The organism is Enterobacter sp. ZOR0014, from assembly GCF_000798855.1.
GTDB lineage: Bacteria > Pseudomonadota > Gammaproteobacteria > Enterobacterales > Enterobacteriaceae > Enterobacter > Enterobacter kobei.
The window spans coordinates 1-57,671 of the sequence record NZ_JTLF01000317.1 but is presented as its reverse complement, the minus strand read 5'-3'; the positions used below and the strand labels follow the sequence as shown (position 1 = coordinate 57,671).

General features: G+C 54.6%; 48 protein-coding genes (1 of these 48 running past the window's edge). 22 read left to right on the top strand and 26 right to left on the bottom strand.

Going from position 1 to position 57,671, the window contains the following annotated elements; genetic code table 11:
* The 5 genes from pepA to ahr form a co-directional block, all read left to right on the top strand.
* Window positions 1-1,019 carry the 3' portion of a leucyl aminopeptidase gene (gene pepA / locus L977_RS18010; RefSeq protein WP_014885403.1) on the top strand. 493 nt of this gene lie to the left of the window's left edge, so 1,019 of the gene's 1,512 nt are visible here — the last part of the coding sequence; its start codon lies beyond the left edge, outside the window; the stop codon is at window positions 1,017-1,019.
* A 118-nt stretch (window positions 1,020-1,137) separates the two neighbouring features.
* Window positions 1,138-1,581 (top strand): DNA polymerase III subunit chi, encoded by a 444-nt coding sequence (gene holC, locus L977_RS18005; protein WP_014885404.1) that lies wholly within the window; start codon window positions 1,138-1,140, stop codon window positions 1,579-1,581.
* On the top strand, window positions 1,581-4,436 hold the full coding sequence (locus tag L977_RS18000) for a valine--tRNA ligase (protein WP_047626465.1): 2,856 nt from the start codon (window positions 1,581-1,583) through the stop codon (window positions 4,434-4,436). Before holC ends, L977_RS18000 begins: the two co-directional genes overlap by 1 nt.
* A 123-nt stretch (window positions 4,437-4,559) precedes the next feature.
* Window positions 4,560-5,063 carry a GNAT family N-acetyltransferase gene (locus tag L977_RS17995; RefSeq protein ID WP_014885406.1) on the top strand — a complete coding sequence of 168 codons (504 nt, stop codon included), beginning with the start codon at window positions 4,560-4,562 and terminating at the stop codon, window positions 5,061-5,063.
* Window positions 5,064-5,146: 83 nt separating this feature from the next.
* Window positions 5,147-6,166 (top strand): NADPH-dependent aldehyde reductase Ahr, encoded by a 1,020-nt coding sequence (ahr, locus tag L977_RS17990; protein ID WP_014885407.1) that lies wholly within the window; start codon window positions 5,147-5,149, stop codon window positions 6,164-6,166.
* Between the two features lie 43 nt (window positions 6,167-6,209).
* Here the strand turns inward: ahr and L977_RS17985 are convergent, their stop codons facing one another.
* On the bottom strand, window positions 6,210-7,850 hold the full coding sequence (locus L977_RS17985; protein ID WP_047626463.1) for a dihydroxyacetone kinase subunit DhaK: 1,641 nt from the start codon (window positions 7,848-7,850) through the stop codon (window positions 6,210-6,212).
* A 137-nt stretch (window positions 7,851-7,987) separates the two neighbouring features.
* Here L977_RS17985 and L977_RS17980 point away from each other — a divergent pair, with 137 nt between their 5' ends.
* Window positions 7,988-9,490: a helicase HerA-like C-terminal domain-containing protein gene (locus L977_RS17980; protein ID WP_045281404.1), complete on the top strand. Its 1,503-nt coding sequence runs from the start codon at window positions 7,988-7,990 to the stop codon at window positions 9,488-9,490.
* Here L977_RS17980 and L977_RS17975 read toward each other — a convergent pair.
* Together L977_RS17975 and L977_RS24580 are read right to left on the bottom strand one after the other, a co-directional pair.
* Window positions 9,470-10,411 (bottom strand): TIGR01212 family radical SAM protein, encoded by a 942-nt coding sequence (locus tag L977_RS17975; protein WP_156118184.1) that lies wholly within the window; start codon window positions 10,409-10,411, stop codon window positions 9,470-9,472. The two genes, L977_RS17980 and L977_RS17975, sit on opposite strands and share 21 nt — an antisense overlap.
* Window positions 10,412-10,651: 240 nt before the next feature.
* Window positions 10,652-11,026, bottom strand: coding sequence for a hypothetical protein (locus L977_RS24580; protein ID WP_156118183.1), 375 nt, complete (start codon window positions 11,024-11,026; stop codon window positions 10,652-10,654).
* 71 nt (window positions 11,027-11,097) lie between these two features.
* On the opposite strand from L977_RS24580, the gene gltB reads away from it, so the two are divergent.
* Together gltB and gltD are read left to right on the top strand one after the other, a co-directional pair.
* Entirely contained in the window at window positions 11,098-15,558 is a 4,461-nt protein-coding gene (gene gltB / locus L977_RS17965) for a glutamate synthase large subunit (protein ID WP_014885411.1), read from the top strand.
* 9 nt (window positions 15,559-15,567) lie between these two features.
* Entirely contained in the window at window positions 15,568-16,986 is a 1,419-nt protein-coding gene (gene gltD / locus L977_RS17960; protein ID WP_014885412.1) for a glutamate synthase subunit GltD, read from the top strand.
* Window positions 16,987-17,100: 114 nt separating this feature from the next.
* Here gltD and L977_RS17955 read toward each other — a convergent pair whose 3' ends face one another.
* The 9 genes from L977_RS17955 to zapE form a co-directional block, all read right to left on the bottom strand.
* Complete coding sequence (locus tag L977_RS17955) at window positions 17,101-17,661, bottom strand: hypothetical protein (protein ID WP_032635417.1); 561 nt, start codon at window positions 17,659-17,661, stop codon at window positions 17,101-17,103.
* Entirely contained in the window at window positions 17,658-20,078 is a 2,421-nt protein-coding gene (locus L977_RS17950) for a fimbrial biogenesis usher protein (RefSeq protein WP_047626458.1), read from the bottom strand. Before L977_RS17950 ends, L977_RS17955 begins: the two co-directional genes overlap by 4 nt.
* A gap of 4 nt (window positions 20,079-20,082) precedes the next feature.
* Window positions 20,083-20,787 (bottom strand): fimbria/pilus chaperone family protein, encoded by a 705-nt coding sequence (locus L977_RS17945; RefSeq protein WP_014885415.1) that lies wholly within the window; start codon window positions 20,785-20,787, stop codon window positions 20,083-20,085.
* A gap of 120 nt (window positions 20,788-20,907) precedes the next feature.
* Window positions 20,908-21,591, bottom strand: coding sequence for a DUF1120 domain-containing protein (locus L977_RS17940; protein ID WP_023337863.1), 684 nt, complete (start codon window positions 21,589-21,591; stop codon window positions 20,908-20,910).
* A gap of 453 nt (window positions 21,592-22,044) precedes the next feature.
* Window positions 22,045-22,539 carry a ClpXP protease specificity-enhancing factor gene (gene sspB, locus L977_RS17935; RefSeq protein ID WP_014885417.1) on the bottom strand — a complete coding sequence of 165 codons (495 nt, stop codon included), beginning with the start codon at window positions 22,537-22,539 and terminating at the stop codon, window positions 22,045-22,047.
* 5 nt (window positions 22,540-22,544) lie between these two features.
* The gene (gene sspA, locus L977_RS17930) at window positions 22,545-23,183 is read right to left on the bottom strand and encodes a stringent starvation protein SspA (protein WP_014885418.1); all 639 of its coding nucleotides are present in this window, start codon (window positions 23,181-23,183) and stop codon (window positions 22,545-22,547) included.
* Window positions 23,184-23,491: 308 nt separating this feature from the next.
* A complete protein-coding gene (gene rpsI / locus L977_RS17925) occupies window positions 23,492-23,884 on the bottom strand; it encodes a 30S ribosomal protein S9 (RefSeq protein ID WP_003860436.1) in 393 nt (130 codons plus the stop codon).
* 15 nt (window positions 23,885-23,899) lie between these two features.
* Window positions 23,900-24,328, bottom strand: coding sequence for a 50S ribosomal protein L13 (gene rplM, locus L977_RS17920; protein WP_003860434.1), 429 nt, complete (start codon window positions 24,326-24,328; stop codon window positions 23,900-23,902).
* A 330-nt stretch (window positions 24,329-24,658) separates the two neighbouring features.
* A complete protein-coding gene (gene zapE, locus L977_RS17915) occupies window positions 24,659-25,783 on the bottom strand; it encodes a cell division protein ZapE (RefSeq protein WP_045134757.1) in 1,125 nt (374 codons plus the stop codon).
* 189 nt (window positions 25,784-25,972) lie between these two features.
* Between zapE and zapG the strand changes: the two genes are divergently transcribed.
* The 3 genes from zapG (at window position 25,973) to degS (ending at window position 29,069) form a co-directional block, all read left to right on the top strand.
* Complete coding sequence (zapG, locus tag L977_RS17910; protein ID WP_010436126.1) at window positions 25,973-26,371, top strand: Z-ring associated protein ZapG; 399 nt, start codon at window positions 25,973-25,975, stop codon at window positions 26,369-26,371.
* Window positions 26,372-26,541: 170 nt separating this feature from the next.
* Window positions 26,542-27,909, top strand: coding sequence for a serine endoprotease DegQ (gene degQ, locus L977_RS17905; protein ID WP_023331415.1), 1,368 nt, complete (start codon window positions 26,542-26,544; stop codon window positions 27,907-27,909).
* Between the two features lie 92 nt (window positions 27,910-28,001).
* The gene (gene degS, locus L977_RS17900) at window positions 28,002-29,069 is read left to right on the top strand and encodes an outer membrane-stress sensor serine endopeptidase DegS (protein ID WP_014885421.1); all 1,068 of its coding nucleotides are present in this window, start codon (window positions 28,002-28,004) and stop codon (window positions 29,067-29,069) included.
* A 90-nt stretch (window positions 29,070-29,159) separates the two neighbouring features.
* On the opposite strand, the gene mdh is transcribed toward degS, so the two are convergent.
* The gene (gene mdh / locus L977_RS17895) at window positions 29,160-30,098 is read right to left on the bottom strand and encodes a malate dehydrogenase (RefSeq protein ID WP_014885422.1); all 939 of its coding nucleotides are present in this window, start codon (window positions 30,096-30,098) and stop codon (window positions 29,160-29,162) included.
* A gap of 397 nt (window positions 30,099-30,495) precedes the next feature.
* On the opposite strand from mdh, the gene argR reads away from it, so the two are divergent.
* From argR to yhcN (L977_RS17880), 3 genes are all read left to right on the top strand, one after another.
* Window positions 30,496-30,966: a transcriptional regulator ArgR gene (gene argR, locus L977_RS17890; RefSeq protein ID WP_008502836.1), complete on the top strand. Its 471-nt coding sequence runs from the start codon at window positions 30,496-30,498 to the stop codon at window positions 30,964-30,966.
* A gap of 375 nt (window positions 30,967-31,341) precedes the next feature.
* Entirely contained in the window at window positions 31,342-31,605 is a 264-nt protein-coding gene (yhcN, locus tag L977_RS17885) for a peroxide/acid stress response protein YhcN (RefSeq protein WP_014885423.1), read from the top strand.
* A gap of 111 nt (window positions 31,606-31,716) precedes the next feature.
* Window positions 31,717-31,983, top strand: a complete 267-nt coding sequence (yhcN, locus tag L977_RS17880) for a peroxide/acid stress response protein YhcN (RefSeq protein ID WP_014885424.1) — start codon at window positions 31,717-31,719, stop codon at window positions 31,981-31,983.
* A gap of 67 nt (window positions 31,984-32,050) precedes the next feature.
* Here the strand turns inward: yhcN (L977_RS17880) and L977_RS17875 are convergent, their stop codons facing one another.
* From L977_RS17875 to aaeX, 5 genes are all read right to left on the bottom strand, one after another.
* Window positions 32,051-32,323 carry a barstar family protein gene (locus L977_RS17875; protein ID WP_045281399.1) on the bottom strand — a complete coding sequence of 91 codons (273 nt, stop codon included), beginning with the start codon at window positions 32,321-32,323 and terminating at the stop codon, window positions 32,051-32,053.
* Window positions 32,324-32,367: 44 nt separating this feature from the next.
* Window positions 32,368-33,822: an NAD-dependent succinate-semialdehyde dehydrogenase gene (locus L977_RS17870; RefSeq protein ID WP_014885426.1), complete on the bottom strand. Its 1,455-nt coding sequence runs from the start codon at window positions 33,820-33,822 to the stop codon at window positions 32,368-32,370.
* 89 nt (window positions 33,823-33,911) lie between these two features.
* On the bottom strand, window positions 33,912-35,879 hold the full coding sequence (gene aaeB / locus L977_RS17865) for a p-hydroxybenzoic acid efflux pump subunit AaeB (protein WP_014885427.1): 1,968 nt from the start codon (window positions 35,877-35,879) through the stop codon (window positions 33,912-33,914).
* Between the two features lie 5 nt (window positions 35,880-35,884).
* Window positions 35,885-36,817 (bottom strand): p-hydroxybenzoic acid efflux pump subunit AaeA, encoded by a 933-nt coding sequence (gene aaeA, locus L977_RS17860; protein ID WP_014885428.1) that lies wholly within the window; start codon window positions 36,815-36,817, stop codon window positions 35,885-35,887.
* A 7-nt stretch (window positions 36,818-36,824) separates the two neighbouring features.
* Window positions 36,825-37,028, bottom strand: a complete 204-nt coding sequence (gene aaeX / locus L977_RS17855; RefSeq protein ID WP_003860416.1) for a p-hydroxybenzoic acid efflux pump operon protein AaeX — start codon at window positions 37,026-37,028, stop codon at window positions 36,825-36,827.
* A gap of 179 nt (window positions 37,029-37,207) precedes the next feature.
* Here aaeX and aaeR point away from each other — a divergent pair, with 179 nt between their 5' ends.
* Window positions 37,208-38,134, top strand: coding sequence for an HTH-type transcriptional activator AaeR (gene aaeR, locus L977_RS17850; RefSeq protein ID WP_032635411.1), 927 nt, complete (start codon window positions 37,208-37,210; stop codon window positions 38,132-38,134).
* Window positions 38,135-38,184: 50 nt separating this feature from the next.
* Here aaeR and tldD read toward each other — a convergent pair whose 3' ends face one another.
* The 8 genes from tldD to csrD all read right to left on the bottom strand — a co-directional run bounded on the left by tldD (window position 38,185) and on the right by csrD (window position 50,450).
* Complete coding sequence (gene tldD / locus L977_RS17845; protein ID WP_047626456.1) at window positions 38,185-39,630, bottom strand: metalloprotease TldD; 1,446 nt, start codon at window positions 39,628-39,630, stop codon at window positions 38,185-38,187.
* Window positions 39,631-39,714: 84 nt separating this feature from the next.
* Window positions 39,715-43,512, bottom strand: a complete 3,798-nt coding sequence (gene yhdP, locus L977_RS17840; RefSeq protein ID WP_047626454.1) for an AsmA2 domain-containing protein YhdP — start codon at window positions 43,510-43,512, stop codon at window positions 39,715-39,717.
* Window positions 43,513-43,554: 42 nt separating this feature from the next.
* Window positions 43,555-45,024 (bottom strand): ribonuclease G, encoded by a 1,470-nt coding sequence (gene rng, locus L977_RS17835; RefSeq protein ID WP_014885432.1) that lies wholly within the window; start codon window positions 45,022-45,024, stop codon window positions 43,555-43,557.
* Entirely contained in the window at window positions 45,014-45,607 is a 594-nt protein-coding gene (locus L977_RS17830) for a Maf family protein (RefSeq protein ID WP_014885433.1), read from the bottom strand. Before L977_RS17830 ends, rng begins: the two co-directional genes overlap by 11 nt.
* A 10-nt stretch (window positions 45,608-45,617) precedes the next feature.
* Window positions 45,618-46,106, bottom strand: coding sequence for a rod shape-determining protein MreD (gene mreD, locus L977_RS17825; RefSeq protein ID WP_008502849.1), 489 nt, complete (start codon window positions 46,104-46,106; stop codon window positions 45,618-45,620).
* Window positions 46,106-47,122 (bottom strand): rod shape-determining protein MreC, encoded by a 1,017-nt coding sequence (gene mreC / locus L977_RS17820; protein ID WP_008502850.1) that lies wholly within the window; start codon window positions 47,120-47,122, stop codon window positions 46,106-46,108. Before mreC ends, mreD begins: the two co-directional genes overlap by 1 nt.
* A 61-nt stretch (window positions 47,123-47,183) precedes the next feature.
* On the bottom strand, window positions 47,184-48,227 hold the full coding sequence (gene mreB, locus L977_RS17815; RefSeq protein ID WP_000913396.1) for a rod shape-determining protein MreB: 1,044 nt from the start codon (window positions 48,225-48,227) through the stop codon (window positions 47,184-47,186).
* A gap of 282 nt (window positions 48,228-48,509) precedes the next feature.
* Window positions 48,510-50,450: an RNase E specificity factor CsrD gene (csrD, locus tag L977_RS17810; RefSeq protein ID WP_047626451.1), complete on the bottom strand. Its 1,941-nt coding sequence runs from the start codon at window positions 50,448-50,450 to the stop codon at window positions 48,510-48,512.
* A gap of 182 nt (window positions 50,451-50,632) precedes the next feature.
* On the opposite strand from csrD, the gene acuI reads away from it, so the two are divergent.
* The 7 genes from acuI to L977_RS17775 all read left to right on the top strand — a co-directional run.
* A complete protein-coding gene (gene acuI, locus L977_RS17805) occupies window positions 50,633-51,607 on the top strand; it encodes an acrylyl-CoA reductase (NADPH) (RefSeq protein WP_045281397.1) in 975 nt (324 codons plus the stop codon).
* Between the two features lie 77 nt (window positions 51,608-51,684).
* Window positions 51,685-52,686 carry a protein-methionine-sulfoxide reductase catalytic subunit MsrP gene (gene msrP, locus L977_RS17800; RefSeq protein ID WP_023331424.1) on the top strand — a complete coding sequence of 334 codons (1,002 nt, stop codon included), beginning with the start codon at window positions 51,685-51,687 and terminating at the stop codon, window positions 52,684-52,686.
* Complete coding sequence (gene msrQ, locus L977_RS17795) at window positions 52,687-53,286, top strand: protein-methionine-sulfoxide reductase heme-binding subunit MsrQ (protein WP_014885437.1); 600 nt, start codon at window positions 52,687-52,689, stop codon at window positions 53,284-53,286.
* A gap of 234 nt (window positions 53,287-53,520) precedes the next feature.
* Window positions 53,521-53,973: a type II 3-dehydroquinate dehydratase gene (gene aroQ / locus L977_RS17790; protein ID WP_023331425.1), complete on the top strand. Its 453-nt coding sequence runs from the start codon at window positions 53,521-53,523 to the stop codon at window positions 53,971-53,973.
* Window positions 53,974-53,994: 21 nt separating this feature from the next.
* Window positions 53,995-54,456, top strand: a complete 462-nt coding sequence (accB, locus tag L977_RS17785; protein ID WP_010436174.1) for an acetyl-CoA carboxylase biotin carboxyl carrier protein — start codon at window positions 53,995-53,997, stop codon at window positions 54,454-54,456.
* 10 nt (window positions 54,457-54,466) lie between these two features.
* Window positions 54,467-55,816 carry an acetyl-CoA carboxylase biotin carboxylase subunit gene (gene accC / locus L977_RS17780; RefSeq protein WP_003860388.1) on the top strand — a complete coding sequence of 450 codons (1,350 nt, stop codon included), beginning with the start codon at window positions 54,467-54,469 and terminating at the stop codon, window positions 55,814-55,816.
* 222 nt (window positions 55,817-56,038) lie between these two features.
* Window positions 56,039-57,671 (top strand): M60 family metallopeptidase (locus L977_RS17775; RefSeq protein WP_047626448.1); only part of this gene is annotated, 1,633 nt, incomplete at its 3' end.

Sequence of the window (57,671 nt, the reverse complement as noted above, 5' to 3'; positions counted from 1 at the left end):
GCGAACTGACCAGCGGCGAACGCGCTATTCAGCATGGTCTGGCGATTGCCGCCGGTATTAAAGCTGCGAAGGACCTCGGTAACATGCCGCCGAACATCTGTAACGCTGCCTATCTGGCCTCTCAGGCGCGCCAGCTGGCAGACTCCTACAGCAAAAACGTCATCACTCGCGTCATCGGTGAACAGCAGATGAAAGAGCTGGGGATGCACTCCTATCTGGCGGTCGGCAACGGCTCGCAGAACGAATCCTTAATGTCGGTCATCGAATACAAGGGCAACCCGTCCGAAGATGCGCGCCCTGTCGTGCTCGTCGGTAAAGGCCTGACCTTCGACTCCGGCGGCATCTCCATCAAGCCTGCCGAAGGCATGGATGAGATGAAGTACGACATGTGCGGCGCGGCGGCGGTTTACGGCGTGATGCGCATGGTCGCGGAGCTCCAGCTGCCCATTAACGTGATCGGCGTTCTGGCAGGCTGCGAAAACATGCCTGGCGGACGCGCCTATCGTCCGGGTGACGTGCTGACCACGATGTCAGGCCAGACCGTTGAAGTGCTGAACACCGATGCCGAAGGCCGTCTGGTGCTGTGCGATGTGCTGACCTACGTTGAGCGCTTCGAGCCTGAAGCGGTGATTGACGTCGCCACATTGACGGGTGCCTGCGTGATTGCATTGGGCCACCACATCACCGGACTGATGTCGAACCACAATCCGCTGGCGCACGAGCTTATCGGGGCATCTGAACAGGCTGGCGATCGCGCATGGCGTCTGCCGCTGGGTGACGAGTACCAGGAACAGCTGGAGTCTAACTTTGCGGATATGGCGAACATCGGCGGTCGTCCTGGTGGGGCTATCACCGCGGGCTGCTTCCTGGCACGCTTCACCCGCAAGTATAACTGGGCACACCTGGATATCGCGGGTACCGCATGGCGCTCCGGTAAAGCCAAAGGTGCCACCGGCCGTCCGGTGGCGCTGCTGTCGCAGTTCCTGCTCAATCGTGCGGGTTTTAACGGCGACGAGTGATGTAAAACGCCGGGTAGCGGCTTCGCCTTACCCGGCCGACAACGTCGCTCAACCGTAGGCCGGGTAAGCGTAGCGCCACCCGGCTTTGCATTTAAATCCACGACAAGAAGCCCCATATATGAAGAATGCAACGTTCTACCTTCTGGACAACGACACCCATCAGGATGGCCTCAGCGCCGTCGAACAGCTGGTGTGTGACATTGCCGCAGAACGTTGGCGCGCAGGTAAACGCGTTCTGATTGCCTGTGAAGATGAACAGCAGGCGATTCGCCTTGATGAAGCCCTGTGGGCCCGCCCACCGGAGAGTTTTGTCCCGCATAACCTGTCGGGCGAAGGTCCGCGCGGTGGCGCCCCGGTCGAGATCGCCTGGCCACAAAAGCGCAACAGCAGCGCGCGCGATATTCTCATTAGCCTGCGGGCAGACTTTGCAGATTTTGCCACCGCTTTCACAGAAGTGGTAGACTTTGTCCCTTACGAAGAATCTTTGAAACAACTGGCGCGCGAACGCTATAAAGCGTACCGCCTGGCTGGTTTTAACCTGAATACGGCAACCTGGAAATAATGGAAAAGACATATAACCCACGCGATATCGAACAGCCGCTTTACGAGCACTGGGAACAGCAGGGCTATTTCAAGCCTAACGGCGACGAAAGCAAAGAGTCCTTCTGCATCATGATCCCGCCGCCGAACGTCACCGGCAGTTTGCATATGGGACATGCTTTCCAGCAGACCATCATGGACACCATGATCCGCTACCAGCGCATGCAGGGTAAAAACACCCTGTGGCAGGCGGGGACTGACCACGCGGGTATCGCGACCCAGATGGTGGTTGAGCGTAAAATTGCCGCTGAAGAAGGAAAAACCCGCCACGACTACGGTCGCGACGCCTTCATCGACAAAATCTGGCAGTGGAAAGCGGAATCCGGCGGCACCATTACCCGTCAGATGCGCCGCCTCGGCAACTCCGTGGACTGGGAGCGCGAGCGCTTCACCATGGATGAAGGCCTGTCCAATGCCGTGAAAGAAGTTTTCGTCCGTCTGTACAAAGAAGACCTGATTTACCGTGGCAAGCGCCTGGTGAACTGGGATCCGAAACTGCGTACCGCCATCTCTGACCTGGAAGTGGAAAACCGCGAGTCTAAAGGCTCCATGTGGCACATCCGCTATCCGCTGGCCGACGGCGCAAAAACCGCAGACGGTAAAGATTATCTGGTCGTTGCCACCACCCGTCCGGAAACCCTGCTGGGCGATACCGGCGTGGCCGTTAACCCGGAAGATCCGCGTTATAAAGATCTGATCGGCAAATTTGTAGTGCTGCCGCTGGTAAACCGCCGTATTCCGATCGTGGGCGACGAACACGCCGACATGGAAAAAGGCACTGGCTGCGTGAAAATCACTCCGGCGCACGACTTCAACGACTATGAAGTGGGTCGTCGTCACGCCCTGCCAATGATCAACATTCTGACCTTCGACGGTGATATCCGTGAAAGCGCAGAAGTGTACGACACCAAAGGCAACGAATCTGACGTTTACTCCAGCGAGATCCCGGCTGAATTCCAGAAACTGGAACGTTTTGCCGCGCGTAAAGCGATTGTGGCTGCCGTTGACGCACTCGGCCTGCTGGAAGAGATTAAACCTCACGACCTGACCGTGCCGTACGGCGATCGTGGTGGCGTAGTTATCGAGCCAATGCTGACCGACCAGTGGTACGTCCGTGCCGATGTGCTGGCGAAACCGGCGGTGGAAGCGGTTGAAAACGGCAGCATCCAGTTTGTGCCGAAGCAGTACGAAAACATGTACTTCTCCTGGATGCGTGATATTCAGGACTGGTGTATCTCCCGTCAGCTGTGGTGGGGTCACCGCATCCCGGCGTGGTATGACAACGAAGGCAACGTCTACGTTGGCCGCAGCGAAGACGAAGTGCGTCAGGAAAACAACCTGAGCGCTGACGTTGCGCTGCGTCAGGACGAAGACGTACTGGATACCTGGTTCTCTTCCGCGCTGTGGACCTTCTCCACCCTTGGCTGGCCTGAGAACACCGACGCGCTGCGTCAGTTCCACCCAACCAGCGTGATGGTGTCCGGTTTCGACATCATCTTCTTCTGGATTGCGCGCATGATCATGATGACCATGCACTTCATCAAAGACAAAGACGGCAAGCCTCAGGTTCCGTTCCATACCGTCTACATGACCGGTCTGATCCGTGATGATGAAGGCCAGAAGATGTCCAAATCCAAGGGTAACGTTATCGACCCACTGGATATGGTTGACGGTATTTCGCTGGAAGATCTGCTGGAAAAACGTACCGGCAACATGATGCAGCCGCAGCTGGCAGAGAAAATCCGCAAGCGCACCGAGAAGCAGTTCCCGAACGGGATTGAGTCTCACGGTACCGACGCCCTGCGCTTCACCCTGGCGGCGCTGGCCTCGACCGGCCGCGACATCAACTGGGACATGAAGCGTCTGGAAGGTTACCGTAACTTCTGTAACAAGCTGTGGAATGCCAGCCGCTTCGTGCTGATGAACACCGAAGATCAGGATTGCGGCTTCAACGGCGGCGAGATGACCCTGTCCCTGGCGGACCGCTGGATCCTGGCGGAATTCAACCAGACCGTGAAAGCGTTCCGTGAGGCGCTGGACAGCTACCGCTTCGATATCGCAGCGGGCATTCTGTATGAATTCACCTGGAACCAGTTCTGCGACTGGTACCTGGAGCTGGCGAAGCCGGTGATGAACGGCGGTTCTGAAGCGGAGCTGCGCGGCACGCGCAACACGCTGATTACCGTTCTGGAAGGTCTGCTGCGCCTGGCGCATCCGGTCATTCCATTCATTACCGAAACCATCTGGCAGCGCGTGAAAGTGATTGCAGGTATCAATGCCGATACCATCATGCTGCAGCCGTTCCCGGAATTCGATGCTGCGCGCGTTGATGAAGCCGCCGCTGCAGATACCGAATGGCTGAAGCAGGCGATTGTTGCCGTGCGTAACGTTCGTGCAGAAATGAACATCGCCCCGAGCAAGCCGCTGGAACTGCTGCTGCGCGGCTGCAGCGAGGCTGCCGTGCGTCGCGTGAACGAGAACAGCACCTTCCTGAAAACGATGGCGCGTCTGGAAAGCATCACCGTGCTGCCTGCAGATGACAAAGGTCCGGTTTCCGTGACCAAAATCATCGACGGCGCCGAGCTGCTGATCCCGATGGCAGGTCTGATCGACAAAGATGCTGAGCTGGCGCGTCTGGCGAAAGAAGTGGCGAAAGTCGACGTAGAAATTGGCAAAATCGAAAGCAAACTGGCGAACGAAGGCTTTGTCGCCCGTGCGCCGGAGGCGGTCATTGCCAAAGAGCGTGAACGTCTGGTTGCCTTCGCAGATGCGAAGACCAAGCTGATTGAGCAGCAGGCGGTTATTGCTGCCCTGTAATGCTTTTACCCCTTACGCTTCAGGGCGTAAGGGGTACCCTTCCTGAAAACTCCTCGCTTGCACTCCCTTTTCTGCGGTGCTATTAACAGCAGTTGTGTGTCAATTTTTGTCATGAGTAATACTATGAGCGTGATTACCCCCGTCGCGACGACGATGCGTCGGATCACTGAGCAGGACAACCCGGCTATTGCCACCGTTATCCGCACCGTTTCTGCGGAGTATGGGCTGACAGCGGATAAAGGCTATACCGTTGCTGACCCCAATCTTGACGAGCTTTTTCAGCTCTACAGCCAACCGGGCCACGCCTATTGGGTCATTGAGCAGGACGGCCAGGTCGTGGGCGGTGGCGGCGTTGCGCCGCTGAGCTGCAGCGAGCCGGACATCTGTGAGCTACAGAAAATGTATTTCCTGCCGTCCGCTCGCGGACAAGGGCTGGCAAAAAAACTGGCGCAGCTCGCCCTTGATCATGCTCGTACTCAGGGTTTTACGCGCTGTTACCTCGAAACAACCGCCTTCCTCAAAGAGGCCATCGGCCTGTATGAACATCTTGGCTTTGAGCATATCGATGCGCCGCTGGGCTGCACGGGCCACGTCGACTGCGAAGTGAGAATGCTGAAAAATCTGTAAATTTTGTTCCTGCCCCCTTCTGTTAAGCGGCCGTAAACTGAATGCTCTACACTCTCAGTTCACACCACAATGGGGGAAACACGATGTCGAAGATAAAAAGCTACGCCGCACCGCAGGCGGGTGCAGAACTTGAGCTGTACGAATACGATGCGGGCGAACTAAAAGCAGAAGACGTCGAAGTGCAGGTTGATTACTGCGGGATCTGTCACTCGGATCTCTCGATGATCGACAACGAATGGGGCTTCTCGAGCTATCCACTGATTGCCGGGCATGAAGTCATTGGTCGCGTCGCGGCGCTCGGTAGCGCCGCCCAGGACAAAGGGCTGAAGGTCGGCCAGCGCGTAGGTATTGGCTGGACGGCACGCAGCTGCGGTCATTGTGATGCTTGTATCAGCGGCAACCAGATCAACTGCCTTGAAGGCGCGGTGCCAACCATTCTGAACAAAGGCGGATTTGCCGATAAACTGCGTGCCGACTGGCAATGGGTTATCCCCCTGCCGGAGAGCATTGATATTGAATCCGCCGGTCCGCTGCTGTGTGGCGGTATCACCGTCTTTAAACCACTGCTGATGCACCACGTCACTGCGACCAGCCGCGTAGGCGTCATTGGTATTGGCGGCCTGGGACATATTGCCATCAAACTGCTGCACGCAATGGGCTGTGAAGTGACGGCGTTCAGCTCGAACCCGGCAAAAGAACAGGAAGTGCTGGCGATGGGTGCGGATAAAGTGGTGAACAGCCGCGATCCTGAAGCGCTGAAGGCGCTGGCGGGTCAGTTTGATCTGATCATCAACACCGTCAACGTCGATCTCAACTGGCAGCCATACTTTGAAGCGCTGGCCTACGGCGGTAACTTCCACACCGTGGGTGCGGTAATGAAACCTCTGCCGGTTCCGGCGTTTACCCTGATCGGCGGGGATCGCAGCGTATCCGGTTCCGCAACCGGTACGCCGTACGAGTTGCGCAAGCTGATGAAGTTCGCCGGACGCACCAAAGTGGCACCCACCACCGAGCTTTATCCGATGTCGAAAATTAACGAAGCTATCCAGCACGTACGCGACGGGAAAGCCCGGTATCGCGTGGTGTTGAAAGCGGATTTTTGATGTGAGTTTGCCGGGTGGCGGCTTCGCCTTACCCGGCCTACTTTTACCGCTGTGCCAATACGTTAAATACTTCTGCCACCGCAACCGCCCCCGGATCCATCACGCCATCCAGGTTCTCTTTGTTCACATACGACGAGCGCCCAGCTCCTGCCTTCTCCATTTTTGCCGTTGCTTCTGCCCCCAGCTGTGCTGCCTGCGCCGCTGCCTGAAGATCATTTTTCTGCAACGCCTCCAGCGCCGGTTGGAGCGCATCGATCAGGGTGCGATCGCCGAGATCCGCGCCGCCATACTGCTTCATTTGCGCCAGCCCGCTCAGCAGCGCATCCGGAAGCGATTTTCCGTCATGCAGCTTTTGCCCGGCTGCCGTAAAGAAGATCGACATCAGTACGCCACTCGATCCGCCCATCACCGTTGCCAGCCGCTCCCCTACCAGCAGCAGAAGCTTAGAGACATCATCAAGCGGAAGCGCATGCTCCTCCAGACGCTGCGCAATATCCCGCGCGCCTTGCGCAAAGGTGGAGCCGGTATCGCCGTCGCCCACTTTGGCATCCAGCGCGTTCAGACGATTTTCCAGTTGGATCAGCGTCCTGGCTACCGAGGAGACAGACTTTTCGACCTGTGGGTTTTCCGACGGAGTGTATTCCACGCGGTCATGGATGGCGCTATGTGCGACGGTACGCAGTGGCGCAAACGCCACGGGTTTCTGCCAGCCGAGCGTTTCCACCTCTTCATGAAGCGCTTTTTCGAACAGATCGTTGAGCCTCAGCAGCGTCAGCGAAAAACCCTTCATATCCAGGGCGCTTACCAGCGGGGCCGGGCCAATAAGATAAGCAATACTCTCTTTCAGCGCCGAGTGCGCCAGCTCTTTGGTCAGTAACGCCATTTCCAGCGCCGATACGCCACCAAGATTGTTAATCAGCACCGCAAAGCGCCCTTCACCCGCCTGCGCTTTCAGCGGGGTCACCAGCGTGTCGATAATCGCTTTGCTGTTTTGTGTGTCGACAACGGAAGCGCCCGGCTCACCGTGGATCCCCAGCCCCAGCTCGACATGACCCTGCTTAATGCGTCCCTCTTCATCGTCACTGCCCGGCAGGTTGCAGGTTTGCATCGCCACGCCCAGACTCCAGAGGTTATCGCAGGCCTGTTGCGCAATATCCCGCACTTCACTCAACGATTTCCCCTGCTCCGCCGCATAGCCCGCAATCTTATGCACCAGCGCCGTACCGGCAATACCGCGCGGCTGTTTGTTGTCGGGCAGCGCGATATCGTCCGCCACAATCACCATTTCGACCTTCAACCCGTAACGTTTGGCCTTCTCGGCCGCCAGACCGAAGTTCAGCCGATCGCCGGTGTAATTTTTGACAATCAGCAGGCAGCCGCGATCGCCCGTGACCGCGACAATGGCATTCAGCACCGCATCCACGCTCGGCGAGGCAAACAGATCGCCGCAGACGGCAGCCGTCAGCATGCCTTTGCCGACAAACCCGGCATGCGCGGGCTCGTGGCCAGAGCCGCCGCCGGAGATCACCGCCACGCGGCTTTTGTCCCAGTCACCGCGCGCGACAATCCTGATGGCAGGATCAATATCGAGTTTGACGAGATTCGCGTGTGGCGCAGAAAGCAGTATGCCTTCAATGGCATCGTTGACCAGCTGTTTGCGATCGTTAAAGAAGAATCTGGACATAGTTTCCCACTATTTTGTTAACCGTATGCAAAAGCATAGTCCGCGCTGGATAATGCGCCGCAAAGTCAGCAATTTACTCAGCCATTTTGCCGTCAGGTTGCCTATACTCCACCCAGGACTAAGAGAGGAAGCGCATTATGAGTACACCATTGTTAATTGCCCGGACGCTGGAAAAAGAGCTGTATCTGCTGCCCGCGATGGCGAACCGCCACGGCCTGATCACCGGCGCGACCGGGACGGGGAAAACCGTCACCCTGCAGAAGCTGGCGGAGTCGCTTTCAGAGATTGGCGTGCCGGTCTTTATGGCTGACGTGAAAGGCGATTTAACCGGTGTGGCTCAGGAGGGTATCGCCTCTGAAAAATTGCTTGAGCGGCTGAAGAATATTGGCATCACGGACTGGACGCCGCATGGCAACCCGGTGGTGGTATGGGATATCTTCGGTGAGAAAGGCCACCCGGTCCGCGCCACCGTCTCCGACCTCGGCCCGCTGCTGCTCGCCCGTCTGCTTAACCTTAACGATGTCCAGTCCGGGGTACTGAATATAATCTTCCGCATCGCCGATGACCAGGGACTGCTGCTGCTCGATTTCAAAGATCTGCGGGCCATTACCCAGTACATCGGGGATAACGCTAAATCTTTCCAGAACCAGTACGGCAATATCAGCAGCGCTTCTGTCGGCGCGATTCAACGCGGGTTACTGACTCTGGAACAACAGGGTGCCGAACACTTCTTTGGTGAACCGATGCTGGATATCAAAGACTGGATGCGCACCGACAGCAGTGGAAAAGGCATCATCAACATTCTGAGCTCAGAGAAGCTCTACCAGATGCCGAAACTCTACGCCGCCAGCCTGCTGTGGATGCTCTCCGAGCTTTATGAACAGCTGCCCGAAGCGGGTGACCTGGAAAAACCGAAGCTGGTGTTCTTCTTTGACGAAGCGCACCTGCTGTTCAACGACGCCCCACAGGTCTTGCTGGATAAGATTGAACAGGTCATCCGCCTCATCCGTTCCAAAGGCGTCGGCGTCTGGTTTGTCTCGCAAAATCCGTCGGATATCCCCGATAACGTGCTCGGGCAGCTCGGCAACCGCGTCCAGCATGCCCTGCGCGCCTTCACGCCAAAGGATCAGAAAGCGGTGAAAGCCGCCGCGCAAACCATGCGTGCGAATCCAGCCTTTGATACCGAAGCCGCCATTCAGGCGCTGGGCACCGGTGAAGCGCTGATATCGTTCCTTGATGCGAAGGGCAGCCCATCCATCGTGGAACGTGCGATGGTGATTGCGCCCTGCTCGCGTATGGGGCCCGTCACTGATGATGAACGTAACGGCCTGATTAACCATTCTCCGGTTTACGGTAAGTACGAAGACGAGGTGGATCGCGAGTCCGCGTTTGAGATGCTGCAAAAAGGCGTGCAGGCAACAACGGAGTCCCAGGATGCCCCTGCCGCAAAAGGGCAGTCCGTCGCCGTAGATGATGGCATTCTCGGTGGACTCAAAGACATTCTGTTTGGCAGCACCGGTCCGCGCGGCGGCAAACGCGACGGCGTGGTGCAAACCATGGCGAAAAGCGCGGCGCGGCAGGTCACCAATCAGATTGTACGCGGCATGCTGGGGAGTTTGTTAGGCGGCCGTCGCCGGTAGAGGGGGAACCCACGGGCGCCCCAGCGCCGAACCCTGTACGCCGTTTTGCTGCAGATAGCGGTCAATTTCCACCATTCCCGTCCAGCGGTTCTCACACCAGAGCGGTGCCAGAAGCGTTGGACGGCGGGCGCTGGCCGAGATGCGATGGTAAACAATCTCCGGCGGCGTGTGGCGAATCATCTCCCCCGCGGTCACCGTATAGTCCTCAAGCTCAATACCGCTTAACCGCCCCGCTTGCCAGGCTTTCGCCATAATGCTTCCCGTAACGATGTGTAGCGGATGCAGCTTGATACCGTCCACGCCGGTCTCAACGACCTTTTCCAGCGTCTCCAGGCCGTGCTGCTGCCCTTCGCCAGGGAGACCGACAATCAGGTGTGAACAGACCTTCAACCCACGCGCGCGCGCGAGGCGTGTGGTGCGCTGGTAACAGGCGAAATCATGGCCACGGTTAATGCGGTGCAGGGTTTTGTCATGTGCGGTCTGCAAGCCCAGTTCCAGCCAGATCTCGTAGCCTTGCTCCTTATACTCACTGAGCAAGTCCAGCACCGCGTCCGGCACGCAGTCCGGACGCGTACCGACGCACAACCCCACAATGTTTGCCTGCGTGACGGCCTGCTGATACATGGACCGCAGCACCTGCACTTCCGCCCAGGTACTGGTGTACGCCTGGAAATAGGCCAGATACTGCTTTGCGCGGTTGACCAGGCTGGCCTGATGTGCGAGCTGCTCTGCAATAGATTTGTGCTGCTGAGCTTCGTCAGCAAAGGAGGCCACGTTACAGAAAGTGCAGCCACCGCGCCCGATGGTGCCATCGCGATTCGGACAGCTAAAACCGCCGTGCAGCGTCAGCTTGTGAACCTTTTGCCCGTAGCGCTGCAAAAGATCCCCACCAAACATATTGACTAATTTCTGTAACTGCATAATCTGATAGACCGTCCCGAAGAAAGGGGACAAGCCTGCCATTTTTAGCCTCTGTCGGCGATGACCTGGATCAATCGCCCTGGACGGCCTTTATCTATATGAATAAATAATCAGGATTACTGCAGTTTCATTCACACCACCTGTGATTACTTTTCCTTATGTTCTGATTGTTTTTTTCATTTATAGCGCCAGCACTGAAAAACAGTGACTTTATGCGGGTTTAGAACCCATGCCAGATTATTATTCTGCGTTAAAACCGCTATTCAGCACGCTACGTTGATAATACCGCTTACATATAGTGAGACAGATCACACTCCGCTGCGCTCTATAAGGGCTTTCAATCAATGTAAAAATAGTTAAATTCCATTTATTTACAAATACATAGATACTCTTTAGCACATTTTTGGATAAATAAGATTGCCATTTGACCTGTGTACCAATTCCCGATAAGTTGGAAATCCGCTGGAAGCTTTCTGGATGAGCGGCCTGCTCATCATATTTATGCAGTAATTGAGATTCCCTCTGAAGCAAGTCCTCAAACTTGTTTACCTGCGCGAAAGGATGAAAAGAGGGCGAATGCGAGGTACGCGTATGAAGCGCAAACCCCGTCGCCATGCTCTTTCTGCGCCTGTGCGCCACGGTAAAGTTCAGAGAGAAGCCCGACGAGCCTGGGGAGGTTCACTGATATGTTGTACGATAAATCCCTTGAGAAGGATAACTGTGGTTTCGGCCTGATCGCCCACATAGAAGGCGAACCTAGCCACAAGGTAGTGCGTACCGCTATTCACGCACTGGCCCGTATGCAGCACCGTGGCGCCATCCTTGCTGATGGTAAAACCGGCGACGGTTGTGGCCTGCTGCTGCAAAAACCGGATCGTTTCTTCCGTATCGTTGCGGAAGAGCGCGGCTGGCGTTTAGCCAAAAACTACGCTGTCGGTATGCTGTTCCTGAACCAGGATCCTGAAAAGGCTGCCGCTTCACGCCGCATCGTTGAAGAAGAACTTCAGCGTGAAACCCTGTCGATTGTCGGCTGGCGCGATGTGCCAACCAACGAAGGGGTGCTCGGTGAAATCGCCCTCTCCTCACTGCCTCGTATTGAGCAGATTTTTGTTAACGCGCCTGCGGGCTGGCGTCCACGCGATATGGAACGCCGCCTGTTTATCGCCCGTCGCCGCATTGAAAAACGCCTCCAGGACGATAAAGAGTTCTACGTCTGTAGCCTCTCGAACCTGGTCAACATCTATAAAGGTCTGTGTATGCCGGCTGACCTGCCGCGCTTCTACCTGGACCTGGCGGACCTGCGTCTGGAATCGGCCATTTGCCTGTTCCACCAGCGCTTCTCCACCAACACTGTTCCACGCTGGCCGCTGGCGCAGCCGTTCCGCTATCTGGCGCACAACGGCGAGATCAACACCATCACCGGTAACCGCCAGTGGGCTCGCGCCCGTACTTATAAGTTCCAGACGCCACTGATCCCTGACCTGCACGACGCTGCGCCGTTCGTGAATGAAACTGGCTCGGACTCAAGCTCCATGGACAACATGCTGGAGCTGCTGCTGGCGGGCGGGATGGACATCGTGCGCGCCATGCGTCTGCTGGTGCCACCGGCATGGCAGAACAACCCGGATATGGACCCTGAGCTGCGCGCCTTCTTCGACTTTAACTCCATGCACATGGAGCCGTGGGACGGCCCGGCGGGCATCGTTATGTCCGACGGTCGTTTTGCCGCCTGCAACCTGGACCGTAACGGTCTGCGTCCGGCGCGATACGTCATCACAAAAGACAAGCTCATTACCTGTGCCTCTGAAGTCGGTATCTGGGATTACCAGCCTGATGAAGTGGTCGAGAAAGGCCGCGTCGGTCCGGGCGAGCTGATGGTTATTGACACCCGCGGTGGGCGCATCCTGCACTCTGCCGAAACCGATCACGATCTGAAGAGCCGTCATCCATACAAAGAGTGGATGGAGAAGAACGTGCGTCGTCTGGTGCCGTTTGAAGATTTGTCGGACGAAGAAGTGGGCAGCCGCGAGCTGGACGACGATACGCTCGCAAGTTTCCAGAAACAGTTTAACTACAGCGCGGAAGAGCTGGACTCGGTTATCCGTGTGCTCGGCGAAAACGGCCAGGAAGCAGTCGGCTCCATGGGTGACGATACCCCATTTGCCGTGCTCTCCAGCCAGCCACGCATCATTTATGACTACTTCCGCCAGCAGTTCGCGCAGGTTACTAACCCGCCAATCGATCCGCTGCGTGAAGCCCACGTGATGTCGCTGGCCACCAGCATCGGTCGCGAGATGAACGTCTTCTGCGAAGCCGAAGGCCAGGCGCACCGTCTGACCTTTAAATCGCCGATCCTGCTGTACTCCGACTTCAAACAGCTCACCACCATGACCGAGGAGCACTACCGCGCCGACACGCTCGACATTACGTTTGACGTGAACGACGCGAGCCTCGAAGAGACGGTGAATGCGCTGTGTGACAAAGCCGAACAGATGGTGCGTAACGGTACCGTTCTGCTGGTGCTGTCTGACCGCAATATCGCGAAAAACCGTCTGCCGGTGCCTGCGCCAATGGCGGTGGGTGCTATCCAGACGCGTCTGGTGGATAAGAGCCTGCGCTGCGATGCCAACATCATTGTTGAAACCGCCAGCGCCCGCGACCCGCACCACTTTGCCGTGCTGTTAGGCTTTGGCGCGACGGCGATCTACCCGTACCTGGCCTACGAAACGCTGGCCCGTCTGGTGGATACCCGCGCGATCGACAAAGATTACCGTACTGTGATGCTGAACTACCGTAACGGCATCAACAAAGGCCTGTACAAGATCATGTCCAAAATGGGCATCTCGACCATTGCCTCTTATCGCTGTTCGAAGCTCTTTGAAGCGGTCGGCCTGCATGATGACGTGGCAAATCTCTGCTTCCAGGGCGTGGTTAGCCGTATCGGTGGAGCCGGTTTTGCTGACTTCCAGCAGGATCTGGTGAACCTGTCCAAACGTGCCTGGCTGGCACGTAAGCCGCTGGATCAGGGCGGTCTGCTGAAATACGTTCACGGTGGTGAATACCACGCCTATAACCCGGACGTGGTGCGCACGCTGCAGCAGGCGGTGCAGAGCGGTGAATACAGCGATTATCAGCAGTATGCTGAGCTGGTGAACAACCGTCCGGCGGCGACGCTGCGCGATCTCATTGCCCTGAATCCGGGTGATGAAGCGGTCAGCATTGACGACGTTGAGCCTGCTTCCGAGCTGTTCAAACGCTTCGACACCGCAGCAATGTCCATCGGCGCACTGAGCCCGGAAGCCCACGAGGCGCTGGCCGAAGCCATGAACAGCATCGGCGGTAACTCCAACTCCGGTGAAGGCGGTGAAGATCCGGCGCGTTACGGCACCAATAAAGTGTCCCGTATCAAGCAGGTAGCATCCGGTCGTTTTGGCGTGACGCCTGCGTACCTGGTCAACGCCGACGTGATTCAGATTAAAGTCGCTCAGGGTGCGAAACCGGGCGAAGGCGGTCAACTGCCGGGGGATAAAGTTACCCCGTACATCGCCAAACTGCGCTACTCGGTGCCGGGCGTGACGCTGATCTCCCCGCCACCGCACCACGATATCTACTCTATCGAGGACTTAGCGCAGCTGATTTTCGACCTGAAACAGGTCAACCCGAAAGCGATGATCTCCGTGAAGCTGGTTTCCGAACCGGGCGTGGGCACCATCGCCACCGGCGTGGCGAAAGCTTATGCGGATCTCATTACCATCGCCGGTTACGACGGTGGTACCGGTGCAAGCCCGCTCTCCTCCGTGAAATACGCGGGCTGCCCGTGGGAGCTGGGCCTGGTGGAAACCCAGCAGGCGCTGGTGGCGAACGGTCTGCGTCATAAGATCCGTCTTCAGGTGGACGGTGGTCTGAAAACTGGCCTCGACATCATCAAAGCCGCGATCCTCGGTGCGGAAAGCTTCGGCTTCGGTACAGGCCCAATGGTGGCGCTCGGCTGTAAATACCTGCGTATTTGCCACCTGAACAACTGCGCAACCGGTGTGGCGACCCAGGATGAGAAGCTGCGTAAGAACCACTATCACGGGCTGCCGTTCAAAGTGACCAACTACTTTGACTTCATCGCCCGGGAAACCCGCGAGCTGATGGCGCAGCTGGGCGTGAAGCGTCTGGTGGATCTGATTGGCCGTACCGACCTGCTGAAAGAGCTGGAAGGCTTCACGGCGAAGCAGCAGAAGCTGGAGCTCAGCAAGCTGCTGGAAACCGCGCAGCCACACCCAGGCAAAGCGGTGTACTGCACCGAGAACAACCCACCGTTCGACAATGGCGTGTTGAATGCGCAGCTGTTGCAGCAGGCGAAACCGTATGTGGACGAGAAGCAGAGCAAGACGTTCTGGTTTGATATCCGCAACACCGACCGTTCTGTAGGCGCGTCGCTCTCCGGTTATATCGCGCAAACGCACGGTGACCAGGGGCTGGCAGCGGACCCGATTACCGCGCACTTCAGCGGCACTGCGGGTCAGAGCTTCGGTGTGTGGAACGCAGGCGGCGTTGAGCTGTACCTGACCGGTGACGCCAACGACTACGTCGGTAAAGGCATGGCGGGTGGTCTGCTGGCAGTGCGCCCTCCGGTCGGCTCTGCCTTCCGCAGCCACGAAGCGAGCATCATCGGTAACACCTGTCTGTACGGCGCGACCGGCGGTCGTCTGTTCGCCGCGGGCCGTGCGGGTGAGCGTTTTGCGGTGCGTAACTCTGGTGCCATCACCGTGGTGGAAGGCATTGGCGATAACGGTTGTGAATACATGACGGGCGGGATTGTTTGCGTTCTGGGTAAAACCGGCGTGAACTTTGGCGCAGGCATGACGGGCGGTTTTGCCTACGTCCTGGATGAAGACGGTGAGTTCCGCAAACGCGTGAACCCGGAACTGGTGGAAGTGCTGGACGTTGATACGCTGGCTATCCATGAAGAACACCTGCGCGGTTTGATTACCGAACACGTGCAGCATACCGGTTCTTCGCGTGGCGAAGAGATCCTGGCGAACTGGCCGGCGTTCTCAGCGAAATTTGCGCTGGTTAAACCGAAGTCCAGCGATGTTAAAGCCCTGTTGGGTCACCGTAGTCGTAGCGCAGCAGAGCTGCGCGTGCAGGCGCAGTAAGGAATTCAGATGAGCCAGAACGTATACCAGTTTATCGACCTGCAGCGTGTTGATCCGCCAAAGAAACCGCTGAAGATCCGTAAAATTGAATTTGTTGAGATTTACGAGCCGTTTTCAGAAGGCCAGGCCAAAGCGCAGGCAGACCGCTGCCTGTCCTGCGGTAACCCTTATTGCGAATGGAAATGCCCGGTCCATAACTACATCCCGAACTGGCTGAAGCTGGCCAACGAAGGGCGTATTTTTGAAGCCGCCGAACTCTCACACCAGACCAACACCCTGCCGGAAGTGTGCGGCCGTGTGTGTCCTCAGGACCGCCTGTGTGAAGGCTCCTGTACCCTGAACGACGAGTTTGGTGCGGTGACCATCGGTAACATTGAGCGCTACATCAATGATAAAGCGTTCGAGATGGGCTGGCGTCCGGATATGACCGGCGTGAAGCAAACCGATAAGCGCGTGGCGATCATCGGTGCGGGCCCGGCGGGCCTGGCCTGTGCGGACGTGCTGACCCGCAACGGCGTGAAGGCGGTGGTCTTTGACCGTCATCCGGAAATCGGTGGTCTGCTGACCTTTGGTATTCCGGCCTTCAAGCTGGAAAAAGAGGTCATGACCCGTCGCCGTGAAATCTTCACCGGCATGGGCATTGAGTTCAAACTGAATGTGGAAGTGGGCCGCGACGTGCAGCTCGACGATCTGCTGAAGGATTACGACGCGGTGTTCCTCGGAGTTGGCACCTATCAGTCCATGCGCGGCGGCCTGGAGAACGAAGATGCGCCGGGCGTTTATGATGCCCTGCCGTTCCTGATTGCCAATACCAAGCAGATTATGGGCTACGGCGAAACCGCCGACGAGCCGTTCGTCAGCATGGAAGGCAAACGCGTGGTGGTGCTGGGCGGCGGTGATACCGCGATGGACTGCGTGCGTACCTCTATTCGTCAGAATGCGGCGCACGTCATCTGCGCCTACCGCCGTGACGAAGAGAACATGCCGGGCTCTAAACGCGAAGTGAAAAACGCGCGTGAAGAGGGCGTGGAATTCCAGTTCAACATCCAGCCTCTGGGTATTGAAGTGAATGCTAACGGCAAAGTGAGCGGCGTTAAGATGGCGCGCACGGAGATGGGTGCGCCGGATGCGAAAGGCCGTCGTCGTGCAGAGATTGTCGCAGGCTCTGAGCATGTGATCCCGGCTGATGCCGTGGTGATGGCGTTCGGTTTCCGTCCTCACAGCATGGAGTGGCTGGCGAAGCACAGCGTTGAGCTTGACTCTCAGGGTCGTATTATCGCCCCTGAAGGCAGCGATAACGCTTTCCAGACCAGCAACCCAAAAATCTTCGCGGGTGGCGATATCGTTCGCGGTTCTGACCTGGTGGTGACAGCCATTGCCGAAGGGCGTAAAGCGGCCGACGGGATTATGAACTACCTGGAAGTGTAAGAAAAAAGCCGGACGGTATTTACCCTCCGGCTTTTTTTATGCGGTTTACAGCCATTGATTATCACCCTACCCCGCATGCAGCTCCGCTTTTAAGGAGTGCCGCGAAGAGAAGGGTTACTTCGTCAATAAACTCCATGACAAATCACTTTCCAGCGTAGTTTGATCTGTCAGATGGCTGAACGCGCTATCGTTGAGAACCGGCGAGAGCGTTACGTTGAAACTCATCTGCTGGCCGGAAGGAACCTGGTTATTCTCAAGCGCAATCACCGCCTCGTTATTACGCAGGTAGAGAGGTGTCGGCGTACCGTTTTCAGGCGTAAAATTTAGCTGATCAACTGTTTTACCCACACTGTAACTTTTGCCATCGACAGTCATGTTGTCAATTTTGACCGCGACACCACCGGACTGCCCAAAAAGAAACCGCCCCTTATCTCCAGCTGTACCGCGCAGTAACACCGCCATCTGCTGAGTCTGAGGACAGAAAACGTTGACCGTGATGTCACGATCGGCCATTTTGTGCCAGTCCTGTTGCGTCGTTTCGATCGTATCCCGACGCATCTCGTGATAATCCACCACCGGCTGTGAGAGGCTGATCTGGCAGTCTTCAGCATGGGTTACCCCTGTCATACCGAGCATCAGCAAGGCTACTAAGCCCGATAAGTGTCGACTGTTCATCGGCAGACTCCGTTCACTTCTTCGTAGAAGGCATTTTCGTCACGCTTATCAGCCAGAGTGTAATCAATCTTACACAGTCGGTTATTGTTACCGTCTAGCGCGTAGAGGGCGCTCAGCTGATCGGCATCGTTAATAAAGACGTGGCCATCATCAACCGTGGTCACGATATAGTTACCTTTCTCATCAACAATCGAGATCCCTTTATTCAGGGGCTGACCGTTAGCCTGCTTTACGCTCAGCATGACGCGGCGGCTGTTGAGTACTTTGAAATCAATCTCGCTGACTGAAGCATGGCCTGCGGCGATATATTTCGTGCCGTTAGCAAGCGTCATACTCTGCGGCAGCTTGTTAGCATCAATTTCTATGCGGGAGTTATGCCATTCGTTGAGAGAAGGCACCACGGCCTGGCCCCATGGATCGGTCCAGACGGTGCCTTGCGGAGTGGAAATTTCAACGCCGCTCTTCTTCTCGCTCAGTCTGGCAATCGCGAAGGTATCCTGAATCGAATACGGCGAGAAAGTCACGCCCTCTTTATGCATGGCCACGCCACCCGACAATGTCGCACTGTAGTTCCGCTGATTATCACCACTGGTTCCGCCCCCCACGCTTAGCTGCGTATAGTGGAGGTTAGTGTTGATGTTGCCATTGAAGCTGTTGTCTTTGGTATCCTGATCGCGATCGGCTGAGATGTAATAGTGCGTATTGTCTCCCAGCGAGCCGCTGTTAGACACGCCATAGGTGGTGCTATCACCCTGTTTACGCATATAGGAAGTGATCGACTGACTGCCACCGAGCGGGATGCTCACATTGACGTAGAACATCTCATTGTCCTGATCGTCATCGACATTACCGACCGCACTTTGCCAGTTCATGGACACTGACGCGTACGAAAAGGTCTTGCCCCAGGACAGCAGGAGATAACGTGAGTCATCCCTACCACCATTGGTCTGGTTGTAGTTGAACCCTGCGCTAAACACCCCCGCCAGAGGGGAGGAGAAACGAACGTTGCCAGAATAGGTATTGTCATATCCCTGATAATCGTCATCCATTGCGTCAGCCATTTCGCAGTACTCGCCGCTGTAATGCGTCGCACTGCCTGAAAGACCGACATACTCGTTCAGGATATAATCACTTTGCAGATCGGTTTTTACTCCGCTGCTGCTGTCACCAAAGCTCGCACTGCTGACTGCTGCGCCCGTTGAAAGAGTCCAGTCATCGTTTATCAGGAACTCTGTTCTGCCGCCTGCTGCCTGGTAGTTTTCCGCAGCTGCACCAGAAGCCAAGAGATTCATCCACGGTGAGATGCGCCAGCCGTCAGAAATGTTCATTACCAGCGGATCGCTATATTCGCTTTCGATGCTGCGCACCTGACCTACAGAAAGGGTCAGCCCCTGTGGGCGTGAAAGGTTGCGCGCCCTTACCTGAGACGCCGGGACAATAAACCGGTTAGTCGCACCATCGGACTCTACCACCGAGACGTCCAGATCCACATTGTTGCGAACCACGGGCACGTCATCCAGCGTGAAGGGGCCAGCAGGCACAAGGGTACTGAAGACCAACTGCCCGTTCTGGCGGACTTCTACACGTGCCTGGGAAGACTGGGCGATACCGGAAACACTCACGCCAGAGCTTGTTTTCGCCAGGCCGCTGGTCGGCATAAACTGCACGCCGGTAATCGGCACGCCGCTCAACACGTTAGACATGGCGTTGATTTCACCCACCTGCATCGTCATCTTCTGCGCGGCAAATACATGTTCTGCATAGGTGTAAATGCTTTCAGCATTTCGGCTACCGTTGTCATCCGTCAGGATATAACGGCTGCGCAGCGCCCAGTCCATCGTGTTGAATCCGGCTTCCAGGCTGGCCTGAGAGTAGCGGCTAGTGTCGTTGTCACCATAGTCGTTATGGGTACTGAACAATGAATAGTTCAGCAGCGCCGCCGTTCCGCCATGCTGAAAGTTTTTGATATCTGCCGACAGACTGTTCACCGCTTCAGCTGGCAGATAGAGTTCAACGGCTTCCTGGTTAGGCAACGCGTTGATGATGGCTTTAGGATAGTTATCACGAATATCGTGACACGTCTCATCGGACTTTATTGGCACAGGCATCAGCCCGGCAAACTCCATGAGATCGTTGTCAAAGCAAAGCACGCCATCTTTGTTGAAACGAACTGCAGCCATTCCTCGCTCTTTCCCATTGACCTTCACCGAAACGGAGTGGGTTCCGGGTAAAAATCGCGGTGCTTCAGCGAAGTAATGGTTGAGATCTGTATTCAACCCCAGCGTTTGCATAATCCCCGTATCGAAGGTGACTTCCCTCGCCAGGACGGATGTCGAATCAAGTAATACCAGAGGTAATGTGCCGCAAAGAATGGCGCGGACACAAAATGCAAGGCGGCTTTGTTTAATCACCGTCATATCCCTATTTATTTAATTCCGACGTAAAGCTCGGTACCTCAACGCCATAGCGGCTGGCCGGGAAAAACTTAACGCTGCTGTCACCGCTGACTTTCTTTTTCATATCAGCCGTTAGCGTTTCGCCAGGAAGAATGTAGGTTTTGGACAGAGTGGCACTCACACCTGAAGGCAGCAGCATTACGTTCTGCCCAAGACGGACCACATATTTGCTAGGGTTTTTCACGGTGACAGACGCGCCGTTTGAAGACCACTTAAGGAACTTCCAGGCATCAGTAACCACTCCCAGAGATGCCGGACGAATAAGCACGGGGATATCCTGGCGAATGTTTATACCGATCTTGATTTTTTTATCATCGTTTTTAGGTGGAATACCGTCGAACGTGACGCGTTTATAATGCTCAACGTCCAACGGTTGTTTATTCTGAAGAATAAAGCGCAACTGCTGCGTCTGACCTGGCTCAAGACGTACCACTGGCTGCGTCGCAATAAGCTTAAGACCGGTATCATCCGGCAGATCAACGACATTTGTATATAAAAGTGAAGGGTGCGAGTCGGTATTCTTGACGTTTATCGTTCCACTGTGTGTCGCTTCATCAATGATTAACAGACTGGTTTCAGGCACCATGCCTTCTGCATGTACAGCAACACTGGCAGACAATAATGTGGCAGTAATAAGTGTATTAATTAAAGTGGATTTTAAACCTTGCATAATAATATCTCCTTGAAAGCAACAACAGAACAGTCCATGTTTATCGCGCCGTTAAAAAGAGAGTAAATGCAGCGCATTTACTCTCCGGTAATTAAATAACATTTACTCGATTAAAAAGTCTTACAGATAACGCAGACTGATTGTTACCTGACCGTCAAGCTGGGTGTCATCAGTGATCGCCAGCGTGGTGGTATCCTGGATCGCCAGGGAGGTTACCAGTGGGAAGGTTGCAGTTTCGAACGCCAGAGGAGCCAAAGAGCCAACAGTCGCAACGGTGAAATCACGATAGTTGTCGCCCTGAGTAGAACCGTTGCTGCTCTTAGTCCATACACCTGCAGAGCCCTGCTGGTAAATTGGATCAACAGTAGCACCATCAGCCACTACGCTGTCAGTTTTAACAAACATTGAATAAGAACCGATGCTTACTGGTGTTGCACCTGCAGTTTTACCGACACCATAAAGCTGGCTTTCAGAAGTCTGAGAATCCCCACCAAACATGCCATTCTCAACTTCGAGTTTCGCGTTTGAATCTTTGCGATCGTCAACCATGTTCCAGGAGACTTTCGTTGCCGCGGTGCAATTAATGGTCAGGTCGATATTTTTCTGACCCAGCTGGTTAACCGCTGTAGCACTCAAATTGCCCAGATTAATTGTACCGTAGTCAACGGTACCACCATTACTTAATGTTGGCGTACATGCTGCATTTGTCAGCGTACCCTTAACCTTCAGAACAGCGGTAGGGTTAGCAGCAAATGCTGATGTTACACACAGAGAAAGGGCGGTAGCGAGTAATACTTTTTTCACTTGTTAATCCTTAACATACGAGAAATTGCAATATTAAATCACGTAATGGTAAATGCCTTTACCGATTACTGATTGTAGTCATGCTTGTCAGCATGCGCCCATAATATTATTTTTATAAATACATGCAATTTAGCAAAATTAATTTTGATATTAAGAATATCAAAAAAATGATTATTTCCTTAATTTATTAAGGAATTACTCGTTTAAAAAGGAGATTAACATCAAAAAAATAATATTACCCAAAATTTACCTTTACTTTTATCACTGTTTTGATATTGGCTTAAATCACAATAATTCACAGGAATTATAAATCCATTTAATTATTAACCAAGTGATGAAGAATCAAGAGGTATAAACAATGCTTGTTTATACCTATCGTCACGATTATTTGAAATAAGAATAAAAAAAAGCCAGTGATATCACTGGCTTTTAATAAACAGGCCGCAAGCGGATTTATTTCACTACGCGTAGTGCTGGACGACCACCGCGCGGCGGCGGTGTGTCATCAGGATCGTCGTCGTCGTGATGGTCGGGCTTATCGCCGTCGATCACCGACATGACCGTTTCACCTTCAGCGCCAGCTTCTTCATCGTCATTGACGTGAATTGCGTCTTCGTCATACGCCGCTTCCGGCTCAAACATGGTGCCTGCACCGTTTTCACGCGCATAAATCGCCAGCACCGCAGCCAGCGGCACAGAAACCTGACGCGGTACACCGCCGAAACGCGCGTTAAAGCGCACTTCGTCGTTGGCCAGTTCGAGGTTACCCACCGCGCGTGGCGCGATGTTCAGTACGATTTGTCCGTCGCGTGCATATTCCATTGGAACCAGCACGCCCGGCAACGTCACATCCACAACCAGGTGCGGCGTGAGCTGGTTATCCAGCAGCCATTCATAGAAGGCGCGCAGCAGATACGGACGGCGTGGGGTCAGTTGTGACATTTCCACAGTCATTAGCCTCGGCCGAGACGCATTTCACGTTCCGGTTCAGTTAAAGATGCCAGGAAAGAGTCGCGCTCAAATACGCGGGTCATATAGCCCTTCAGCTCTTTCGCGCCAGGACCGCTGAACTCTACGCCCAGGGTTGGCAGACGCCACAGCAGCGGCGCCAGGTAGCAATCCACCAGGCTGAACTCATCGCTCAGGAAGAAGGGTTTTTGGCCAAACACAGGGGCAATGGCGAGCAGCTCTTCACGCAGTTGCTTACGCGCTGCATCGGCTTCAGAAGCGGAACCGCTGGTGATGACGTTCATCAGCGAGTACCAGTCTTTTTCGATACGCTGCATGTACAGGCGGCTTTCACCACGCGCAACAGGGTAAACAGGCATCAGCGGCGGATGCGGGAAACGCTCATCCAGGTATTCCATAATGATACGGGATTCCCACAGGGTCAGCTCGCGATCCACCAGCGTCGGTACGCTTTGGCTCGGGTTGAGATCGATCAGATCCTGAGGCGGGTTATCCTTTTCCACATGCTCGATCTCAAAACTGACACCTTTCTCGGCCAGCACGATACGAACCTGATGGCTATAAATGTCAGTAGGACCAGAAAACAGCGTCATTACCGAACGTTTGTTGGCAGCGACAGCCATGAAAACCTCCAGGTATATTCAGAATTTTTACTGCTACCGGCCCAACAGGGGCCAGCCAGATGTTGTATCGCCCATCCCAGAGAAGACACATTGTTCAGGAATCGAACAAAAATAGAGTATTCACCGACATTTGGGCAGAAAATTGGATGATAGTTTACCAGATTTTGATGGCTTTGTGGTGAGGGGATTCTGGAAAAGAGGAAAAAGAGAAGATATATGCATGGATATTGTGGATAACCTGCGCATTATCCATAAAAAAACCCGCCGAAGCGGGTTTTTCGCCAATCGTTCTGCGTAAGCAGAATGGATTAACGTTTGGAGAACTGTGGACGACGACGTGCTTTACGCAGACCCACTTTCTTACGTTCAACCTGACGGGCGTCACGAGTAACGAAGCCAGCTTTACGCAGTTCAGAACGCAGGGATTCGTCGTACTCCATCAGAGCGCGGGTGATACCGTGACGGATCGCACCTGCCTGACCGGAGATACCACCACCTTTAACGGTGATGTACAGATCCAGTTTTTCTACCATGTCAACCAGTTCCAGCGGCTGGCGAACTACCATGCGGGCAGTTTCGCGACCGAAGTATTGTTCCAGAGAACGCTGGTTGATTACGATTTTACCACTGCCCGGTTTGATGAAAACGCGAGCTGCGGAACTTTTGCGGCGACCAGTGCCGTAGTATTGATTTTCAGCCATTGCCTATAATCCCGATTAGATGTCAAGAACTTGCGGTTGCTGTGCCGCGTGGTTGTGCTCGTTGCCTGCGTAAACTTTCAGTTTACGGAACATAGCACGACCCAGCGGGCCTTTTGGCAGCATGCCTTTAACCGCGATTTCAATCACACGCTCAGGACGGCGAGCAATCATCTCTTCAAAGGTCGCTTCTTTGATACCACCGATGTGGCCGGTGTGGTGGTAGTACATTTTGTCAGTACGCTTGTTGCCGGTTACAGCAACTTTATCAGCGTTCAGAACGATGATGTAATCACCGGTATCAACGTGCGGAGTGTATTCCGCTTTATGCTTACCGCGCAGGCGACGAGCCAGTTCAGTAGCCAGACGGCCCAGAGTTTTACCGGTCGCGTCAACAACATACCAGTCGCGCTGTACGGTTTCTGGTTTAGCTGTAAAAGTTTTCATTAAAAGCTTACCCAAATAATAAGTTACACGTTGGTGAACACCCAAACGTTTAGTCAGTTGAGGTTCACACGACAAAGTCCGGCAAACCTACCCCTTCGAATAGCACATGCCGACACATAGAAAGTTTCGGGAAAAAAACCTTCTCGTAACGTGGGGTCGCAAGATTATAGAGAAGTTGAGGTCAAAGATCGACCCTTAAATGTGATTTGGAATGGGTTTTTCGGGGTTAAGTATTGTGTGGTCTGGTGCCCTCACCCCCGGCCCCTCTCCCACAGGGAGAGGGGAGCATTTATCTCACCCCCAGCCCCTTTCCACGGGAGAGGGTGGCATTTATGGCATATGCTCCCGCTTCAGGTATTCCTCGCTCTGCATCTCCTGCAGGCGCGACAGGCAGCGCTGGAACTCAAACTTAAGCCGCTCGCCCTGGTAGATCTCATATAAAGGTACCTCGGCGCTGACCACCAGCTTAACGTGGCGCTCATAAAACTCGTCCACCAGGGCAATGAAGCGTCGCGCTTCACTTTCCATCAGTTTCGTCATCACCGGCACATCCAGTACCATCACGGTGTGGAAGAGACGCGAAAGCGCAATGTAGTCGTGCTGACTACGGGCATCCACGCAGAGCGTCGTAAAGGAGACCGCCAGCGTTTGGTTTTCGACGCCGAGCGTTGGCAACGGGCGATGGTTTATCTCCAGCGTCGGTGCATGTTCACGTTTTGTGCCCGCCAGCGCCAGCCACAGTTTATCCATCTCGCGGGTAGTCTCCGCATTGAGCGGCGAAAGCCACAAATGGGCCTGGGTCAGCGTGCGTAACCGGTAATCCACCCCGGCATCCACGTTCATGATGTCGCAGTGTTGCTTGATAGCATCAATAGCGGGCAAGAAGCGCGCCCGTTGCAGGCCGTTACGATAGAGCTCGTCGGGCGGAATATTTGAAGTCGCCACCAGCGTGATCCCTCGGGCGAACAGGGCTTTCATCAGGCCGCCTAGCAGCATGGCGTCGGTGATGTCAGACACAAAAAACTCATCGAAGCAGAGCACGTCTGTTTCCGCCTTGAATCTGTCGGCCACAATCTCCAGCGGATCGCTTTTGCCCTGCAGCGCGGTCAGTTCCTCATGCACCCGCAGCATAAAACGGTGAAAGTGCAGACGCTGCTTACGTGCGCCAGGCAGGCTGAGATAGAACAGGTCCATCAGCCAGGTTTTTCCGCGCCCGACCCCGCCCCACATATATAAACCACGCACCGGAGCCTGAGTCTGTGGCGTTTTTTTACCGAGCAATCGTCCAAATGCCGCTTTTAGCCCACTGCTCTGATCAACGTCAGCGGGTTTTGCCGTGAGTTCCTGATAAATCATCTCCAGGCGGTTTACCGCCTCACGTTGAACATCATCTGGTTGGTGCGTGCCCTCGTTAAGGGCCTGTTGATATCGCGACGCAGGGGACAGGTTTTGCATAATCTTATTGTTATTCCTTCAATTAACGCTCACCAGCAGGCGTGACTGATGAAAAAAAGGCCGTTCTACACTACGCGATGATACGTCAGGATTCCACTTCTGCGGAAATAGCGGTTATAGTGGCATTATCAGGCACAGGCAGGAGCCGAGCCAACACCCTACGGAACAACAAGACAACGGGAGAAGTTCATGACCTGGGAATATGCGCTAATCGGTTTAGTCGTCGGCATCGTGATCGGTGCTGTGGCCATGCGTTTCGGTAACCGCAAATTGCGTCAGCAGCAGTCACTGCAGTACGAACTGGAAAAGAACAAAGCAGAGCTGGAAGAGTATCGCGAAGAGCTGGTTAGCCACTTTGCCCGTAGCGCTGAGCTGCTGGACAATATGGCAACCGACTACCGTCAGCTGTATCAGCATATGGCGAAGAGCTCCAGCAGCCTGCTGCCGGAAATGACCGCGGAAACGAACCCGTTCCGCAACCGTCTGGCAGACTCGGAGGCCGGTAACGATCAGGCTCCGGTTCAGATGCCTCGTGACTATTCTGACGGCGCATCCGGTCTGCTACGCGGTGGCGCAAAACGCGATTAATCGCACAACCTGAATATATTTTACGGGCGCATCCCTTGCGCCCGTCCTTTCTTCCCGTCCCCAGCTATTATTTAGTCAAACGCCTCATTGTTCAGCGGTATAAAATTCAATAACATCATTATGATTTTGAGCCGTTCTTCTTTCATTCCAGGATACGAGAGTCAGCATCAATGAAGAAAAAAAACCAGCTGTTGAGCGCTTTAGCGTTAAGTGTCGGGTTATCCCTCTCGGCGTCCTTCCCTGCCAGTGCGGCGTTGCCCTCACAGGTGCCGGGACAAGCAGCCATTCCAAGCCTCGCGCCGATGCTGGAAAAAGTGTTGCCTGCGGTTGTCAGCGTGCAGGTTGAAGGCACGGCAGTACAAAGCCAGCGCGTACCGGAAGAACTGAAAAAATATTTTGGCGATGAGGGCCCTGACCAGCAGGCACAACCCTTTGAAGGTCTGGGTTCCGGCGTCATTATTGATGCGGCCAAAGGCTATATCCTGACCAACAATCATGTCATCAGCCAGGCCGATAAAATCAGCGTACAGCTGAACGATGGTCGCGAATTTGACGCCAAACTGATTGGCGGTGATGACCAGAGTGACATCGCACTGCTGCAGGTACAAAACCCGAGCAACCTGACCCAGATTGCCATTGCGGATTCCGACAAACTCCGCGTCGGTGATTTTGCCGTTGCCGTGGGCAACCCCTTTGGTTTAGGACAAACCGCCACCTCCGGCATTATCTCTGCGCTGGGGCGTAGCGGCCTGAATCTGGAAGGTCTGGAAAACTTTATCCAGACCGATGCCTCGATCAACCGCGGGAACTCCGGCGGGGCGTTGCTCAACCTTAACGGTGAGCTGATTGGGATTAACACAGCGATACTGGCGCCGGGCGGCGGCAGTATCGGGATCGGCTTTGCTATCCCGAGCAATATGGCCAAAACGCTGGCACAGCAGCTTATCCAGTTTGGCGAAGTCAAACGCGGGCTGTTGGGTATCAAAGGCATGGAGATGAGTGCGGATATTGCGAAAGCGTTCAATATTAACGTGCAGCGTGGTGCTTTTGTCAGTGAAGTGCTGCCAAACTCCGGCTCGGCAAAAGCAGGCATCAAATCAGGCGATGTAATCGTCAGCCTCAACGATAAGCCATTGAGCAGCTTTGCTGAATTGCGCTCGCGTATTGCCACGACTGAGCCCGGTGCGAAGGTGAAACTCGGTCTGATCCGTGACGGTAAGCCGTTGAACGTCGAAGTGACACTGGATAAGAGTACCTCGTCATCGGCCAGCGCGGAGCTTATCGCCCCTGCGCTGCAAGGGGCGACGTTGAGCGACGGACAACTGAAAGACGGTACGAAAGGCATTCGCATCGACACCGTTGAGAAGAGCAGCCCTGCCGCGCAGGCCGGATTGCATCAGGAAGACGTCATCATTGGCGTAAACCGTAATCGCGTGCAATCCATCGCTGAACTTCGCAAAGTGCTGGAGAGCAAGCCGGCGGTCATTGCCCTGCAGGTGATGCGCGGCAATGAGTCCATCTACATTCTGTTGCGCTAAGCATTTGCTATCCCGGACATCACCGCTGCGTGTGATGTCCGGATAACTCATGTTATGCTGCAAATCGTTCCTTTTATCACGACACGCGCATCATGCTTTCAAAGCTCTTACGTTCCATTGTTATCGGTTTGATTGTCGCTGGCCTGCTGCTGCTGGCGATGCCGTCTTTGCGTCAGTTCAATAAACTGTCCGCTCCCCAGTTCGACAGCGCGGATGAAACGCCAGCGACCTATAACACGGCCGTTCGCCGTGCCGCCCCTGCCGTGGTTAACGTTTATAACCGCGGCCTCAATAGCTCGGCCCATAACCAGCTTGAGATCCGCACGCTGGGCTCCGGGGTGATTATGGACGAGCGCGGCTACATTATTACCAACAAACATGTGATCAACGATGCCGACCAAATCATCGTTGCCCTGCAGGATGGCCGCGTGTTTGAAGCATTGCTGGTGGGTTCTGACAGCCTGACCGACCTTGCCGTGCTCAAAATCAATGCCACCGGGGGTTTGCCGGTCATTCCGATTAACCGCAAACGCACGCCACACATTGGCGATGTGGTCCTGGCTATCGGTAACCCTTACAACCTCGGCCAGACGATCACGCAGGGGATTATCAGCGCAACCGGTCGAATTGGCCTTAACCCGTCAGGGCGGCAGAATTTCCTGCAAACCGATGCGTCAATCAACCACGGTAACTCGGGTGGCGCGCTGGTTAACTCGCTGGGCGAACTGATGGGCATCAATACCCTCTCGTTCGATAAGAGCAACGACGGCGAGACGCCGGAGGGGATCGGCTTTGCTATTCCCTTCCAGCTGGCGACCAAGATTATGGATAAGCTGATTCGCGACGGGCGCGTCATCCGCGGCTATATCGGCATTGGCGGGCGCGAAATTGCACCGATGCATACCCAGGGCGGCGGTATCGATCAGATTCAGGGTATTGTGGTCAACGAGGTATCGCCTGGCGGTCCGGCGGCTAACGCGGGGATTCAGGTGAATGATGTCATTGTCTCGGTTAACGGCACACCGGCCGTCTCTGCCCTGGAGACGATGGACCAGGTGGCAGAAATTCGTCCGGGTTCGATCATCCCTGTTGAAGTCATGCGTAACGATAAAAAACTGACGCTGCATGTGACGGTTCAGGAATATCCGGCAACAAACTAACAGCCATAAAAAAACCGAAGCCAGCCAGTGCTTCGGTTTTTTTTGCCGGGTGGCGCTAACGCTTACCCGGTCTACGGCAGTTGGCTCGTTTTACTTATTAACGAACTCTTCGCCCAGCGTGATATCTTTCTTCAGCGTATCCAGCATGCCTTCCATCGCGTTTTGCTCAAACGCGCTCAGCGTACCGATAGACTTACGTTCTTCAATACCATTTTTACCCAGCAGCAGCGGCTGAGAGAAGAAGCGGGCATGTTCGCCATCGCCTTCAACGTAAGCGCATTCAACAACGCCTTTTTCGCCCTGCAGAGCGCGAACCAGTGACAGACCGAAACGTGCCGCCGCCTGGCCCATAGACAGCGTTGCAGAACCGCCACCCGCCTTCGCTTCCACCACTTCGGTGCCCGCGTTCTGGATACGTTTGGTCAGGTCAGCCACTTCCTGCTCGGTAAAGCTCACGCCTGGGATCTGCGACAGCAGAGGCAGAATGGTGACACCAGAGTGACCGCCAATGACAGGCACTTCCACTTCTGTTGGCTGTTTGCCTTTCAGCTCAGCAACAAAGGTGTTGGAACGGATGATATCCAGCGTGGTCACGCCGAACAGTTTGTTTTTATCGTAAACACCTGCTTTCTTCAGCACTTCTGCCGCGATAGCGACGGTGGTGTTCACTGGGTTAGTGATGATGCCGATGCACGCTTTCGGGCAGACTTCAGCGATCTGCTGCACCAGGTTTTTCACGATGCCCGCGTTGACGTTGAACAGGTCTGAACGATCCATGCCTGGCTTACGCGCCACGCCTGCAGAAATCAGCACCACATCAGCACCCTGCAGTGCAGGACGTGCATCTTCACCGGAGAAGCCTTTGATTTTTACAGCTGTCGGGATGTGGCTCAGGTCAACCGCCACACCTGGGGTTACCGGAGCAATATCGTACAGGGAGAGTTCTGAGCCTGAAGGCAGTTGGGTTTTCAGTAGTAGGGCAAGCGCCTGGCCGATACCACCAGCAGCGCCGAGGACTGCGACTTTCATCCTAAACTCCTTATTATGGTTAACTTAAGTATCTGTAAATCCGTTGCCGCGACCTTAATTCAGCAAGTCTTTAATTACAATTTTCGAAGCTAAAGAATTTGAGGTCACGCGTCTTTATCTCCCATCAGAAGGCTATCTGACGACAGAAGGCAACGCATTAAGAGGGGGTTACAATACACCCTGCCCCGCCACCAAAACAACATCATTTTGATAACATTTAATTTACTTTTAAGCTTATTTGCGTGGCGTGACCCAGGCATGTTTTCTGATAACGAAATCTGATAAAATCACTCCCTTTCATAACATTATTTCAGCCTTGCGCTGAGTAGATAATTTGCATAAAAATTCATCCACATGCATAATAATGTTGTTTCTTTCGTCATATTCCGGGTGACTTATGCGAAGCTCGTCTAAGCAAGAAGAATTAGTAAAGGCGTTTAAAGCGCTACTCAAAGAAGAGAAATTCAGTTCTCAGGGAGAAATTGTTCAGGCGCTGCAGGAACAAGGTTTCGATAACATCAATCAGTCGAAAGTCTCCCGCATGTTAACGAAGTTTGGCGCGGTACGTACCCGTAACGCGAAGATGGAGATGGTCTATTGCCTGCCGGCTGAACTTGGCGTGCCGACCACTTCCAGCCCCCTCAAAAATCTGGTTCTGGATATCGACTATAACGACGCCGTGGTGGTGATCCACACAAGCCCTGGTGCCGCACAGCTGATTGCCCGCATGCTGGACTCGTTAGGTAAAACGGAGGGCATCCTGGGTACCATCGCAGGCGACGACACCATTTTTACCACCCCGGCCAGCGGTTTCTCCGTAAAAGATCTCCACGAAGCGATTCTGGTTCTGTTCGAACAGGAACTGTAATCCTCTCTCCCCGTAGCGCTGCTACGGGGAACATCCTGCTCCAGCCTCGTTTTCCCCTGCATTCCACTGCCTCTGGTTTTAACAAATAGTGCTTTTTACCACCTATTAACATTCATCTGGTGAATGATAAATCAAAAAATCGCACAAAAAATCAAAAGCAGATATCCATATGATTTGCTTAGATTAAAACACACTTAAAGCTCAAAAATCACTCAATATTATGCATTTTGGTTATAAAAAACGGTGTGTTTAACACGTAATAACACAGGAAACCATTAGTCTGGTATTAATTTTTACCGTTATTAGTGTATACTTGATTTTGTGATGAGGGTCACGAAACAAGACCCCACTAAAAAATTCGACGAGGTAAGAATCATGAAAATCAAAACTACTGTAGCGGCGCTGAGCGTCCTGTCTGTCCTGTCCTTCGGTGCTTTCGCGGCTGACGCTATTAATGCTGACCAGGCACAATCCCGTGAGGCAATCGGTACGGTTTCGGTCGGTGCAGTCGGCACGTCGCCAATGGACATGCATGAAATGCTGAACAAAAAAGCGGAAGAAAAAGGTGCATCATCTTATCGCATCATCGAAGCGCGTTCCGGTGACCACTGGCACGCAACCGCAGAGCTGTACAAATAAGTTTTAGTTATCACTGAAGATGTAATTCTCCACTCAACGGCACCAGGCATAAAAATAGCGGTTCAACCCTTCTCGCCGTTGAGCAAAAAACCTTTTCCAGGAGTAAAGACTATGAAAACCAAATTGATCATCGCAACCCTCGGTCTGGCATCCGTTCTCTCTTTCGGCGCAAGCGCAGCCGTACAGCAAGTGAATGCCGACCAGGCACAAAATCTGCAGCGTATGGGCAGCGTATCCGTCACGTCGGTCACCGGCTCACCGATGGATATCCGTCAGGAACTTGCCGCCAAAGCTGAAAAAGCAGGCGCCAGCAGCTATCGCGTCACCGAACTGAATCAGGGTGACCACTGGCATGCCACGGCAGAACTGTATAAATAAACCCTCGTCGTATCTCATCATACGACTTGCCCCTGGCCTGATGGTCAGGGGCTTTTTTATGGCTTGCTCAGTGGCGAGCATTGAAACGCAGTTGTCCTTCCAGCTCTTCTTCCGCTTCATCGAACAGTAATATCAGCGCCCCGAAACGTCTGCGCAGCTTATCGGGCAGATGGATAAACTCTATTTCCAGCGGTAGCGGCAACAGACTGCCGGTTACCACATCCCACAGCGTATCCAGGTTCGTCACGCTTTGTTGTTCAAGATCAAACACCCGTGTAAATTCCCGGTAGAAGTCTTCCTGACTGTCTATCTCATCAAAATCAAAGGTATAGGTTTTCATTACCAGCCACCAGTCCAGGCGAGCGGCAGATGCCGCTCCATCTATTATAATCCCCCGATATGCAGGGTTTTAACTTCCAGATACTCTTCCAGCCCCAGCACCGATCCCTCACGCCCCAGGCCGGATTCTTTTACGCCGCCAAAGGGCCCCAGCTCTGTGGAGACGGCGCACTCGTTAATCCCAATCATTCCGCTTTCAATTGCCTGTGAAACGCGGAAGACCCGCGAGAGATTCTGTGTATAGAAGTACGCCGCCAGACCATAAGGCGTGTTGTTGGCACGCTGGATGACTTCATCTTCTGAAGTGAAACGGAAGCACGCCGCGACCGGGCCAAACGTCTCCTCTTCTGCCAGCTTCATCCCTTCATGACAGTCCCCCAGTACGGTTGGCATCCAGAAATTGCCGCCAAGGGAATGAGGTTTACCGCCCGCCAGCACGGTCGCGCCACGCGCAACAGCGTCGTCAACATGTTCACGTACCTTGTCGACCGCTGCACCTTCAATCAACGGCCCGACGACGACGCCGTCCTCAAGACCATTTCCCACCTTCAGCGCCTTCACCGCATCAGCGAGTTTATTCACGAATTTGTCGTAGACGGTTTCCTGAATATAGAAGCGGTTCACGCTGACGCAGACCTGCCCGGCATTGCGAAACTTATTGGCGATCGCGCCTTTCACAGCCGCGTCGATGTCTGCATCCTCAAAGACGATGTACGGAGCATTCCCCCCCAGCTCCATCGAGACTTTTTTCATGGTTTCTGCGGCGTTACGCACCAGCGTTTTGCCAACCGATGTCGAGCCGGTGAAGGAGATTTTTCGCACGTCCCGGCTGGCCATAATCGCGTCGCTGATTTCGTGCGTATTCCCGGCGACTGCGTTGAGTACCCCATCCGGTACGCCGGCCTGTTTTGCCAGCGTCAGCAGCGCAAAAGCGCTGAGCGGCGTGTTATTGGCCGGTTTGATTACCCCGGTGCATCCGGCTGCCAGCGCCGGGCCTAACTTGCGGGTGAGCATCGCCATCGGGAAGTTCCACGGCGTGATAGCCGCGACAACACCTATCGGTTCACGGGTCGCCAGAATGCGCGAGCCGGGTTTGATCGGCGGAATAATTTCACCGTTCGCACGCTTGGCCTCTTCGGCAAACCACTGGATAAAGCTGGCGGCGTACTCCACTTCACCTTCCGCTTCTTTCAGGGGCTTACCCTGTTCGGTGGTCATTAGCCGTCCGAGCCAGCTTTTATTCTCAATAATCAGTTCGTACCAGCGGTAAAGAATGGCCGAACGCTCTTTCGCGGTTTTGGCGCGCCATGCAGGGAAAGCCTGGGTGGCGGCAGCAATTGCTGCTTCGGTCTCTGCTTTGCCGGCTTTCGCGACGCGGGCGATGACTTCCCCGGTAGCCGGGTTAAGCACATCAAACGTCGTATCCAGCGGTTTCCAGAGGCCGTTAACCAGATAGCCGGTCTGAAAAAGGGTATTGTCCTGAAGCGCCTGGGTCGTCATGTGTCCTCCCTTTCTGAATGTAAGAACGTGCTGGAATAAGTATAGCCACAAAAAAACCGACGCTTTTGGCGTCGGTTTATTTACTTCAGTCAGTTATCGGTGAGGGCATTTTGATAGCGACGCAGCATCAGCGCCAGCCGCCCTACCGGTTCGGTGACCTGAAGCGGTGCATCCCAGTGCTTAAGCTTTTCCTGATAGATATCGAGCTCTTCAAGGAGCTGCGTAAAGTAACGGCGACGTTTGTCATCACTGCTGGCGGAAAGCACATGGTCCGCGGTACGACGCAGCTGACGGTGCCAGGCGGAGAGATCGTCGTTGATCGGCACAGGTGCACTGCGCAGACGCTGGTGCGCGATAATCATGGTTAACGCCAGGCGGAACTTCGCGATGTCGCCCGGAAACTTGTTCAGCAGTAAAAACAGCTGCTGATAGAGCGCCGGGAGGTGGTTCTCTTTACGACGCGCGGTATTGGTGGTCATCGACGACACGGCGGCAGAAACAAACTGATTCAATAACACACGCCCCGTCCGCGCCTGTGAGTTATCTCGCACCAGCAGAATGACCATCATCGCCAGGAAACAGCCCACCAGCTGGCCCAGCGCGCTGTCGAGGAACTGGCTGAAATGGAAAGTCATCGGGTTATCGAGCACGATGATGTTAATCGTACTCGCCAGCGCCCCCAGCGATCCCAGGCGACGCTTTTGCACTTCAATGCCGATAAAGAACGCCATCACCGCCAGGCTAATACAGAGCAGCAACATGCTTTGTTGCGTCGACGGGATGATGACCAGGAAATAGAGCGCCCCTATCGGCAGGGCGGCAATGGTACCGTAGAGGAAATCAACGGCAACCATACGGGGGTTAGGCAGACGCATCGCCAGTGCGGTCACAACGGCAATCATCACCATCGCGCCGCTGCCAGACGTCCAGCCTGTCCACAACCAGAACAGCGTACCGAGCATACAGGCAAGCGTGGTACGCCAGAAGTTGACCATCGCGTGGTGACGTTCGGCAGATTCGGCCTTGATGACCACTTCACCCTGGAGGACCTCTTCTTCCGCCGCGCTAATTTTGGTGTTGCCGATCACGCCACGTTTCAGCAGCAGATAGCGCGTCGCGGCCCCGACCCAGGTGTAGATGGTCACCGGCGTGTCGCGCTCCCCGGTCCAGGCGATCACCCGACGCATACGCTTAAGCTGTTTATGCACGTCCTGCACGGTTTCCACCGGCTCGGCAAACAGCTCACGGAACGTATCGGTGACCGCTTCCGGACGGGTGTTCTGGATGAGATACGTTTCACACGCCTGGGTAATCAGCGTCAGGGAGACAGTATTGAGGGCTTTCAGGCGGCGGTTCGCACGGGCCCAGCGCGAGGACTCCATGTTGAGGTTGCTACGCATCCCCTCCAGCGCCTGCGTCCGGCGAACCAGCCCGCTCCAGGCGTTATCCACCTCTTCACTGTCGCCATGCTTAATGCACAGCTGCATCAGCTGGTACTGGGCAACGATCAGCGCGTCAAGTTCACGGTCGACTTCCTGTTTGATGGAGCGTGGAGAGAAAAGCAGGTCAGCGACAATCGCACTCACAATACCGATCACAATCTCGCTGCAGCGCTCCACGGCAAACTGCGGCGCGAGCAAAGGTTCAGACTGAATGGTGATGATAATAATCAGCGCGGTATAACCCGCCAGCCCCCAGGCGTAGGAGTTTTCCACTTTCACCAGAGACGAAATCCAGGTGCAGAAACCCGCCCAGATACAGCACACCATCAGCATCAGCAATGGCGTGCGGATCATCAGAATAATAATGGTGAGTGCCGCGAAACAGCCGATAAACGTCCCGATGATACGCAGCATCCCACGATAGCGGATCGCGCCAGAATAGGGTTCCCCGCCCGCGGCAAAGGCAGGACCCGCCGCAACTATTGCAGCCGTCAGGACCGCCCAGCGAGGGGTTTCAAGCTGGAAGTGAAAGCCAACAAACAGCGCCAGCACAATGGCACAGGCCAGCTTCACGGCGAAGCGAATGTGCTGGCTGGCGATGGAAAAGATACCCATGGCGATTAACCAAACTCGCGCAGGCGATGGGCAATTTTACGGAAGAAGGAGTCCTGGCTGGCATCCCGATCTTTTTCACCGGTGATCACAACCGTCGCCGTGGTCCCCGCAGGCCACAGGTTGCCCTGCTGTTCATCAAGGTGAATACGTACCGGCACACGCTGCGCCAGACGCACCCATTCCAGGTTGGAATCCACCGTCGCCATTCCTTTGGTATCGTTAGAGCTGCTGGAGTTGGTCACCCCTGCAGCGACACTGTCGACGGTACCTTTGAAGACGCGGTTACTGCCCAGCGGCGTGATTTCCGCACGATAACCCGGACGCACGCCTTCCAGCTTGGTCTCTTCCATATAGGCGAGCACGTAGAAGGAGTTCTGTTTAACCAGCGCCACGGCAGTGGAGCCACGGGTAATAAACTCCCCGGCATAGACATTGAGGTTAGTGACCCAGCCGTCGGATGGCGCGCGGATCACGGTGCGCTCCAGATCGAGCTTAGCGAGATCGCGCGTGGCTTGCGCTTTCGCCAGCTGGTGCAGCACGGTTTGCAGCACGTTGTTAGACTGGTCTATCTCTTCACGGGACATGGCCTGAACGCCCAACTGGTTACGACGGCCCGCCTCACGGCGTTTTTCCGATGCCAGCGCCTGGTAATAGGCGACATCTGCTTCCGCTTCTTCCAGCGCCTTCTGGTAACGAGGCTGGTCGATGGTGAACAGAACCTGATCTTTTTTCACCAGCTGGTTATCGTGAACATTCACCGCCGTGATTAGACCAGCCACATCGGGGGCGATGGCCACGACATCAGCGCTGAAGCGCGCATCACGCGTCCACGGTGATTCGGTGTAATAGACCCAGGCACGAAAAATAGCGATGAAGGCGAGGATAACCAGCGCCATCGTGATGGCAGTGCGGGAGATTTTTCTTGTTAGCGTTTTCACATCAACCTCAGACAAACATGCGCGATATCAGGTAAAACAGGCAGCAATACAGCGCGGTATTGAACAATGCAGGGTGCCAGACGAAATCGTAAATCCCGGTAGGGACCAGCACCTTGCGCACCAGCCAGAAGATCGCCAGTGATAAAAGTAGCTCGAAAAATATCGGTGGGAACGACAGACCGAACACCACGATAACGGGAAACAGACTCATGTTGACCTTGATAAGAGAGAGTGCAGGCTTCAGAATTTTTTAGCGCACGCCATCGCAGAAGAGCAAGAAACGTCGGGCGAGAATGGCGCAGCCGTTATGTAATTAATAATATATTAACGTAACTGTTATGCTGTTATCTATAATATGTGATCTAAATCACTTTTAAGCCAGAGTGAACAATGGAACGTTTAAAACGCATGTCGGTCTTCGCCAAAGTGGTTGAACTGGGTTCGTTTACCGCCGCGGCACGTCAGCTTCAGATGAGCGTCTCATCCATTAGCCAGACGGTCTCTAAACTGGAAGATGAGTTACAGGTCAAGCTGCTCAACCGCAGTACCCGCAGCATTGGGCTGACGGAGGCGGGTAAAATTTACTATCAGGGCTGCCGACGCATGATGCACGAAGTGCAGGACGTCCATGAACAGCTCTACGCCTTTAACAACACCCCGATCGGCACACTCCGTATAGGGTGTTCTTCAACTATGGCACAAAATGTACTCGCTGCCATGACCGCGGATATGCTGAAGGAGTACCCCGGGCTTAGCGTCAATCTGGTGACAGGTATCCCGGCGCCGGATCTGATCGCCGATGGTCTGGACGTGGTGATCCGCGTGGGGGCGTTGCAGGATTCCAGCCTCTTCTCGCGTCGACTGGGAAGCATGCCGATGGTTGTCTGCGCCTCGAAAAGCTATCTTGCGCAGTACGGCGTTCCGGAGAAACCCGCGGATCTCACCAACCACTCCTGGCTGGAGTACAGTGTGCGACCCGACAATGAATTCGAGCTGATTGCCCCGGAGGGGATCTCCACCCGGCTGCTGCCGGAAGGACGATTCGTCACTAACGATCCGATGACCATTTCGCGCTGGCTGGTGGCCGGTGCGGGGATCGCCTACGTCCCGTTGATGTGGGTGATCAATGAGATCAACAGCGGCGTGCTGGAGATCCTTTTCCCTCGCTATCAATCCGATCCGCGCCCGGTCTACGCCCTGTATACCGAAAAGGACAAGCTGCCGCTCAAAGTGCAGGTGTGTATCAACTATCTGACCGACTATTTTGTGGACGTGGCGGAGCTGTTTCAGGGGATGCGGGGAAGAAGGAAAGAATAGGCCTTTCCCCTCTCCCCGTTGGGGAGAGGGTTAGGGTGAGGCGGTGAAAACTACGCTGTACCGCCCACCGTCAGATTATCCACTTTCAGGGTTGGCTGGCCGACGCCAACCGGCAGGCTCTGGCCCTCTTTACCGCAGACGCCCACGCCGTTGTCCAGCTTCAGATCGTTACCGACCATAGAGATCTGCTGCATGGCTTCGATACCGGAACCAATCAGGGTCGCACCTTTTACCGCTTTGGTCACTTTTCCCTTCTCAATCAGATACGCTTCTGAGGTAGAGAAGACAAATTTACCGGAGGTGATGTCCACCTGGCCGCCGCCAAAGTTTGGCGCAAAGATACCGTAATCTACAGACTCGATAATCTCCTGCGGCGTGGATTTGCCCGGCAACATGTAAGTATTGGTCATGCGCGGCATTGGCAGGTGCGCGTAAGATTCACGACGGCCGTTACCCGTTGGCGCGACACCCATCAGGCGCGCGTTGAGTTTGTCCTGCATGTAACCTTTCAGCACGCCGTTTTCAATCAGCACATTGTACTGGCCTGGCGTACCTTCATCATCGATAGCCACCGAACCGCGACGGTCAGGCATGGTGCCATCATCCACCACGGTGCACAGCTCAGAGGAGACGAGCTGTCCAATCTGACCGCTGAACACGGATGTCCCGCGACGGTTAAAGTCGCCTTCCAGACCGTGGCCCACCGCTTCGTGCAGCAGCACGCCCGGCCAGCCTGCGCCCAGCACCACCGGGAATGTCCCGGCGGGAGCCGCAACAGCGTTAAGATTCACCATCGCCATGCGCACGGCTTCTTTTGCCCACGCGTCAGCGCGCGCTTCGCCGTCCACATCCCCCAGGAACCAGTCATAGCCGAAACGACCGCCGCCGCCGCTGGAGCCACGCTCGCGTTTACCGTTGTCATCAACCTGCACGCTGATGGAAAGACGCACCAGCGGACGCACATCGGCGGCCAGCGTACCGTCCGTTGCCGCCACCAGAATCAGTTCATAAACACCGCTCAGGCTGGCAGAGACTTCCTGAACGCGTTTATCTGCAGCACGCGCCACTTTGTCCACGCGGCGCAAAATATCCAGCTTCTCTTCGCGGCTCATGCTCTGCAGCGGATCGATACTGGTATAGAGCGCAGAGTGCGACACTTCACCGAGGGTTTTCACACGGCCATCGCCAGTATCACGCACAATGGTACGTGCAGCCTGCGCACTTTGCTCCAGTGCAGCCAGGCTAATCTGGTCGGCATAGGCAAAACCGGTTTTCTCACCGCTGACGGCGCGCACGCCGACGCCCTGGTCAATGTTATAAGAACCATCTTTGATGATGCTGTCTTCTAAAACCCAGGATTCGTGATAGCTCGACTGGAAATAGAGATCGCCGTAGTCGAGACGGCGTTCGGTCAGTTGACCAAGAATGGAGAACAGGTCCTGATGGCTCAGGCCGTTCGCTGCGAGCAAATGTTCACTTACCAGGTTCAGACTCATCGTATTGCTACTCGTTCGTTGCCGCCCGTGGCGGTATAAAAATCGTATTTATTGAGAGTGAGGCAATTACCTGCCCACGTCAAATCATTGCTGTGCATCTTTGCGCGGCTGGCGCAGTACCTCGTTAATCTGAGGTTTATCCACCGGACCGGTAATGCGATAGCGCAGAATCGAGACTTTGCTCCACAGCGGGCCCAGCACTTTACTGGCAGCAAATACCGCCGCACCGACTATCGGGTTCACCACAAACGCCGCCGCCACGCCCACGCTCGCGGAAATTTCCGGCGCCACCACGGCTTCCATATCCAGCTCACGGCGTACCAGATTGACTGAGCCTTTCATGGCGATATCCGCTTCCAGGCCGTCTACCAGCGTGTCATCCGTATGCATCACGCCGTCCTTTATCCACGCCGTGCTGCGGATGGAATCGTAGTAGAAACCTTCGCTGAAGGTGTCGCTGAAATCGAAGCGCAGCTTGCGCAGCAGCGCATCAAAACTCAGCAGGCGCAGGATCTGCCCGGCGCGCCCCGTGCTCACATCGGCGATTTCCCCCTTGCCAAAGCGGGTTTTTAAAATACCGTTCAGTGACGCTTCGTCTGGCTTCCACGGCGCGTCTCGCCAGTGAAGATCGTAATTCACGTCAAATGACGATCCCCGCAGCGGCGTAGTGATGCCAAAGAAATTGGTTGCCGCATCCAGTTTGTTGCCTTTAATGTCGCCCTTCAGGGAGGTCCGCTGTTCGCCAGGGTTATTGACCCATTCCCCTGCGGCCGTCATGCGGCCAAAACCGGTATCGACCAAGCCGCCGGAGAGCGTAAGCGTATTCCCCTGGATGGCAAAATCGCCGTCGATACGGCCATATTTTTGCCCCCACAGCCAGCATTCCGCGCAGCGCAACTGGAGATCGGGCCAGCCGCTAAAATCGACGCGGGAGGCTTGACTCAGCGGCGATGTGTTCGCCGGTTGATCTTTACTCGCGGTGGCCGGGTTGTAGTAGAGATAGCGAATCGCTGCCTGCCACGGCGCGTTATTACGCATGGTAAGCGTGCCGTTGATCTCCCGGCCCTGCGCCTCCACTTTGGAGCCATTCGCGGTGGGCTGAGAAACAATGCTAAGGTTGTTCCACTGCTGTCCGCCCAACATCAGCGACGGCGTGCGTACCGTAACGGTTTGCGGGAACTGGGCGGCTTCATCCACGTTTTGTCCAACGCCTTTCTGGAACAGCGCCAGCCACTCCGCGCCATCCATCGGCGGAAGATTGAGCTCAACGCCCGCATGGTCGGGCAGCGGCGGCGTGGTTTTGCTGTCCGTCGTCCAGATAGCCCTGTCGAGGGTGAGTTTGCGATTAAGCAGCCAGCGGCTGTTGAAATGGTTTGTGCTGCCCGCATTTCCGGTCAACGCAAAGCTGTTCAGGTTGCCATCGACGTTGACCTTCACCGGCAGCGATTGTCCGGCCTGTTTATCCAGCGGCGCGGGCAACTGGCTGTGGATGTTTTTCAGGTCACCCGTGATATCGACCTTATACTGCACGCCTGCGTGATAAGGCAGCTCAATAGCCACTTTGCCATTCCAGGCTACCGCGCCATCCACTGACGCCTCAATTGGCTTCGGCAGGACGTCCATACGCGCAGGCTGCCAGTTACCGTCAAGATTGACGGCCACCTGGTAAGCTTTTTCACCCTCAGTGGTTGTGAAGTCAATATTCACCGGCTGATTAAACCAGCTGGCAGTCAGCGGCTCGCTCTTGAGGTTACCATTCACAAAACTGAACTGCCCGCTGAGGTTTTTCAGGGTGCTCTCAAGCGGTTTAATGTAAAGACTGTTGTTCTTCAGACGGACATCACCTTTGGCGGTGGTCATCTCACCGTCAAGCGGGATATCAAGATGTAAGCGAGCATTCACATTGCCATCAAGCTGGAGCTGCTGCAGCGTCGCCGCCAGAGACTCTTTCAGCGGCGTCTCCTCAAAGTACGGCCCCACCGCTTTACCTGGACCGTTAATGTCGGCATCAATAAGCAGCTTCTCTTTTGAGTAGTCCGGGATGTTAGCCGTCAGGTTGCTGGCCGTCACGCCGCCCAGCGCAACGCTGTCAGACTTCATCCATAAGCCGTCATTGAGGAAGTTAAGTTCGATATCCAGGTTTTTCAGCGCAGGCCAGCCAGGCTGGAACGCGAAGGTGGCGTTGTGCAGCGGCACCAGCACCTGGAACTGACCTTCATTATGTTTGTACGGGAAAAGGTGCGGATTACCACCGTAGACCAGTGTGGCATTATCCGCCTGACCGCCCTGAATCGCGCCGCTCAGATAGTCGACCAGCGCTTTCCCCATCAGGTTTTCCGGGAAATAGCGCCAGGCCTGAGAACCATCATCGGTACTGATGCCGGCCAGAATACCCAGCCAGGGCTCATCGCCATCTGGCTGCAGGTAGCGGAAATCGCCGCGTGCATGCACCGCTTTGGCTTTGACGTCGATATGCCTGCCATCAAGCTGGAAGCCCTTATCATTACGGAGCCAGTTCAGCACCGCATTGCCCTGTTCAATTTCCAGCGGCGCACGGAAGACCGTCTCGTAAGGCATTTTGGCGTGGTGCATATCCACCGTCAGCCTGCCGTTTTCCACGCTACCTTCCAGCTTGCCGCTGAAGTGCTCGGCCCCTGGAAGCAGCTTCCACTGCTTCCAGGCAAGATCGTTCCACGAGGCCTGGAAACGGGTTTTCTCTGTGGCCTGAAGCGGGATATCCAGCGCCAGCGCATCAATCTTGCCGCTCGGCTGCGTTGCCAGCCAAATCTCGCCCAGTTCCGGGGAGAGTTTCGCCGCCATCGAGCGCAGGCCTTCGATGGCTGTCAGATCCAGGTTACTGGCGCGGATACGCAGCTCATCGCTGCGTTTACTGGCCGCGCCGCCCACGTCCTGCTCCGGCATCCAGGCCAGCGTCAGCGCACCGCGTGGCCACGGCTTGCCGTCCATCGTGATGCGCGTATCCGGAATAGCAAACTGCCAGCCCTCTTTCTCCTGCGTCACATGCGCGGTGAGGTTATCGACGGAAAGCTGATGCTGCTGATTTTCGCCCTTCCAGCTTGCGCCCCCTTGCTTCAGCCAGATATCGCCGCTGGCGAATTTTCCCTTCGTCAGGGTTAGCCAGCCCTCAAGGCTAAAGCGGGCGGTTTCCAGCTGCATGTTTTGCTGTAACCAGTCGCCGAGCCAGGGCTTCACGTCCACATCGTCGGCCTGCAGCCAGACTTTACCGTTGTTTAACAGGCCGTCATCGTCGCGCAGATCCATACGTACCTGCATCACGCCGTGCTGGCCGTTCAGGCTGGACAGGCTCACCAGTCCTTCCGCGCGGTGTCGGTTCTTGCCGTTAAGCCAGGTTAGCTGTGGGATCGCCAGTTCGGCGCGCTGGCCGGAAAGGGTAATAAAGCTCACTTCGCTGTCGCGCAGATCGAAATGATCGAACTGGCGGAGGAAGAGATCGCTGAAGCGGTTGGCTTCCAGGCCCTGATTATCCTCACCGCCCGTTAGCGGCGTATTGGTCAGAAACTGAAGCTGGTAAAAGGTGAGATCGCGAAACTGCCAGCGCAGATGCAGCAGGCTTTGCCAGACGTCCAGCGCCAGGGTCACGCGTTTGATTTTCAGATGGCCGCCATCTTTCAGGCTGGCATTGATATCCCGGACGTCGAGCGTCGGGCCAAAATTTTGCCAGCTGGCGCTTAGCTGGCTTACGTCCACCGGCACACCAGTGGTGTATTCGATTTTTGCCAGCAGCTGCGGACGCCAGCTGTCGAGATGCGGCAAAACGAGGCGTAGCCCGCTCACGAGCAACGCGACAATCACGACCAGCGTTGCCCCTGTAAGCAATAAAATCCCCGGCAATCGCCTCACGCATCTCTCCTTGTCAGCTTTCGTCACGCAGCGTACTGCGTTTTACATCATCACAACGTCAAACTGCTCCTGGTTATAGAGCGGTTCAATTTGTACTTTTACCTGTTTGCCGACAAAGATTTCCACTTCCGCCAGCGCGTGCGACTCTTCGCCTTTCAACGCTTCCGCCACCGCAGGGGAAGCATAGACCAGAAAACGGTCGGAGTCGTAGGCGTGATGAACTCGGACGATTTCACGCATAATTTCGTAGCAGACGGTCTCAACCGTCTTTACCGTTCCGCGTCCATGGCAGGTTGGGCATTCATTACACAGCACATGCTCAACGCTTTCACGGGTGCGCTTACGCGTCATTTCCACCAGCCCCAGCTGCGAGAAACCGTTAATGCTGGTTTTCACGCGATCCTTACTCAGCGCCTGCTCCAGTGAATGCAGCACGCGGCGGCGGTGATCTTCATTACTCATATCGATGAAGTCGATGATGATAATGCCGCCGAGATTGCGCAGACGCAGCTGGCGGGCAATCGCCTGCGTGGCTTCAATGTTGGTGTTGAAGATGGTGTCATCGAGGTTGCGATGGCCAACAAACGCGCCGGTGTTGATATCGACGGTGGTCATCGCTTCGGTCTGATCGATAATCAGATACCCGCCGGACTTGAGCTCAACCTTACGCTCCAGGGCACGCTGGATCTCGTTTTCGACATCATAGAGATCGAAGATAGGCTGACGCCCGGTGTAGTGCTCCAGCAGGCCCGGCATTTCCGGGATGTATTCAGCGGTAAATTCCAGCAGCGCTTCATACGTCAGGCGAGAGTCCACGCGAATGCGGTCGAGCTGCGCATCGGCAAAGTCACGCAGAACGCGCTGAGCCAGCGCCAGCTCACCGTAAAGCTGGTAGCGGGTCTGGTTGCGTTTTTTACGCTCCATCACTTTGGTCCAGACGCGCTTAAGGTATGCGGCATCGGATGCCAGATCGTCTTCGCTGATCCCTTCCGCGGCGGTGCGGATAATAAACCCGCCCTGTTCATCGCAGTAGGCGCTGACCACTTTCTTCAGACGCTCGCGCTCGCTTTCGCTCTCAATGCGCTGCGAAACGCCGACGTGTGACGCGCCGGGCATAAAGACCAGATAACGGGAGGGTAAGGTGATGTCGGTGGTCAGACGAGCGCCTTTGGTGCCCAGGGGATCTTTCACCACCTGCACCATTAAGTCCTGGCCCTGACGCACCAGTTCGGAAATATCGCGCACGGCAAACTGCTTTTGCTCTTCGCCTGCAACGCACTCGGTGTGCGGCATGATATCGGAGGCATGTAAAAATGCCGCCTTATCCAGACCAATATCTACAAAAGCCGCCTGCATACCCGGCAGTACACGACTGACACGACCTTTGTAGATATTGCCTACTATTCCGCGCCGCGCTTCACGCTCAATATGAATTTCCTGAAGAATGCCACCGTCAATATAGGCCACACGGGTTTCCGATGGCGTTACGTTTACCAACAATTCAGCCGTCATAATTATCCCTTCCCTCACGCAGTGAGTTAAAATTGCTCAGCAACTCATACGTTTCCACCAGCGGTAAGCCGACTACGGCGTGATAGCTGCCATGAATCTTCCTGACAAAACAGCCACCCAGCCCCTGAATACCGTATGCACCTGCTTTATCCATCGGTTCACCGCTGGCAATATAAGCGGCGATCTCGTCGTCGGTAAGTACTCTGAACGTGACATCGGTTACCACCAGACAATCCAGCACGTGCTGGCTATCCGCCAGCGCGACCGCCGTCATTACCTGATGCGTTTGCCCGGACATTTTGCGCAGCATACGCGCCGCATGTTCGGTATCGTGCGGTTTCTCAAGCACTTCACCATTAAGGATAACGATGGTATCTGCTCCCAGCACCGGCAGATCGCGGGGCACTAACGCCACGCCCGCCTGCGCTTTCTCGCGCGCCAGGCGAGAGACGTATTGCTGCGCACTTTCGCCCTCAGCACGTTTTTCTTCAATGCCGGTCACGATGCGTTCAAAAGATACCCCTAACTGGGTCAGGAGTTCCTGACGGCGCGGGGAACCGGAAGCGAGATACAAAGACGTCATAGAAACCTTTTTATTGCACGGCAAACTGCTGGCGAACCTTACGCATCAGCAGGAACAGCCACGGCCAGAGCACACCGTTTACTACACTACTCCAGAACACTTCCGGTCGGAAAGAGACGTTGATCACTAAAAACTCTGCCCAGAAAACAACGATATCCGCAGCAAGCGACAACAACATCACGACCAGGGCCTGTTGCCAGAGCGCGAGGTTACGAAAGAGCTGGAATTTCAGTGCGACGAGGTACGCAATAATGCTCATGGACAGGGCGCGAACGCCCAGCGTAGAGCCACTAATGAGATCCAGTATGGCACCCATAACAAAACCCGTGCCGACATTTACGCGGTGCGGCAGGGCAAGGATCCAGTAAAGTAAAATGAGCAAGACCCAGTTTGGCCGGAAAACGAGAATGTTATCCGGCCAGGGCATAATCTGCAGCAACAGTGCAATGAGGAACGAGAGCCAGATGACCCAGCGTCCCTGGCTACGATAACTTGCCACTACTGCCCTCCCGAAGAGAGTTTAGGCGGTGGCGGCGCATCTGGCAGCGGCTGCGTTAACCCGGTTGCCGGCGCGGGCACTGGCGCAGGTGGCCCCATGGAGTCCGCAGGCGGAAGAACCTGCGGCATCATCTGCATCAGGCGTTCGTTTGCGACACGGTGCACCTCTTCAGGCGTCATCGGATTCGTGCCATTACGATCGGCACCCCAGAGCAGCAGCAGGTAGCGCAGACGCTGTAAACCCGCAGTCGGACGAGCCTGAATGACGGTGTACGCACGTTGAGTATCGAGCTTCACGGAAGAGACCACCGCAACCGGGTAACCCTCAGGGAAGCGTCCACCCAAACCGGAAGTCACCAGGACATCACCGACACGGATGTCCGTGTTCGCAGGCAGGTGCTCCAGCTGCAGATCGTCCGTACAGCCGTTACCGGCCGCAATCACGCGGATATCGTTACGCAGGACCTGGATAGGCAGCGCATGCGTGGCATCGCAAATCAGCAGCACGCGGCTGGTCAGCTTGGCGACGGCAACAACCTGCCCCACTACGCCTTTATCACTGATTACGGGCTGGCCTTCATACACACCGTTCACACTCCCTTTGTCGATCACAACCTGATCGCTGTAAGGATCGTTCACGGTGGAGATCACCTGGGTGACCATCTTCTGCTCATCCTGACGCAGCGGCGAGCCGAGCAGTTCACGCAGACGCGCGTTTTCCTGCTTATATTGCCCCAGCATCAGCAGTTCGCTGTTTTTCAGCAGCAGTTCCTGGCGTAATGCCCGGTTTTCAAGTTCGAGCTGGTCTCGTGAAGACAGCGTTTGAGAAACGGAGTCGAGCAGTTCACGGGGACCATTTGATATAAAGTAGAAAGGACTGACGGCGGTATCCATGTACGTTCTGATCTGGCTGAACGTACCGAGGCGGCTATCGGCAATAATGACGCCAAGCGCAACCAGAACCGCCAGAATAAGGCGAAACTGTAGCGATGGGCCACGGCTAAAAATTGGCTTCATAGGCTATGCGTATTCTCGTGTCAGAGAGAAAGGGTAGCGATTCGCTACCCTTTCACAATGACTACTCTTCGCTGAACAAGTCGCCGCCGTGCATGTCGATCATTTCCAGCGCCTTGCCACCACCACGGGCGACGCAAGTCAGTGGATCTTCTGCAACTACGACAGGAATACCTGTCTCTTCCATTAACAGGCGGTCGAGGTTACGCAGCAGCGCACCACCACCGGTCAGAACCATACCGCGCTCGGAGATATCGGACGCCAGTTCTGGTGGGCACTGTTCCAGCGCAACCATTACCGCGCTCACGATGCCAGTCAGCGGTTCCTGCAGCGCTTCCAGAATTTCGTTGGAGTTCAGGGTAAAGCCGCGTGGCACACCTTCCGCCAGGTTACGACCACGCACTTCGATCTCACGCACTTCATCGCCCGGATAAGCAGAGCCGATTTCGTGTTTGATACGCTCTGCGGTCGCTTCACCGATCAGAGAGCCGTAGTTACGGCGCACGTAATTAATGATGGCTTCATCGAAGCGGTCACCACCGATACGTACGGAGGAGGAGTACACCACACCGTTCAGAGAGATAACGGCCACTTCTGTGGTACCACCACCGATATCCACCACCATTGAACCGGTTGCTTCAGACACAGGCAGACCTGCACCGATTGCCGCCGCCATTGGCTCTTCAATCAGGAACACTTCACGAGCACCCGCACCCTGAGCAGATTCACGGATTGCGCGACGCTCTACCTGGGTTGCGCCAACCGGCACACACACCAGAACACGCGGGCTTGGACGCATGAAGCTGTTGCTGTGAACCTGCTTGATGAAGTGCTGAAGCATTTTTTCAGTCACGAAGAAGTCAGCGATAACGCCGTCTTTCATTGGGCGAATTGCGGCGATGTTGCCAGGGGTACGACCCAGCATCTGCTTCGCGTCATGACCCACTGCGGCGACGCTTTTCGGCGAGCCTGCACGATCCTGACGAATGGCCACAACAGAAGGCTCATTCAATACGATGCCTTGTCCTTTTACGTAAATAAGGGTATTCGCGGTACCCAGGTCAATGGACAGGTCATTGGAAAACATGCCACGAAATTTTTTCAACATACTAAGGGATAATCCTGAAAGCTGGGGCGGAAAACAAAATCCGCTTACTTTACCAACCACACGCAGCAGCGACAAGGCGCAAAAATCATCTGCAACGGTGAAAATTTGTGCAGTACGTTTCCTGATGTTACAAAATTGATCCCTGACTCCCTCAGGGCTGAGTCAACAGCAGCATTCCTTACTGACCTTTGTAACCCGTTAAAGGTCGTTCACTGGCTTTTTGCTCGACATACTCAAAGCTACAGGCGCGATATTCTACGTGAAAACAACGTAAACGGCAGGTCAAACAGAGTATCTTTGCAAATATTTTTTCACGTTGGTGTCAAGCGGTTGAGAGGCGGCAAAAAAATCGCCCTGACCGCCCATGACACCGCGCTCTGTTAACATCTGCCATTCGCCCCTGGAGCGCACGCCCGCGGCAAAGACTTGTGTTCGGGTTCCTTTACACGCTTCAACCAGACTCTGAACCAGCAGCTGGTTTTCCGTGCGCTTTTCAATATTTCTTACCAGCCCCGGATGCAGCTTTAATAGCTCCACATCCAGTTCCTTGATCCAGTCGGTACTGACCAGCGTTAAACCAGCTTGTGTCACCGCCACACGCGCACCGAGCGCGTTGATCAAACGAACCACCGGACGTAACCGGCTGATGTGTTGACCCACATCCGCCTCAGCAAGTTCAAAAATAATGCGTTTGCGTTGCGATTTTTCGCATTGCATTAATGTATCACGCAGCCAGCGCTGAAAACGCGGGCGTATTAACGACTCAACGGTGACCTGTAACGCCAGACTTTCTTCCGGCCAGAAAGATAAAAATGGGATCAGGCGGGAAATTTGCTGGCGGTCATACTCTTCAGACAGCCCAAATTGCAGCACCATTGGCAGATATTCCGCAGAAATAACCTCTTCCGTACCGTCAAAAATACGGCACATCAGTTCGCGATGATGGACATAGCCGTTTTTCATGACCGCCGGTTTTTGATAAATGCGTGGCCCACCGCGGCTCAGCATTTGCTCAATCAACGTACGCCACCGCACGTTTCCACGCCCTTTTTCCGGTAACGAGTCATCGTAAACGGCCCATCCATTCGCCCCCTGCAACACGGCGTTGCGGGTAGCCGATTCCGCATGCTCCATCACCTGCTCCGTCGACTGACCGCCACGCCAGGCGCAGATCCCCATATGCACCATGTCGTCGCGATCGAGCATTTTAGTCTGGGGCAGCGCGTCTACCGCCTTCAGCAGCTGGCTGGCAATACTTTCCGACTCTTTTAGCGTGCGATGCGGCAATAACACGGCAAAGTCGCTGCGGTGATAGCGGGCCAACAGTGCCCCGGGGTAGCGCATGATAAAGGTGGAGAGCAGGTTGATCAGCGTAAAGAGATTTTCTTCCGCGGCCCGCTGCCCCCATGTGTCGCGCAGCAGATCGAAATCGGGCAGGCGAATCATCATCACCACGCCGTGAGTGCCCACTTTTTCCGAATCGTCGAGCAGCGTGGCCAGTTGATTATCAAAGAAAAGGCGGTTGTTAAGGCCGGTTTTATTATCCTGCGCGGCATAAGAGCGGATCAGCGTATCCATACGGCTGCGCTGGTCGCTGGCAAACTGAATTTCTGAGAGCAACGTATCCAGCGCACTGCTGGTGCGTGACGGCCATTCATGAACAGAGCCGCGCACCTGCGGGCCGCGCTCACCGTTCAGGATGCGGACGGAGCGGATTTCCAGCAGTTCCTGCCCTGAGAGCTGGCGGCGCAACCAGCGAACCGCGAGAAAAATGAGCAGAATAATGAATGCAACCGCGATCGTGAGCGGCGCGGTGGTCATCATGGAACGGAAATAGCTGGCCATCGGATCGAGATAGACCATGTGAATGGTCATACCCGGGTTTTTAAGGGAGTGCACCGTTACTTCCCGGTACTGACTCACTACGCCCGCAGGGCGATAACTTCCCTGCCGTTCATGGCTTAAAACCTGATGCTTTCCCTGCTGAATATCGATCCGAATAATATCAACCGGCACCATCAACTCATCCAGTTCCCGGGAGAGCGACGGGAGTGGCGTGGTCAGCAGACGCGTATCAATGACCGATGCAACAGACTGCACCCGGTTGACCAGTTTGTCCTGAATGGCGTTATAAAAGCTCAAAGAGCAACCCAGAAGCGTGACAAAGATGGTCAGCCCCGTTAGCAAGGTGATAAAAGCCGAGAACTTCGTCGTTAATCGCATCCTTGAGATTACTCCGTGGGTTGAGGGGGTAGCGAGTAAGCGCTAACTTGCATTTCAAATGCGGCATACTACCAAATCGGGCGTATCTGGCAATTTATTGCGTTAAATCGGCATTGAATTACCCTGAGCGAGTATAGTCTTCAGAAATTATTTTCCAATCATCTGAGTCGTGAGGACCCCGTATGCAGGCTTTGATCTTAGAACAGCAGGACGGCAAAACGCTTGCCTCAGTACAGGCCGTAGAAGAGAGCCGTCTGCCGGAAGGCGACGTCACCGTCGACATCGACTGGTCCAGTTTAAATTACAAAGATGCGCTGGCGATCACCGGTAAGGGTAAAATCATCCGAAATTTCCCTATGGTGCCGGGTATTGATTTTGCTGGCCGGGTCCACAGCAGCGAAGACCCTCGCTTCCATGCGGGCCAGCACGTGCTGCTCACCGGCTGGGGTGTGGGTGAAAATCACTGGGGCGGGCTGGCAACACAGGCGCGCGTAAAAGGCGACTGGCTGGTGCCGATGCCGAAAGGCATGGATGGTCGCAAAGCGATGATCATCGGCACCGCAGGCTTTACCGCCATGCTGTGCGTGATGGCGCTGGAAGAGGCGGGGGTTCACCCTGAGTCGGGTGACATTGTCGTGACCGGCGCCAGCGGTGGCGTGGGGAGCACGGCGGTAACGTTGCTGCACAAACTGGGTTACCAGGTCACGGCGGTTTCCGGCCGGGAAAGTACGCATGATTATCTTCGCCAGCTCGGTGCCAGCCGCATTCTTGGCCGCGATGAATTCGCCGAAACCCGTCCACTGGAAAAACAGGTCTGGGCGGGCGCGGTAGATACCGTCGGCGATAAAGTGCTGGCGAAGGTCCTGGCGCAGATGAACTACGGCGGCTGCGTGGCAGCCTGCGGTCTGGCGGGCGGCTTTGCCCTGCCAACTACCGTCATGCCGTTTATTTTGCGTAACGTTCGCCTGCAGGGCGTGGACTCCGTGATGACGCCAGCGGCTCGCCGCACGGAGGCCTGGGAACGTCTGGTACGCGATCTGCCGGAATCGTTCTTTACCCAGAGCGCAACGGAGATAAGTCTCAGCCAGGCGCCAGACTATGCCAGTAAAATCATGGATAACCAGTTCCACGGTCGCGCGCTGGTGAAAATCGCCTAATCTTCAAATTTTCGTGACATATTCGCGTGAAGCGCTCTCCTCCGTCATGCTTAGAAAAACGCATGACGGAGGATGCCATGAAAAACCGAAAACTGACGGAAGCCGACGTAACGTCCGAGTCTGTCTTTATGTTACAGCGCCGCCAGATCCTGAAAATGCTTGGCATCAGCGCCACTGCACTGACGCTCTCCCCTGCGGCACATGCCGACCTGCTCGACTGGTTTAAAGGTAACGATCGCCCTAAGGCACCTTCCGGCGCCCCGCTTACGTTTACGAAACCCGCCGAGTGGCAAAACAAACTGACGCTCACCCCTGAAGACAAAGTCACCGGCTACAACAACTTTTACGAATTTGGTCTGGATAAAGCCGATCCTGCCGCCAATGCAGGCAGCATGAAAACCGATCCGTGGACGTTGAAAATTGACGGCGAGGTGGCAAAACCCCTGACGCTGGACCACCACGATCTGACCACCCGCTTCCCGCTCGAAGAGCGCATCTATCGCATGCGCTGCGTGGAAGCCTGGTCGATGGTGGTACCCTGGGTCGGCTTCCCGCTGCATAAGCTGCTGGCGTTGGTTGAGCCCACCAGCAATGCAAAATATGTCGCCTTCCAGACGCGCTACGCTCCGGACGAGATGCCGGGCCAGAAAGATCGGTTTATCGGCGGTGGACTGGACTATCCGTACGTTGAAGGGCTACGCCTCGACGAAGCCATGCATCCCCTTACCCTGCTGACCGTTGGCGTATACGGCAAGGCGCTTCCTCCTCAAAACGGCGCCCCCATTCGGTTAACCGTACCGTGGAAATACGGCTTCAAAGGAATTAAGTCTATCGTCAGCATTAAGCTGACTCGCGAGCGTCCGCCAACGACCTGGAACCTGGCAGCACCGGGTGAATACGGTTTCTTCGCGAATGTGAATCCTCATGTGGATCATCCCCGCTGGTCGCAGGCGACTGAGCGCTTTATTGGCGCGGGTGGTGCGCTGGACGTTAAGCGTCAGCCCACGCTGTTGTTTAACGGGTATGCGGATGAAGTGGCTTCGCTTTACCGTGGCCTTAATTTACGGGAGAACTTCTGAGTGCGTTTAACGGCAAAGCAGATTACCTGGCTGAAAGTGCTGCTGCATTTAGCCGGAATACTTCCTTTTATCTGGTTGTTCTGGGCCGCCAGTCAGGGCCTCTTTAGCGCCGATCCGGCAAAGGATATCCAGCATTTTACGGGTCGGATGGCTCTGAAATTTTTACTGGCAACCTTGCTCGTCTCGCCGCTGGCGCGCTACGCTAAACAGCCATTATTGATACGTACCCGTCGGCTTTTGGGGCTATGGTGTTTTGCCTGGGCGACGCTGCACCTTACCAGCTACGCCCTGCTGGAACTGGGAATTAACAATCTGACACTGCTTGGCCGAGAGCTGGTGACACGCCCTTATCTGACGCTGGGTATCGTAAGCTGGCTGGTTTTACTGGCGTTAGCGCTGACGTCCACGCAATATGCGCAGCGAAAGCTGGGCAGACGCTGGCAGTTACTGCACAACTTCGTCTATCTTGTCGCGATCCTCGCCCCCATTCATTATCTGTGGTCGGTGAAGATCCTCTCCCCGCAGCCAGTCCTGTATGCGCTGGCGGCAGTGGCGCTTTTAGCATGGCGTTACAAGAAGTTCCGCCAGTGGTTGCGATAGTTCGCGAAACTGTGCGTTTTCCCGCAGATTGCCCCTCAACCGCAAATCTTTTTTGGATTGCGGTTGATAATCTTCCCTGATAAGACCAGTATTTAGCTGCCAAATGCTACGAAATCGTTATAATGTGCGACCTTGGTTCGCCTGACAGTGGTTTTTGGCCTCTGAAAAGGTGACATTTGCGCTTCGACGGTATATTTTGTTTTTTACCCGAAAATCGCAGGAGATAGCGGCATAATGACTGACAAGTTCCATATCTTAGTATTGAACGGACCGAACCTGAACATGCTCGGAACCCGTGAGCCAGAGAAGTACGGCACGCTAACATTGAGCGAAATTGTTAACCGTCTGAGCACGGAAGCAGCGTCGCTGAATGTGGATTTGGATCATTTTCAGTCAAACGCGGAGTACGCAATCATCGACCGTATTCATCAGGCTAAAGACAATGTGGACTATATCCTGATCAATCCGGCCGCGTTTACGCACACCAGTGTTGCTATCCGCGACGCACTGCTCGCGGTGAGTATCCCGTTTATCGAGATCCACCTGAGTAACGTGCACGCCCGAGAGCCGTTCCGCCACCATTCGTATCTGTCGGATATCGCTACTGGCGTTATCTGCGGACTGGGCGCTGACGGTTATTCATACGCTTTACAGACAGCGGTAAAACGCTTGTCACAATCACACTAAACAAGAGTACGGAACCCACTCATGGATATTCGTAAGATTAAAAAACTGATCGAGCTGGTTGAAGAATCAGGCATCTCCGAACTGGAAATTTCTGAAGGCGAAGAGTCTGTACGCATCAGCCGTGCAGCCCCAGCCGCTAGCTTCCCGGTAATGCAGCAGGCTTACGCTGCGCCAGTGCAGCAGCCTGCGCTCTCCGCAGCCGTTGCACCAGCAGCTGAAGCCGCACCTGCCGCTGCAGCAGAAATCAGTGGTCACATCGTACGTTCCCCAATGGTTGGTACTTTCTACCGCACCCCGAGCCCGGACGCGAAGGCGTTCATCGAAGTGGGTCAGAAAGTCAACGTAGGCGATACCCTGTGCATCGTTGAAGCGATGAAAATGATGAACCAGATCGAAGCAGACAAATCAGGTACTGTGAAAGCGATTCTGGTCGAAAGTGGTCAGCCGGTTGAATTTGACGAGCCGCTGGTCGTCATCGAGTAACGAGGCGAACATGCTGGATAAAATTGTTATCGCCAACCGCGGCGAGATTGCACTGCGTATTCTTCGTGCCTGTAAAGAACTGGGCATCAAGACCGTCGCGGTGCACTCAAGTGCGGATCGCGATTTAAAACACGTATTGCTGGCGGATGAGACGGTCTGTATTGGCCCGGCTCCGTCCGTAAAAAGCTATCTGAACATCCCGGCTATCATCAGCGCCGCTGAAATCACCGGCGCGGTGGCAATTCATCCGGGTTATGGCTTCCTCTCTGAGAACGCCAACTTTGCTGAGCAGGTTGAACGCTCTGGCTTTATCTTCATCGGCCCGAAAGCCGACACTATCCGCCTGATGGGCGACAAAGTGTCTGCGATCACCGCGATGAAAAAAGCCGGTGTGCCAACCGTACCAGGCTCTGACGGCCCTCTGACCGACGACATGGATGCTAACCGTGCTCATGCTAAACGCATTGGCTACCCGGTTATCATCAAGGCGTCCGGCGGTGGCGGCGGTCGCGGTATGCGCGTAGTACGCAGCGATGCTGAACTGGCGCAGTCCATCTCCATGACCAAAGCGGAAGCGAAAGCGGCTTTCAGCAATGACATGGTGTACATGGAAAAATACCTGGAAAACCCACGCCACATCGAAATTCAGGTGTTGGCTGACGGTCAGGGTAACGCGATCTATCTGGCAGAACGTGACTGCTCCATGCAGCGTCGTCACCAGAAAGTCGTCGAAGAAGCACCTGCGCCGGGCATTACCCCGGAACTGCGTCGCTACATCGGTGAGCGTTGCGCCAAGGCGTGTGTCGATATCGGCTATCGCGGGGCGGGTACTTTTGAGTTCCTGTTCGAAAACGGCGAGTTCTACTTCATCGAGATGAACACCCGTATTCAGGTTGAACACCCGGTTACCGAAATGATCACCGGCGTTGACCTGATCAAAGAACAGCTGCGTATCGCTGCGGGTCAGCCGTTGTCCATCAAGCAGGAAGAAGTCGTGGTGAAAGGCCATGCGGTTGAATGCCGTATCAACGCCGAAGACCCGAACACCTTCCTGCCAAGCCCGGGTAAAATCACGCGTTTCCACGCGCCGGGAGGCTTTGGTGTGCGTTGGGAGTCTCATATCTACGCCGGTTACACCGTACCGCCGTACTATGACTCAATGATCGGTAAGCTCATCTGCTACGGCGAAAACCGTGACGTGGCGATTGCCCGCATGAAGAACGCCCTGCAGGAGTTGATCATCGACGGTATTAAAACCAACGTTGATCTCCAGATGCGCATCATGAGCGACGAGCACTTCCAGAATGGTGGAACTAACATCCACTATCTTGAGAAGAAACTCGGCCTCAACGAGAAGTAATCTAAAAACACGCCTGTTTATCAGGCGTGTTTATTTTTTGCGTCCTTGTTTCTCACCCCAAACTATTTACCGTCACTATATGTCCAACCCAACCTAGAAATATTCAATATCATCATTTTTTCTACATTTACTTTTCATCATTCCTCGGTTCTTAACGATATTACAGCGTGATGTAATGAGTCCGTTTTTCTTAATATTTTCTCGATAACGGACATATCTTTTATGAATATACTGAAGAGTGGCATACAGAAAAAATGTGTTGCTGCTGCGCTGTTATGTGCATCGGTAACGTCTTTGCCTTTATACGCTGAAACCACGGCCAACTGGTGGGAAAGATGGCAGGATAACCAGGCCTTCAATGAAGCTCTGGATGAACTCGGTATGAGTTATCAACTGTTATCTGAAGATCCACAAAAAACCCTCACCCGTTCAGCCGACCCGACTGATGTTCTCTACTGGCAAAAGCGCACCATGCAAATTTATGGTGATGCTGACAAAGACATTTATTATATTCCAGCCATTGAAGATCATGATGAAGCTCGTGCCAGAACAGGCTTCACAGGTCGCAATCCCTATTTTAATACCTATTATTATGGTGAAGAGGGTGATACGTTCACATTGACCACCTCTTCCCAACCCGATGATGTGGTCTGCTACGCAGGACTGGAAAATCAATACAGCGGTACAATCACCACTAAATATCAGGTGCAGTTAAATGCCAATCACTCAACGCAATATACTCTGAGTGAAAATGGATTAATGCTGCTGGCCTGCTGGGATAAAAGTGGTACCTATAGCCATATGAACACACTCGTTCGTGTGGATGTCACATCGACGACCGCGAAAAAACACCCGCTATTTGTTTTCGGACTTAACACAAAAGAAGAGTGGAAGGCCCTGAGCCAGCAGAGTACACCGACCGGGCAAACGCTGCTGTTTGACGGGCGCTCTCGGTATGTCGTGAATAATTCCACCGCTAAAGCGTCACTGAATACCAATGTGCTGCAAATGCTGCGCGAACAATTAAGCTACGTCATGGACTATGATAGGGTTAACGGGCTTGATGGGTCATCGTATTTACATCAGCCTCTGCGTGGTTTGAATTTCGGTATTTTTAACAGCTGCTGCTGGTCTCAGGGAGGAGCCGGACGTATTGGGATCGGCTTTGGCAACAGCTTACCAACCGAAACCAGCTGGGGCCATTGGCATGAATATGGCCACCAAAATCAGATGACCTGGGCATGGGACGGGTTAACGGAAGTGACAAATAATATTATGTCCGTTTCAGCCTGCCGTGTGTTACGCGGAGAAGTCACGGATAAATCCTGTCACGAAAATCTGTATTACAACAATTTCTCCTGGGATCAGCAGGCCGTCGGTTCTTTCCTGAATTCTGGCGAAACACATCAGTTTGATACTGACAATGACGTCTTCCGTAAATTAATGATGTTTACCCAGCTGAAAACATCGTGGCCCGATCTCTTCGCTTATATTGGCAAAACCTACCGCGAAACCTATAACGAGGGTAAAGGCAAATCTCTGGTTGCAACCAATCAACAAAAAATTGATTTCTTTGTGGTCAATGCCAGCAAAGCAGCGGGGCATGATTTACGTGAATTCTTTACACGTTGGGGTTTAGGCTATTCCGCTGATGCTGACTCACAAATTGCTGCCCTGAAATTACCTCAGCCGAACAAAGTGACAAAAACCTTTACCAGTAGCCTGAACGGCTCTTCCCCGATTACGATTGAAGTTCCGGCTGAAGATAACACTGTGAATATTGCTTTTGTGACCAACACACCTAAGGCTGGCCCTACCTCTCTGGTCTGGGTTGAGGATGGTGAAACGCCACTGT

What these genes read in the sequence shown, in the direction of transcription:
- holC (WP_014885404.1), top strand. Translation starts at nt 1,138, where the DNA reads ATGAAGAATGCAACGTTCTACCTTCTGGACAACGACACCCATCAGGAT.
- L977_RS18000 (WP_047626465.1), top strand. Translation starts at nt 1,581, where the DNA reads ATGGAAAAGACATATAACCCACGCGATATCGAACAGCCGCTTTACGAG.
- L977_RS17995 (WP_014885406.1), top strand. Translation starts at nt 4,560, where the DNA reads ATGAGCGTGATTACCCCCGTCGCGACGACGATGCGTCGGATCACTGAG.
- ahr (WP_014885407.1), top strand. Translation starts at nt 5,147, where the DNA reads ATGTCGAAGATAAAAAGCTACGCCGCACCGCAGGCGGGTGCAGAACTT.
- L977_RS17985 (WP_047626463.1), bottom strand. Translation starts at nt 7,850, where the DNA reads ATGTCCAGATTCTTCTTTAACGATCGCAAACAGCTGGTCAACGATGCC.
- L977_RS17980 (WP_045281404.1), top strand. Translation starts at nt 7,988, where the DNA reads ATGAGTACACCATTGTTAATTGCCCGGACGCTGGAAAAAGAGCTGTAT.
- L977_RS17975 (WP_156118184.1), bottom strand. Translation starts at nt 10,411, where the DNA reads ATGCAGTTACAGAAATTAGTCAATATGTTTGGTGGGGATCTTTTGCAG.
- L977_RS24580 (WP_156118183.1), bottom strand. Translation starts at nt 11,026, where the DNA reads ATGGCGACGGGGTTTGCGCTTCATACGCGTACCTCGCATTCGCCCTCT.
- gltB (WP_014885411.1), top strand. Translation starts at nt 11,098, where the DNA reads ATGTTGTACGATAAATCCCTTGAGAAGGATAACTGTGGTTTCGGCCTG.
- gltD (WP_014885412.1), top strand. Translation starts at nt 15,568, where the DNA reads ATGAGCCAGAACGTATACCAGTTTATCGACCTGCAGCGTGTTGATCCG.
- L977_RS17955 (WP_032635417.1), bottom strand. Translation starts at nt 17,661, where the DNA reads ATGAACAGTCGACACTTATCGGGCTTAGTAGCCTTGCTGATGCTCGGT.
- L977_RS17950 (WP_047626458.1), bottom strand. Translation starts at nt 20,078, where the DNA reads ATGACGGTGATTAAACAAAGCCGCCTTGCATTTTGTGTCCGCGCCATT.
- L977_RS17945 (WP_014885415.1), bottom strand. Translation starts at nt 20,787, where the DNA reads ATGCAAGGTTTAAAATCCACTTTAATTAATACACTTATTACTGCCACA.
- sspA (WP_014885418.1), bottom strand. Translation starts at nt 23,183, where the DNA reads ATGGCTGTCGCTGCCAACAAACGTTCGGTAATGACGCTGTTTTCTGGT.
- rpsI (WP_003860436.1), bottom strand. Translation starts at nt 23,884, where the DNA reads ATGGCTGAAAATCAATACTACGGCACTGGTCGCCGCAAAAGTTCCGCA.
- rplM (WP_003860434.1), bottom strand. Translation starts at nt 24,328, where the DNA reads ATGAAAACTTTTACAGCTAAACCAGAAACCGTACAGCGCGACTGGTAT.
- zapE (WP_045134757.1), bottom strand. Translation starts at nt 25,783, where the DNA reads ATGCAAAACCTGTCCCCTGCGTCGCGATATCAACAGGCCCTTAACGAG.
- zapG (WP_010436126.1), top strand. Translation starts at nt 25,973, where the DNA reads ATGACCTGGGAATATGCGCTAATCGGTTTAGTCGTCGGCATCGTGATC.
- degQ (WP_023331415.1), top strand. Translation starts at nt 26,542, where the DNA reads ATGAAGAAAAAAAACCAGCTGTTGAGCGCTTTAGCGTTAAGTGTCGGG.
- degS (WP_014885421.1), top strand. Translation starts at nt 28,002, where the DNA reads ATGCTTTCAAAGCTCTTACGTTCCATTGTTATCGGTTTGATTGTCGCT.
- mdh (WP_014885422.1), bottom strand. Translation starts at nt 30,098, where the DNA reads ATGAAAGTCGCAGTCCTCGGCGCTGCTGGTGGTATCGGCCAGGCGCTT.
- argR (WP_008502836.1), top strand. Translation starts at nt 30,496, where the DNA reads ATGCGAAGCTCGTCTAAGCAAGAAGAATTAGTAAAGGCGTTTAAAGCG.
- yhcN (WP_014885423.1), top strand. Translation starts at nt 31,342, where the DNA reads ATGAAAATCAAAACTACTGTAGCGGCGCTGAGCGTCCTGTCTGTCCTG.
- yhcN (WP_014885424.1), top strand. Translation starts at nt 31,717, where the DNA reads ATGAAAACCAAATTGATCATCGCAACCCTCGGTCTGGCATCCGTTCTC.
- L977_RS17875 (WP_045281399.1), bottom strand. Translation starts at nt 32,323, where the DNA reads ATGAAAACCTATACCTTTGATTTTGATGAGATAGACAGTCAGGAAGAC.
- L977_RS17870 (WP_014885426.1), bottom strand. Translation starts at nt 33,822, where the DNA reads ATGACGACCCAGGCGCTTCAGGACAATACCCTTTTTCAGACCGGCTAT.
- aaeB (WP_014885427.1), bottom strand. Translation starts at nt 35,879, where the DNA reads ATGGGTATCTTTTCCATCGCCAGCCAGCACATTCGCTTCGCCGTGAAG.
- aaeX (WP_003860416.1), bottom strand. Translation starts at nt 37,028, where the DNA reads ATGAGTCTGTTTCCCGTTATCGTGGTGTTCGGTCTGTCGTTCCCACCG.
- aaeR (WP_032635411.1), top strand. Translation starts at nt 37,208, where the DNA reads ATGGAACGTTTAAAACGCATGTCGGTCTTCGCCAAAGTGGTTGAACTG.
- tldD (WP_047626456.1), bottom strand. Translation starts at nt 39,630, where the DNA reads ATGAGTCTGAACCTGGTAAGTGAACATTTGCTCGCAGCGAACGGCCTG.
- rng (WP_014885432.1), bottom strand. Translation starts at nt 45,024, where the DNA reads ATGACGGCTGAATTGTTGGTAAACGTAACGCCATCGGAAACCCGTGTG.
- L977_RS17830 (WP_014885433.1), bottom strand. Translation starts at nt 45,607, where the DNA reads ATGACGTCTTTGTATCTCGCTTCCGGTTCCCCGCGCCGTCAGGAACTC.
- mreC (WP_008502850.1), bottom strand. Translation starts at nt 47,122, where the DNA reads ATGAAGCCAATTTTTAGCCGTGGCCCATCGCTACAGTTTCGCCTTATT.
- mreB (WP_000913396.1), bottom strand. Translation starts at nt 48,227, where the DNA reads ATGTTGAAAAAATTTCGTGGCATGTTTTCCAATGACCTGTCCATTGAC.
- csrD (WP_047626451.1), bottom strand. Translation starts at nt 50,450, where the DNA reads ATGCGATTAACGACGAAGTTCTCGGCTTTTATCACCTTGCTAACGGGG.
- acuI (WP_045281397.1), top strand. Translation starts at nt 50,633, where the DNA reads ATGCAGGCTTTGATCTTAGAACAGCAGGACGGCAAAACGCTTGCCTCA.
- msrP (WP_023331424.1), top strand. Translation starts at nt 51,685, where the DNA reads ATGAAAAACCGAAAACTGACGGAAGCCGACGTAACGTCCGAGTCTGTC.
- aroQ (WP_023331425.1), top strand. Translation starts at nt 53,521, where the DNA reads ATGACTGACAAGTTCCATATCTTAGTATTGAACGGACCGAACCTGAAC.
- accB (WP_010436174.1), top strand. Translation starts at nt 53,995, where the DNA reads ATGGATATTCGTAAGATTAAAAAACTGATCGAGCTGGTTGAAGAATCA.
- accC (WP_003860388.1), top strand. Translation starts at nt 54,467, where the DNA reads ATGCTGGATAAAATTGTTATCGCCAACCGCGGCGAGATTGCACTGCGT.